This window comes from Aurantimonas manganoxydans SI85-9A1 (genome assembly GCF_000153465.1).
GTDB classification, from domain to species: domain Bacteria; phylum Pseudomonadota; class Alphaproteobacteria; order Rhizobiales; family Rhizobiaceae; genus Aurantimonas; species Aurantimonas manganoxydans.
The window spans coordinates 4,155,231-4,197,326 of the sequence record NZ_CH672387.1; the positions used below are offsets into that span (position 1 = coordinate 4,155,231).

35 protein-coding genes (1 of these 35 cut by a window edge) are annotated in these 42,096 nt (G+C 67.4%); 20 read left to right on the plus strand and 15 right to left on the minus strand.

From position 1 onward, the window contains the following. Positions 1-600, minus strand: the 5' portion of a protein-coding gene (locus SI859A1_RS19470; RefSeq protein ID WP_009211376.1) for a shikimate dehydrogenase. Its footprint begins 279 nt before the window's first position; only the first 600 of its 879 coding nucleotides appear in the window; the start codon lies at positions 598-600; its stop codon lies beyond the left edge, outside the window. Positions 601-676: 76 nt separating this feature from the next. Continuing rightward, entirely contained in the window at positions 677-1,276 is a 600-nt protein-coding gene (locus SI859A1_RS19475; protein ID WP_009211377.1) for a Maf-like protein, read from the minus strand. A gap of 536 nt (positions 1,277-1,812) precedes the next feature. Between SI859A1_RS19475 and hemE the strand changes: the two genes are divergently transcribed. From hemE to SI859A1_RS19525, 10 genes are all read left to right on the plus strand, one after another. Then, positions 1,813-2,832: a uroporphyrinogen decarboxylase gene (hemE, locus tag SI859A1_RS19480; RefSeq protein WP_009211378.1), complete on the plus strand. Its 1,020-nt coding sequence runs from the start codon at positions 1,813-1,815 to the stop codon at positions 2,830-2,832. Positions 2,833-2,976: 144 nt separating this feature from the next. Beyond that, positions 2,977-3,480, plus strand: a complete 504-nt coding sequence (gene hemJ / locus SI859A1_RS19485; protein ID WP_009211379.1) for a protoporphyrinogen oxidase HemJ — start codon at positions 2,977-2,979, stop codon at positions 3,478-3,480. A gap of 108 nt (positions 3,481-3,588) precedes the next feature. Beyond that, complete coding sequence (locus tag SI859A1_RS19490) at positions 3,589-4,131, plus strand: gluconokinase (protein ID WP_009211380.1); 543 nt, start codon at positions 3,589-3,591, stop codon at positions 4,129-4,131. Positions 4,132-4,421: 290 nt separating this feature from the next. Further along, a complete protein-coding gene (gene rho / locus SI859A1_RS19495; RefSeq protein WP_009211381.1) occupies positions 4,422-5,681 on the plus strand; it encodes a transcription termination factor Rho in 1,260 nt (419 codons plus the stop codon). Positions 5,682-5,836: 155 nt separating this feature from the next. Next, complete coding sequence (locus SI859A1_RS19500; protein ID WP_040326060.1) at positions 5,837-6,313, plus strand: YbaK/EbsC family protein; 477 nt, start codon at positions 5,837-5,839, stop codon at positions 6,311-6,313. Positions 6,314-6,383: 70 nt separating this feature from the next. Further along, positions 6,384-7,805 (plus strand): tRNA uridine-5-carboxymethylaminomethyl(34) synthesis GTPase MnmE, encoded by a 1,422-nt coding sequence (mnmE, locus tag SI859A1_RS19505; RefSeq protein ID WP_009211383.1) that lies wholly within the window; start codon positions 6,384-6,386, stop codon positions 7,803-7,805. A 110-nt stretch (positions 7,806-7,915) separates the two neighbouring features. Beyond that, on the plus strand, positions 7,916-9,784 hold the full coding sequence (mnmG, locus tag SI859A1_RS19510) for a tRNA uridine-5-carboxymethylaminomethyl(34) synthesis enzyme MnmG (protein WP_009211384.1): 1,869 nt from the start codon (positions 7,916-7,918) through the stop codon (positions 9,782-9,784). Next, positions 9,774-10,496 carry a 16S rRNA (guanine(527)-N(7))-methyltransferase RsmG gene (rsmG, locus tag SI859A1_RS19515; RefSeq protein WP_009211385.1) on the plus strand — a complete coding sequence of 241 codons (723 nt, stop codon included), beginning with the start codon at positions 9,774-9,776 and terminating at the stop codon, positions 10,494-10,496. The genes mnmG and rsmG overlap by 11 nt, the downstream gene beginning before the upstream one ends. 106 nt (positions 10,497-10,602) lie before the next feature. Further along, positions 10,603-11,388: a ParA family protein gene (locus SI859A1_RS19520; RefSeq protein ID WP_373279299.1), complete on the plus strand. Its 786-nt coding sequence runs from the start codon at positions 10,603-10,605 to the stop codon at positions 11,386-11,388. Positions 11,389-11,483: 95 nt separating this feature from the next. Then, the gene (locus tag SI859A1_RS19525) at positions 11,484-12,470 is read left to right on the plus strand and encodes a ParB/RepB/Spo0J family partition protein (protein ID WP_009211387.1); all 987 of its coding nucleotides are present in this window, start codon (positions 11,484-11,486) and stop codon (positions 12,468-12,470) included. 105 nt (positions 12,471-12,575) lie between these two features. Here the strand turns inward: SI859A1_RS19525 and holA are convergent, their stop codons facing one another. From holA to leuS, 3 genes are all read right to left on the minus strand, one after another. Continuing rightward, a complete protein-coding gene (holA, locus tag SI859A1_RS19530) occupies positions 12,576-13,616 on the minus strand; it encodes a DNA polymerase III subunit delta (protein WP_009211388.1) in 1,041 nt (346 codons plus the stop codon). 76 nt (positions 13,617-13,692) lie between these two features. Next, the gene (locus SI859A1_RS19535; RefSeq protein ID WP_040326061.1) at positions 13,693-14,241 is read right to left on the minus strand and encodes a hypothetical protein; all 549 of its coding nucleotides are present in this window, start codon (positions 14,239-14,241) and stop codon (positions 13,693-13,695) included. Further along, on the minus strand, positions 14,228-16,846 hold the full coding sequence (gene leuS / locus SI859A1_RS19540) for a leucine--tRNA ligase (protein WP_009211389.1): 2,619 nt from the start codon (positions 16,844-16,846) through the stop codon (positions 14,228-14,230). Before leuS ends, SI859A1_RS19535 begins: the two co-directional genes overlap by 14 nt. Positions 16,847-17,017: 171 nt before the next feature. Between leuS and SI859A1_RS19545 the strand changes: the two genes are divergently transcribed. The 3 genes from SI859A1_RS19545 to acs all read left to right on the plus strand — a co-directional run bounded on the left by SI859A1_RS19545 (position 17,018) and on the right by acs (position 20,302). Then, a complete protein-coding gene (locus SI859A1_RS19545; RefSeq protein WP_009211390.1) occupies positions 17,018-17,692 on the plus strand; it encodes a YggS family pyridoxal phosphate-dependent enzyme in 675 nt (224 codons plus the stop codon). Between the two features lie 138 nt (positions 17,693-17,830). Further along, positions 17,831-18,226: a DUF1761 domain-containing protein gene (locus SI859A1_RS19550; protein ID WP_040326062.1), complete on the plus strand. Its 396-nt coding sequence runs from the start codon at positions 17,831-17,833 to the stop codon at positions 18,224-18,226. 126 nt (positions 18,227-18,352) lie between these two features. Then, entirely contained in the window at positions 18,353-20,302 is a 1,950-nt protein-coding gene (acs, locus tag SI859A1_RS19555; RefSeq protein WP_009211391.1) for an acetate--CoA ligase, read from the plus strand. Positions 20,303-20,825: 523 nt separating this feature from the next. Here the strand turns inward: acs and SI859A1_RS20545 are convergent. The 4 genes from SI859A1_RS20545 to SI859A1_RS19575 all read right to left on the minus strand — a co-directional run bounded on the left by SI859A1_RS20545 (position 20,826) and on the right by SI859A1_RS19575 (position 24,585). Next, on the minus strand, positions 20,826-21,737 hold the full coding sequence (locus tag SI859A1_RS20545; protein ID WP_009211392.1) for a PRC-barrel domain-containing protein: 912 nt from the start codon (positions 21,735-21,737) through the stop codon (positions 20,826-20,828). 448 nt (positions 21,738-22,185) lie between these two features. Then, positions 22,186-23,466 (minus strand): class I SAM-dependent methyltransferase, encoded by a 1,281-nt coding sequence (locus SI859A1_RS19565; protein ID WP_009211393.1) that lies wholly within the window; start codon positions 23,464-23,466, stop codon positions 22,186-22,188. 140 nt (positions 23,467-23,606) lie between these two features. Beyond that, a complete protein-coding gene (locus SI859A1_RS19570) occupies positions 23,607-24,125 on the minus strand; it encodes a thermonuclease family protein (protein ID WP_244401092.1) in 519 nt (172 codons plus the stop codon). 226 nt (positions 24,126-24,351) lie between these two features. Beyond that, positions 24,352-24,585 carry a DUF1674 domain-containing protein gene (locus SI859A1_RS19575; protein WP_040326063.1) on the minus strand — a complete coding sequence of 78 codons (234 nt, stop codon included), beginning with the start codon at positions 24,583-24,585 and terminating at the stop codon, positions 24,352-24,354. A 223-nt stretch (positions 24,586-24,808) separates the two neighbouring features. Here SI859A1_RS19575 and htpX point away from each other — a divergent pair, with 223 nt between their 5' ends. The 5 genes from htpX to purH all read left to right on the plus strand — a co-directional run bounded on the left by htpX (position 24,809) and on the right by purH (position 31,159). Next, a complete protein-coding gene (htpX, locus tag SI859A1_RS19580; RefSeq protein WP_040326064.1) occupies positions 24,809-25,777 on the plus strand; it encodes a zinc metalloprotease HtpX in 969 nt (322 codons plus the stop codon). Between the two features lie 77 nt (positions 25,778-25,854). Continuing rightward, positions 25,855-27,273, plus strand: a complete 1,419-nt coding sequence (locus SI859A1_RS19585; protein ID WP_009211396.1) for an RsmB/NOP family class I SAM-dependent RNA methyltransferase — start codon at positions 25,855-25,857, stop codon at positions 27,271-27,273. Positions 27,274-27,475: 202 nt separating this feature from the next. Beyond that, complete coding sequence (locus SI859A1_RS19590) at positions 27,476-29,149, plus strand: heparinase II/III family protein (protein WP_148233901.1); 1,674 nt, start codon at positions 27,476-27,478, stop codon at positions 29,147-29,149. A gap of 117 nt (positions 29,150-29,266) precedes the next feature. Continuing rightward, the gene (locus SI859A1_RS19595) at positions 29,267-29,452 is read left to right on the plus strand and encodes a hypothetical protein (protein ID WP_148233902.1); all 186 of its coding nucleotides are present in this window, start codon (positions 29,267-29,269) and stop codon (positions 29,450-29,452) included. Between the two features lie 90 nt (positions 29,453-29,542). Then, on the plus strand, positions 29,543-31,159 hold the full coding sequence (gene purH, locus SI859A1_RS19600) for a bifunctional phosphoribosylaminoimidazolecarboxamide formyltransferase/IMP cyclohydrolase (protein WP_040326066.1): 1,617 nt from the start codon (positions 29,543-29,545) through the stop codon (positions 31,157-31,159). A 16-nt stretch (positions 31,160-31,175) separates the two neighbouring features. On the opposite strand, the gene SI859A1_RS19605 is transcribed toward purH, so the two are convergent. Both SI859A1_RS19605 and SI859A1_RS19610 read right to left on the minus strand, forming a co-directional pair. After that, entirely contained in the window at positions 31,176-32,630 is a 1,455-nt protein-coding gene (locus SI859A1_RS19605) for an MFS transporter (protein WP_009211399.1), read from the minus strand. Then, positions 32,627-33,508, minus strand: a complete 882-nt coding sequence (locus tag SI859A1_RS19610) for an MOSC domain-containing protein (RefSeq protein ID WP_040326067.1) — start codon at positions 33,506-33,508, stop codon at positions 32,627-32,629. Before SI859A1_RS19610 ends, SI859A1_RS19605 begins: the two co-directional genes overlap by 4 nt. Before the next feature lie 109 nt (positions 33,509-33,617). Between SI859A1_RS19610 and SI859A1_RS22340 the strand changes: the two genes are divergently transcribed. Next, positions 33,618-33,746, plus strand: a complete 129-nt coding sequence (locus tag SI859A1_RS22340; protein ID WP_276324904.1) for a hypothetical protein — start codon at positions 33,618-33,620, stop codon at positions 33,744-33,746. Positions 33,747-33,836: 90 nt separating this feature from the next. On the opposite strand, the gene SI859A1_RS19615 is transcribed toward SI859A1_RS22340, so the two are convergent. After that, entirely contained in the window at positions 33,837-38,741 is a 4,905-nt protein-coding gene (locus SI859A1_RS19615) for an NAD-glutamate dehydrogenase (protein ID WP_009211401.1), read from the minus strand. A 113-nt stretch (positions 38,742-38,854) separates the two neighbouring features. Between SI859A1_RS19615 and SI859A1_RS19620 the strand changes: the two genes are divergently transcribed. Then, the gene (locus SI859A1_RS19620) at positions 38,855-39,433 is read left to right on the plus strand and encodes a peroxidase-related enzyme (protein ID WP_009211402.1); all 579 of its coding nucleotides are present in this window, start codon (positions 38,855-38,857) and stop codon (positions 39,431-39,433) included. Positions 39,434-39,610: 177 nt separating this feature from the next. On the opposite strand, the gene SI859A1_RS22220 is transcribed toward SI859A1_RS19620, so the two are convergent. The 3 genes from SI859A1_RS22220 to SI859A1_RS19630 form a co-directional block, all read right to left on the minus strand. Further along, positions 39,611-40,096 carry a transposase gene (locus SI859A1_RS22220; protein ID WP_244401096.1) on the minus strand — a complete coding sequence of 162 codons (486 nt, stop codon included), beginning with the start codon at positions 40,094-40,096 and terminating at the stop codon, positions 39,611-39,613. Continuing rightward, positions 40,069-40,551, minus strand: a complete 483-nt coding sequence (locus SI859A1_RS22225; RefSeq protein WP_050767616.1) for an IS110 family transposase — start codon at positions 40,549-40,551, stop codon at positions 40,069-40,071. Before SI859A1_RS22225 ends, SI859A1_RS22220 begins: the two co-directional genes overlap by 28 nt. A gap of 452 nt (positions 40,552-41,003) precedes the next feature. Then, positions 41,004-41,909, minus strand: a complete 906-nt coding sequence (locus SI859A1_RS19630) for a DMT family transporter (RefSeq protein WP_040326801.1) — start codon at positions 41,907-41,909, stop codon at positions 41,004-41,006. Positions 41,910-42,096: the final 187 nt, after the last annotated feature.

Sequence of the window (42,096 nt, forward strand, 5' to 3'; positions counted from 1 at the left end):
TGGGATCGGCACCGTATTGACCAGAAGGTCGGCGGCTGCGAGCTGCGCCTTGCGTTCGGATTCGGCGTGGGCGGAGACGCGCGGGCCGAAGCGGGCGGCCAGTTCCTCGGCCCGCTCGATGGTGCGGTTGACCACCCGTACCTGTTTCACGCCGCGTTTGAGAAGCGCGAAGATCACCGCGCGGGAGGCACCGCCGGCGCCCAGCACGGTGGCGATTTCGGCGTCGGCCCAGCCCGGCAGCCTCTCGTCGAGATTGGCCGCGAAGCCATAGGCATCGGTGTTGCCGCCGACCATGCGGCCGGACTTTTCGAACCAGATCGTGTTGACCGCGCCGATCGCCTCGGCCGCGGCGTCGCGGCGGGACACGGCTTCCAGCGCCGCCAGCTTGTGGGGAATGGTCACGTTGCCGCCGACATAGCCTTGGCGGCGCAGCGTCTTGAGGAACTCGCCGATCTCCTCGGGGGGCACCCCGACCCGCTCGTAGGAGCCGGCGAGGCCGAATTCCTTCAGCCAGCTGCGATGGATGGCCGGGGAGCGGGAATGCCAGACCGGCCAGCCGGTGACGAAGGCGCGCGGGCCGTCGGTCCTGGCGGGTGTCACGTTGGGATCGAAGATCGAGCCTTCACCGCGCGGGCGCTCGGCGCCGCTGACATAGGGTTTCGGCGTCCAGTCCGCATCAGCCATCGATTTCGCCGCGCTCCCGCAATTCCTTCAGCAAGGGCAGCAGCGGCAGGCCGATGATGGTGAAATAATCACCCTCGATCCGCTCCATCAACTGGATGCCTTCCTTCTCGATCTGGTAGGCGCCGACACTGGTGGTCGCCTTGCGGCCGGCCTGGGCGAGATAGCGGCCGACGAAACCGGGATCGAGCGCGCGCAGGGTGATTGTCGCCGTGGCGACGTGCCGCCAGGTGACCTTGCCGCCCTCCACCAGCACCACGGCGCTGTTCAGCTGGTGGGTGCGGCCGGACAGTTTCAGAAGCGTGCGCCGCGCCTCTTCCATATTGGCCGGCTTGTGCAGGACCTCGTCGCCCAGCGACAGCGTCTGGTCCGCCCCGATGACGATCTCGTTCGGATGGCGCTCGGACACGTCCGTCGCCTTGGCCTCGGCGAGGATCGCCGCGACATCCTCCGGCCCGACACCGGATTCCAGCAGCGGCGCCTCGATGGCGCGCTCGTCGAGATCGCTGGATTCGGCGGTGAAATCGATGCCGGCGTTCTTCAGAAGCTCGCGGCGGTGGACGCTGCTCGAGGCGAGCACGATGCCCTTGGACATGTGAATCCCATTGTACCGGTTTCGTCACGTACGGCCCGACTGATAGCCGCTGACCGGCAGAATTGCCATGGAGGGCGCCGGACTCGATTCTCCCCGCCGGCACAAGGGCGAAGCCGATTCCCTCCCGGGATTCTTCGCAGCCTGTGGGTTGTGCGGGAGTAGTCGATGGGCCGGAGGCTCGATCCGTCAGGCCGGTGACAAACCCCCGTCTTGTCCACAATCGACGACGGGATCTGCTTGGGCATGGCGATTGCGGAAGTCTGGGGACAAAAGCGATTCGTCCCGCGTCATCCCAAACTCATCCCCAGGCAGGCCGTCCATGGCATCAGGACGCAAGCTGCTGATAGACCGGTCGGATCCGGCGATCGTCCCCGGGATTGTCCCCTGACGACACGATGCGGCATTCCGGCCTGTGGACGATCCTGCTAAGGGCTCCATCTAGGCGGGACCCTGTGAATTCCTGCAATCCACCGAGTCATAGAATCAAAAGACTCATCTGAAAGAAATCTTTCTTTTTTAATGGGAGCCCTGACCTGATGAAGACGCGCAAGCTTGTCCGTGTCCTGGAAGGCGAACGCATCTTCCCCCCTCCTGTGTGGTTGATGCGGCAGGCCGGTCGCTATCTCCCGGAATATCGGGCCACCCGTCAGACGGCCGGGGGCTTCCTCGAGCTCTGCTACAATCCCGACTTTGCGACGGAAGTGACTCTTCAGCCGATCCGACGCTTCGGATTCGACGCGGCGATCCTGTTCTCCGACATTCTCGTCATCCCCGATGCGCTCGATCGCGGCCTGCATTTCGTGCAGGGCGAAGGACCGAAGCTGACGCCGATCCGCCCCGACGAGATCGCCCGCCTCGATCCGAGCCGCGCCGATACCCATCTGGCGCCGGTGATCGCGACGGTGGCGCGGCTGCGCAAGGAACTGCCCGAAGAGACGTCGCTGATCGGCTTCTGCGGCGCGCCCTGGACAGTGGCGACCTACATGATCGCCGGCCACGGCACCCCCGACCAGGCGCCGGCACGGCTGTTCGGCTATCGCCATCCCGACGAGATGGAGCAGCTTCTGTATCTCCTCGCCGAGATGGGCGCGGACTATCTGATCCGGCAGCTCCAGGCTGGTGCCGACTGCGTCCAGATCTTCGATTCCTGGGCCGGCGTGCTGGATGAGGCGACCTTCGAGGCCTATGCGGTGAAGCCCGTTGCGCGGATGGTCGAGAAGGTCCGCGCCGCGGTGCCGGACGCCAAGATCATCGGCTTTGCCAAGGGCGCGGGTTCGCTGCTGAACGGCTATCGCCAGAAGACCGGCGTCAATGCCGTCGGTCTCGACTGGACGGTGCCGATGGACCAGGCGCGCGCGCTGCAGACCGAAGGCGCGATCCAGGGCAATCTCGATCCGCTGCGGCTGATTGCCGGGGGCAAGGCGCTGGACGAGGGTGTCGACCGGATTCTGGAAGGGCTTGGCGACGGGCCGCTGATCTTCAATCTCGGCCACGGCATCACCCCGGATGCGCCGATCGCCCATGTCGAGGCGCTGTTGAAGCGCATCCGCGGCTAGGTTCCTCGCCGGGCAGCATGCGCCACGCGCCGGACTTGGAAGCCCGCCGGCTTCGGGTTATGTCGCGGGGCGCTCTGCCGCCGGTCTCTCGTCCCGGGCGTCATTCAGTGAAGGCGCGCTGCATCAGCCTCGAAGGATCGTTGCATGAAGAAGGCCATTATCGCCCTCGCCGTCATGGCCGCCGTGATCACCGCCGTGTTCTGGCTGGTGCCGGTGGAAGCCCTGTTGTGGATGAAGACGCTGCACATCCTGGCGGTGATCGCCTGGATGGCGGGCATGCTCTATCTGCCGCGGCTATTCGTCTATCACGCGGACGCGGCGACCGGCACGCCCCAGTCCGAGACCTTCAAGATCATGGAGCGGCGGCTGCTCAAGGCGATCATCAACCCGGCGATGATCGTCACCTGGGTCGCCGGCCTCTGGCTGGCGGTGAAGGGCGGCTGGTTTTCCGGCGGCAATGGCTGGCTGCACGCCAAGATCGCCCTGGTCGTGCTGATGTCCGGCGTTCACGGCTATTTCTCGGCTTCGGTGCGGCGCTTCGCCAATGACGCGAACACCAAGCCGGCGCGCCATTGGCGGATCATGAACGAGGTGCCGACCGTCCTGTTGATCGTGATCGTCATCCTCGTCGTGGTGAAACCGTTCTGATCCCTGGCTTATGCTGTCACGCAGGACGCATTCTTCTCAACACCCGTGCGAAACGGGTCGTCGCAACCGTATCGCGTGCCGCGACGCCGACCGTGCCCCGAGGGATCGATGACTGATACGCAGATGGACCGGGCAACGAGCCTCGTGGTGATGGGTCCCGCCGGCGTCGGCAAGACGACGACCGCGGCGGGCCTCGCCGAAATGCTGGCCTGGCCCTATGCGGAGGCGGACGAGTTTCATCCTGCCGCCAATATCGCCAAGATGGAATCCGGCACGCCGCTCGACGATGCCGACCGGGCACCCTGGCTGGCCTCCATCCGCGACTGGATCAGCGCCGAGGCCCATGCGGGGCGGTCCACCGTCGTCACCTGTTCGGCCCTGAAGCGTAGCTATCGCGATCTTCTGCGCGAAGCCGATGCGCGCGTGCGCTTCGTCTGCCTGACCGCCACCCCTGATCTCGTCGGCCGGCGCATGGCGACCCGGCAGGGGCATTTCATGCCGGTATCGCTGTTGAAATCGCAGTTCGACACGCTTGAGCCGCTACAGGTCGACGAGGACGGCATCGTCGTGTCGGTGGATCTGCCGGCGGACGAGGTCGTGGCAACGGCGTTGCGGGCGCTGCGGCTGAAGCTGGCTCCGGAGGCAGGCTGATCCACTGGCTCTGCCGCTGATCCACTGCGGCGTCCGACACGGACCGCCTGCGGCAGGCCCTTCGCCCGAACGCGCTTGCCAGGCCACGACAGTCGCCGAACGCCTTGCGCTGCCGGGATTGTCGGTCTATGTGTAGCGCCTACATCCCGCCTTTGGGCGATGCGCGACGTTTCCGCCGCGTCGATCCCCCGCCGCAGACCAGTTCGCGTTTCCGGCCCAGCGTTTTCCCATCTCCGCCTTGATTGTCTGGAAGAACTTTCCGGACGAACCCCGTAAAGAGCCTTTCCCGAATGAAACTTCAGGACCTGAAGAACAAGAGTGCGCCGGAACTGATCGCGTTCGCCGAAGAGAACGACGTCGAGAACGCCTCCGTGCTGCGCAAGCAGGAATTGCTGTTTGCAATTCTCAAGCAGCTTGCGGCGCAGGAGGTCGAGATCATCGGCGAAGGCGTCGTCGAGATCCTGCAGGACGGTTTCGCGTTCCTGCGCTCGCCCGAGGCGAACTATCTTCCCGGCCCCGACGACATCTATGTGTCGCCTTCGCAGATTCGCAAGTTTCAGTTGAAGACCGGCGATACTGTCGAAGGTCCGATCCGTAGTCCCAAGGAAGGCGAGCGTTACTTCGCTCTTCTGAAGGTCAACACGATCAACTTCGACAATCCGGAGAAGATCCGCTACAAGAGCCACTTCGACAATCTGACGCCGCTCTATCCCGACGAGCGGTTCAAGATGGAGCTCGACGAGCCCACCGGCAAGAAGGACATGTCGGCCCGGGTGATCGATCTGGTCGCGCCGCTCGGCAAGGGCCAGCGCGGCCTGATCGTCGCGCCGCCGCGTACCGGCAAGACGGTGCTGCTCCAGAACATCGCCCATTCGATCACGGCCAACCATCCCGAGTGCTACCTCATCGTTCTGTTGATCGACGAGCGGCCCGAGGAAGTCACCGACATGCAGCGCTCGGTGCGCGGCGAGGTCGTCTCCTCAACCTTCGACGAGCCGGCGCAGCGCCACGTGGCCGTCGCCGAAATGGTCATCGAGAAGGCCAAGCGCCTGGTCGAGCACGGCCGCGACGTGGTCATCCTCCTGGATTCCATCACCCGCCTCGGCCGCGCCTACAACACCGTCGTTCCGTCGTCCGGCAAGGTGCTGACCGGCGGTGTCGACGCCAACGCCCTGCAGCGGCCGAAGCGCTTCTTCGGTGCGGCGCGTAATATCGAGGAAGGCGGCTCGCTGACGATCATCGCGACGGCGCTGATCGATACCGGCAGCCGCATGGACGAGGTCATCTTCGAAGAGTTCAAGGGCACCGGCAATTCGGAAATCGTGCTCGACCGCAAGGTCGCCGACAAGCGGATCTACCCGGCCATGGACATCCTCAAGTCCGGTACCCGCAAGGAGGATCTACTGGTCCCGAAGGGGGATCTGCAGAAGATCTTCGTCCTGCGCCGTATCCTGTCGCCGATGGGCACGACCGATGCGATCGAGTTCCTCAATGACAAGCTCAAGCAGACCAAGACCAATGCCGATTTCTTCGATCAGATGAACACCTGATCGAACGCCAAAGGCATGATTCACGTGAAACGGCGACCCCCAGCGGTCGCCGTTTTCGTATGGAGCGCGCGCCGGCGCAGGAGCCAAGCGAGAGGGCTCTTGATTCCGCTTCCCGCCGGCCCGAAAACGGCATGACGCATCGGGGGAGGATGACAATGGGCGAGAAACCGGCAGCCGTGGCACGGGTCGAGGCGGCGGCAATCGACAAGGGACTGAAGATTTCCGTCGTCGAGACGAGCAGCTCCGCGCGCTCTGCCGAGGAGGCGGCCCAGGCGGTCGGCGCCTCTGTCGGCCAGATCGTCAAGTCTCTGGTCTTCCGCGGCAGGGACACCGGAAAGGCCTATCTGCTGCTGGTATCCGGAGCCAATCGCGTCGACGAGACTCTGGCGGTCCAGACCATCGGCGAGGCCCTCGAGCGCCCCGACGCGGATTTCGTCCGCTCTGCAACGGGCTTTGCCATTGGCGGCGTCTCGCCGCTCGGTGCGACTGCGGAGCTGTCGGTCTATATGGACGAGGACCTCTTCCAGCATGCGACTGTCTGGGCCGCAGCCGGGACGCACAAACACGTCTTTGAAGTCGTGCCGCTGCAATTGCGCAGCGCGACCGGCGCGGTGATCTGTCGGATCGCATGAAACTCCTGCCAGGGCGCTCGCGCCGTGTCGACCTCGCAGCTATCCTGAATCGTGCCCATCGAGGCCCCGCTTGACCCATAGCGACACCATCGCTGCCCTCTCCTCCGGCACCCTGCCCGCCGGGGTGGCTGTCGTCCGCGTCAGCGGTCCTGCTGCACGGGACGTCATGGAGCGCCTGGCGGGATCGGTGCCGCCCGAGCGGCGCGCCAGCCTGCGCCGCTTCCGCGACGCTGCCGACCGGACGATCGACCGGGGCATCGCGCTGTTCTTCCCGGGGCCGGGCAGCGTTACCGGCGAGGATCTGGCGGAATTCCACCTGCATGGCGGGCGCGCGGTCGTGGCGGCGTTCCTGGAGGCTGCCACCGGCATTCCCGGCGTGCGTCTGGCCGTGGCAGGCGAGTTTACCCGGCGCGGCTTCGAGAATGGCCGCATCGACCTGACCGAAGCCGAAGGCCTCGCCGACCTCCTGGCGGCCAGTACCGAGGCCCAGCGCCGCATGGCCGTCGCCCAGGCCGGCGGCGCCCTTCGGTCCCTCTACGAAGGCTGGATGCGTGATCTCACCAATGCCCGGGCGATGATCGAGGCCTCCTTCGACTTTGCCGACGAAGGCGATGTGGATGACGACGTCGCCAGCGGCGTCGAGCGGCAGGTGGCCGTGGTCGCCGCCGCCATGCGGGCGCATCTCGCCAAGGCTGATCGCGGCGAGATCCTGCGCGAAGGCTTCAAGGTGGCGATCGTCGGCGCGCCCAATGCCGGCAAGTCCAGCCTCCTGAACGCACTGGCCGACCGCGAAGTCGCCATCGTCACGGAAATCCCCGGCACCACGCGGGACGTCATCGAGGCGACGCTCGATCTCGGCGGCATCCCCGTGCGCTTCTCGGACACCGCCGGCATCCGCGAGACGGCCGACCGGATCGAGGCGATGGGCATCGAGCGGGCGCGCGGCGTGATGGACGAGGCCGATCTCGTCCTGGCACTGGTGGACCCGCATGCCGGCCCGACGACGCTGGAATGGCTGAGTGGGCTGCTGACTCACGTGAAACACCCGCTTATGCTTGCCGGTCACGAACCAGCATCGGAAGAAGCGCACGAGAATCGGTCCACATCCTCCAGGCCGATCCTCACCATCCGCACCAAGATCGATCAGGATAAATTGACCGGTGGCGCTCCGCCTCACGCCCCAGATTGCGATCTTACGATCTCCACCCGCACCGGCGAAGGGCTTGCCGACCTGGTTGACCGGATCGCCGAGATTGCCGCGACGGCCGTGGGCGATCCCGACGATGTGGTCCCTGCTCGAACGCGCCACCGGGAACTGATCGGCGATGCATTGCGGCTTCTGACCGAGTTCCAGGCCGCGCCTGATATGCCAGCGGAAGTCCGCGCCGAGACCTTGCGCAGAACGAGCCACCGGCTCGGCGCGCTCACCGGCCAAGTCGGGGTCGAGGATCTGCTCGAAGTCATCTTTGCCGAGTTCTGCATCGGAAAATGATTCACGTGGAACGTGGGGCCGCTGTGCGCAGGTCGCACTGAGCCGGTTTCGCGCCGCCTGAGCGTTGTCCGGATTGACAGATCCGCACGACGCGGTCTTTACCCATCGCCATGGAACATTCTTTCGATGTCGTCGTCATTGGCGGCGGTCATGCGGGCTGCGAAGCGGCCAGCGCGGCCGCGCGCGCCGGTGCCCGCACCGCTCTCGTCACCCACCGCTTCGACACCATCGGGGCGATGAGCTGCAATCCCGCCATTGGCGGGATCGGCAAGGGCCATCTCGTCCGCGAGATCGATGCGCTCGGCGGGTTGATGGGCCAGGTCGCCGATGCCGCGGGCATCCAGTTTCGCCTGCTCAACCGCCGCAAGGGACCGGCCGTGCGCGGTCCGCGCACCCAGGCCGATCGCCGTCTCTATCGCGAAGCGATGCAGGCCGCCATTCGCGCCCAGTCGGGGCTCGAGGTGGTCGAGGGCGATGTTGCCGATCTCACCCTCGACGACGCGAACCGCGTCACCGGGATCGTTCTCGGTGACGGCGGGACCATGGCCTGCCGCGCCGTCGTCCTGACGACCGGGACCTTTCTCTCCGGCCTGATCCATATTGGTGACCAGAAGATCCCGGCGGGCCGGATGGGCGAAGACCCCTCGACTGGTCTGTCGGGAACGCTCAGCCGCCTGGGCCTGACGCTCGGCCGGTTGAAGACCGGCACGCCGGCGCGGCTCGATGGACGCACCATCGACTGGGCCGGTCTCGACCGTCAGGCGCCGGACGATGTGCCGGTACCCTTCTCCTATCTGACGACGACCATCGCCAATCGGCAGATCGATTGCGGGATCACCCGGACGACGCCGGAGACCCACGCGATCATCCGCGACAATCTCGGACGTTCGGCGCTGTATTCCGGACAGATCGCCGGCAACGGTCCGCGCTACTGCCCCTCGATCGAGGACAAGATCGTCAAGTTCGGCGATCGCGACGGTCACCAGATCTTCCTGGAGCCGGAGGGTCTGGATGACGACATCATTTACCCGAATGGCCTGTCGACCTCGCTGCCGGAGGACGTACAGACGCTCTTCCTGCGGTCGATCCCCGGCCTTGAGCGAGTCGAACTGCGCAAGCCCGGCTATGCCATCGAATACGACCATGTCGATCCACGCGAGCTCGACCGCCGGCTGGCCGTGCGCCGCGCCGAGGGACTGTTCCTGGCCGGCCAGATCAATGGCACGACGGGCTATGAGGAAGCTGCCGCACAGGGGCTGATCGCCGGGCTGAACGCCGCCCTTCTGGCCGCCGGCAGTAAGGCCGTCACCATCGGCCGGGCCGACGCCTATATCGGCGTGATGATCGACGATCTCACCCGCACCGGTGTCTCGGAGCCCTATCGCATGTTCACGTCGCGGGCCGAGTTTCGGCTGTCTTTGCGTGCCGACAATGCCGACCGGCGCCTGACCCCGCTCGGCCTGTCGCTGGCCATCATCGATGCCGAACGCCGGACGGTCTTCGAGGCGAGCGAAGCGGCGCTGGAAGCAGCGCGCACCCAGCTGGAAGCATCGACGCTGACGCCGTCGGAAGCCCAGCGCCACGGCCTGCCGGTCAATCTCGACGGGCGTCGCCGGTCCGCGTGGCAGCTCCTGTCCCAGACCGATGTCGATCTCGATCGGCTCGCCATTGTCTGGCCGGAGCTTGCCGAGGTCGCGGGTCCGATCCGGGAACGGATCGAGATCGAGGCGGCCTATGACGTTTATCTGGACCGTCAGCGCAAGGATCAGGAGCGGCTGCGCCGGGACGAGAAACGGGCCCTCCCGGCCGATCTGAACTATATGGCGATGGTCGGCCTCTCCAACGAGCTGCGCCAGAAGCTGACGGACCGGCGCCCTGCGTCGATTGCCGAGGCGGAAGCCATCGACGGCATGACCCCCGCGGCCCTGGCGATCATTCTGGTTGCGCTGCGCCGGGCGGAGATTTCCCATGCGGCGTGATCGCGATTCGGAAAAGCCGGCGAGGCCTTACGTCCGGCCGGCGAACAAGCCACGCTCGGCCCCGAAGCCCCGACCCGCGGAGGTTGCAGCGGCGCAGGAGCGGGGGCGTGCCGAGTTCCTGTCCACACGGAATGTTTCACGTGAAACGCTGGAGCGACTTGACCGCTACGTTGCACTGCTGACCGAATGGCAGACTCGCATGAACCTCGTCGCGCCCGCGACGATCGGCGATGTCTGGTCACGCCACATCGCCGATTCGCTGGCGCTCGAGCGGCTTCTTCCCAATGTGACGGTCTGCGTGGATCTGGGGTCGGGCGCGGGCCTGCCTGGACTGGTGATCGCCGCTGCGCGTCCTGCTCTCAGCGTCGATCTTGTCGAGGCGAACAGCAAGAAGATCGCGTTCCTGCGGGCGGTCCAGCGCGATCTGGGTCTTTCCGGAATGGCTCATGGGGCGCGGATCGAGGATTGCGGAGCCGTGCTCGCCAAGGCCGATATCGTGATCGCTAGGGCCTTGGCGTCGTTGACCGAGTTGTTCGCCCTCGTGGCGCCGCATATCCGTGCCGATACGCGCTGCTTCTTCCAGAAGGGGCGCAACCATGAACAGGAAATTAACGCGGCGACTGCCCATTGGCGATTCAGCATGATAAAGCATGAATCGAGCCTCGATGACGGATCTGTCGTCCTCGAGATCGACGAGATCACGCCGCGCTGAGCGGCGGCAGCCCTGGCGGAGACGGGACCGGTCCTCTCCGGTCGGCAGCCGACACCGCTCGATGGCGGAGCGGAGCGGATCGATGGATGCGATGAGCGGACAGCCGATGCGGATCATCACGATTGCAAATCAGAAGGGCGGGGTCGGCAAGACGACGACCGCCATCAACCTTGCGACGGCACTGGCCGCGATCGGCAAGCGCGCGCTGTTGATCGATCTCGATCCCCAGGGCAACGCCTCGACCGGTTTGGGCGTCGACCGCGACAATCGCGAAGTGTCGTCCTACGACGTCTTGACCGAAGCGTCCTCGATCACCGAGGCCGCCATGCCGACGGCCGTTCCCAATCTCAGCCTCATTCCGTCGACGCTGGACCTTCTCGGCTTGGAGATGGAAATCGCAGGCGCGACCGGCCGCGCCTACCGGCTGCGCGACGCGCTGCATTTCCACCAGGTCGAGACGCCGCAATTCGACTTCGTGCTGATCGACTGCCCGCCGTCGCTGAACCTCCTGACCATCAACGCCATGGCCGCGGCCGATTCCATTCTCGTGCCGCTGCAGTGCGAGTTCTTCGCCCTTGAAGGCCTCAGCCAGCTCCTGCAGACGGTCGAGCAGGTCCGCGACTCGCTGAACCCGACGCTCGACCTGCACGGCATCGTGCTGACCATGTATGACGGTCGCAACAATCTGGCGGCGCAGGTGGTGCGGGACGTGCGGTCCTATATGGGCGACCATGTCTACGAGACGATCATCCCGCGCAATGTGCGGGTCTCCGAAGCGCCGTCCTTCGGCAAGCCGGCGATCCTCTACGATATGAAATGTCCGGGCAGCCAGGCCTACATCCGGCTGGCCTCGGAGATCATCCAGCGCGAACGCGGGCTGCAGGCAGCATGAGCAACTTCCGATTTGGCGATCACGGAAGGGCGGGTGAAGACCCCGATGCGACGGGCGGGGATGGCGCGGGCGCGCCGAGGAACGGGGAGACCAAGATGAACGAAGACAAGTCGCGCCAGCGTCTCGGGCGTGGACTCGCCTCGCTGATCGGGGCCGGTGCATCGGCCCCTGCCCGTCCCGGTCAGGGTTTCGGCGCCCAGGCCGAACAGCCGGCACCGCCTGCCATCCCGGCCGAGCGGCATATTCCGATCGATGCGATTTCGCCGAATCCGAACAATCCGCGGCGCACCTTTCACGAGGCCGATCTCGACGATCTGACTGCTTCGGTGCGGAATCATGGCGTCGTGCAGCCGCTGCTGGTGCGGCCGCGACCCGGCGTGCCGGACGGTTTCGAGATCGTCGCTGGCGAGCGCCGCTGGCGGGCAGCGCGTGCCGCTGGGCTCACCGAAGTGCCGGTGGTCATGCGCGAAATCGGCGACCGCCAGTCGTTGGAAATCGCCATTATCGAGAACGTCCAGCGCGCCGACCTCAATGCGGTCGAGGAAGCGCTGGGCTACGAGATGCTGATCAACGAGCATGGCTATACCCAGGCCGATCTCGCCGATGTGCTGGGCAAGAGCCGGAGCCATGTCGCCAATACGCTGCGGCTTCTGAAGCTGCCGGAGGAAGTCCGCACCATGGTGGCCAGCGGGACGTTGTCGCCGGGCGCGGCGCGAACGGTGGTCACGGCCGAAGACCCGGTGTCCGTGGCCAAGCAGATCGTCTCGCGCGGCCTCAGCGTGCGCGAGGCCGAGGAGCTGGCGCGCCAGCCCGCGACGGGCGAGACCGCAAAGCCGAGGAAGTCGTCCGGCGGCAAGAGCCAGCCGAAGGCCGCACCGGCGCCCGAGAAGGATTCCGACGCGCTGGCGCTGGAGCGGCTGCTGGCCGAGCTTCTGGGGATGCCGGTCGAGATCGACGTCAAGGGCGAAGGCGGGTCGATCCGGATCGAATATGCCGATCTGGAGCAGCTCGACGAGATCTGCGGCCTGCTTCAGACGCGGGTGCAGCGCGGGTCTGAGACGGCGCGCCAGCGCGATCTCTGACAGGGCGCGAGCGCTCCGTTTCACGTGAAACATCCCGCCTTTGGTTGCTGCGTACCCGTGTAAGACGTTGTCTTGGCAGGTTGTTTCGCCGTGATGATCCGTGAATCAGTGCCGCGTGCGCAGGCGGGCCGCTTCGACGGCGACGTCGAGCAGGGTCTGGCGGGTGATGGTCAGCGCCAGTCCGCCTTCCTTGCGGCTGGCGAGGATATCGGCGTCGATCCGCTGTAGGATCGTGGTGATCGCGTCGAGCGGCCAGGCCGAGAGGGCGACCTCCATGGCGTGCTTGCGCCGGAAGTGCGGGCGTCGCCGCTCGACCACCCGGCCGACGGGTTCGCCGCCCTTCTCCACCATCTCCCGCATGGTCTGCAATTGCTGGAAATAGCGCAAGAGCTGCTGGTGCAGCTGGAAAGTGGCGGTGCCGGCCGAGACCAGCCGGTCGATGAGATGCGGCAACCGCCGCACCTCGCCGCTGGCCGCGGCATCGATGGTTTCCTCCAGCGTATCGGCCGAGACGTCGCCGACGATGGCGCGCACGTCCTCTTCCGTTACTGACGACGTTCCCAGCGCGTAGAGGCAGAGCTTGCGGATCTCGCCGCGTGAGGCGATGCGGTTGGCGCCGAGGCGCGCGCGCAATTCGTCCCGCGCCTCGCGGCCGATGGTCAGGCCGCTCTCGCGCATCTCCTCGTCGATCATCTTGTCTATCGCCCGCCCCTCGTCCTGATAGCAGGGCAAGGCGATGGCGAACTTGCCGCGCTCGGCATTGGCGCGCAGGGCCGAGCTCTTCTTGAGGTCACCCGCTTCGAGGATGACGATGGCGCCGTCGAGCTTCTTGGCGGACAGCTCCGCCACGGCTTCGGCCAGGGACTTGCCGTTGCCCGCGCCGCGCACGCGGATGAGGCGCGTGCCGCCGAACATCGAGACTGTCTGCGCCTCGTCGTAGAGGCGGCCGATGTCCTTCTCCAGCTCGTCGGCGGCCAGTGTCACGGCTGCGAAGGGATCGCTGCGGTCGACACCGGAGAGCTCGGCGACCTTCTCGGAACGCTCGGAGACGAGGCCGGGATCGGGGCCGTAGAGGAGGATGACCGGAAAGGAGAAGTCGGGCCGCGACAGGAACGCCTCGACCTCGCCGGGTTTCTTCTGCGCCATGAAAGGGTCCCTGTTGCGCCGGCAAGGGGGTCGCCTGAGCCGCCTGCCCTGCCGGCGTTTCGCCTGGGGGACGTGTCTACACGCCGGCCTTGGTCAGCGCACGGGCGATTTCCAGCTCGATCTGTCCGGCAACAGCCTTGCCGGCCCGGTCGCGCGCGTCGATCACCGCCCGCTGGCTCTGGTAGAGCTGGCCGGTGCGGTCGAACGGCACCGTCTCGGTGCGCGTGCCGGTGGCCAGCACGGTGCCGTCGGAGTTCCGGGTCAGGGTGTAGCTGGCGCTCATGTAGTAGAGCGACGCCGCAGCCTGCCCGCCCGGCTCGACCGCGATGCCGATCTCGCTGCCGGTGCCGCTGAGGGCGACGGTATAGAGCGGTTCGCGCACCCGCGTGCCCTGGTTCAGCCGGAACAACAGGGCGTTGCGGACGATCTGGAGGGTGCGATTGCCGGCTTCGGAAACGGCAATCCGCCCGCGCAGGGAGACGAGCTGCCCGTCCGGCGCCATGACATCGGTGGTCAGGCCGCCGGCATAGAGCGGCCGTCCGGTGCAGCCCGACAGGGCAAGGCCGCCGGCAAGGAGACAGAGCGCCGCAAGAGCGCGAGGCCGGCCCGCATCAAAGAACGACATTGACGATTCTCCCGGGGACGACCACGACGCGCTTCGGCGAATTGCCGGCCAACGCTGCCTGCACGACGTCGAGCGCCAGCGCCGCCTGTTCGATATCAGGTTTGCCGGCCGAAGCCGGTACGGTCAAGTCGCCGCGCTTCTTGCCGTTGATCTGGACCGGCATGGTGATGCTGTCGTCCTTCAGAAGTGCCGGGTCGACGTCCGGCCAGGGGGCCGCCGCGGCAAGGCCATCCATGCCCAGGGTCGTCCAGCATTCTTCCGCCAGATGGGGCATCATCGGCGCGATCAGACGCACCAGGATGGTCAGGGCTTCGCGGGCCGCGGCCTTCAGGGCCGGGTCGCTGTCGGCCGAAACTCCGGAGACCGACGCGGCCAGCGTATTGACCAGTTCGTAGATGCGGGCGACGGCCTTGTTGAAGCCGAGGCGCTCGATGTCATCGGCGACGCCGGCCGCGGCGCGGTGGGCGGCGCGGCGGATGGTCAGCACCGCCTCGTCCTCGCTCTGCGGGCTTGCGTCGGCACCGGCAATGCGCGGCGCGGTCTCGGAGACGAGGCGCCACAGGCGCTGGACGAAGCGGTGGGCACCCTCGACGCCGGCCTCGGTCCAGATCACGTCGCGGTCCGGCGGCGAATCCGACAGCATGAACCAGCGGGCGGTGTCGGCGCCGTAGGAAGCGATGATGTCGTCCGGATCGACGACGTTCTTCTTCGACTTCGACATTTTCTCGATGCCGCCGATCTCGATCGCGCTGCCGGTCGACAGGCGCGTCGCGGTGCGGGTCCCCTCGCCTTCGGTGATCGCCACGTCCACCGGGGCGACCCATTCGCGGCCATCGCGATAGGTCTCGTGGACCACCATGCCTTGGGTGAACAGGCCCTTGAAGGGCTCGTCGAGAGCGACATGGCCGCATTCGCGCATCGCCCGCACGAAGAAGCGCGAATAGAGCAGGTGCAGGATCGCGTGCTCGATGCCGCCGATATACTGGTCGACCGGCAGCCAGGCATTGGCGGCCTGCGGGTCGGTCGGTTCATGCGCCTGCGGCGCCGTGAAACGGGCGAAATACCACGAGGAATCGACGAAGGTGTCCATCGTGTCGGTCTCGCGCTTCGCCGTGCCGCCGCATTGCGGGCAGGTGGCGTCGCGCCAGGTCGGATGGCGGTCCAGCGGATTGCCGGGCTTTTCGAAGTCGATGTCGTCCGGCAGCTTGACCGGCAGGTTCTCGCGGGCTTCCGGCACGACGCCGCAAGCCTCGCAATGCAGGACCGGGATCGGGCAGCCCCAGTAGCGCTGGCGCGAAATGCCCCAGTCGCGCAGGCGGAAATTGACCTGGCGCTCGGCCTGGGGCCGGCCGTTCAGCGTGGTGGCCTCCAGCCGCTCGGCAACGGCGTCGAAGGCGGCATCCGGCGACAGGCCGTCAAGGAAGTCCGAGCGGCAGATCGTGCCGTCGCCGACATAGGCCTCGGTGCCGACGTCGAAGGTCTCGGCATCGGCGCCCTGCGGCAACACGACAGCGCGCACCGGCAAATCGTATTTGCGGGCAAAGTCGAGATCGCGCTGGTCATGGGCCGGGCAGCCGAAGACCGCGCCGGTGCCGTAATCCATCAGCACGAAATTCGCGACATAGACCGGCAGCTTCCATTCCGGGTCGAAGGGATGGGTGACGGAGATCCCCGTCGGCATGCCCTTCTTCTCGGCCGTCTCCAGCGCCGCGGCGGAGGTGCCCTGGCGCCGGCATTCGGCGATGAAGGTCTGCAGCTCGGGATTCGTCTCGGCGGCCCTGGCGGCCAGCGGATGGTCGGCGGCGACGGCCACGAAGGAGGCGCCGAACAGCGTGTCGGGCCGCGTGGTGAACACAGTGACGTCGTCGATGCCCTCGGGCTTGGTCGCCGCGTCCAGCGCCCAGCGCACCAGGAGGCCCTCGGACTTGCCGATCCAGTTCTTCTGCATCAGCCGGACCTTCTCCGGCCAGCCCGGCAGATGGTCGAGGGCCGACAGCAGGTCGTCGGCAAAGTCGGTGATGCGGAAGAACCACTGGGTCAGTTCGCGCTGCTCGACATCGGCGCCCGAACGCCAGCCCTTGCCGTCGATCACCTGCTCGTTGGCCAGCACGGTCATGTCGACCGGATCCCAGTTGACCTTGGACTTCTTGCGATAGGCCAAGCCCTTGGCCAGGAAGTCGAGGAACAGCATCTGCTGGCGATGGTAGTATTCGACGTCGCAGGTCGCGAATTCACGCGACCAGTCCAGCGACAGGCCCATCGACTTCAGCTGGCCGCGCATGGTCGCGATGTTCTGATAGGTCCATTCGCGCGGATGCACCTTGTTCTGCATCGCGGCGTTCTCGGCCGGCATGCCGAAGGCGTCCCAGCCCATCGGATGCAGCACGTTGAACCCCTTGGCCCGGCGGTAGCGCGCGACCACGTCGCCCATGGCATAATTGCGCACATGGCCCATATGGATGCGGCCCGAGGGATAGGGAAACATCTCGAGGACGTAGTATTTCTCGCCCGGCGCGTCGGTCTGGGTCTCGAACAGCTTCGCCTCGTTCCAGGCGGTCTGCCAGCGAGGTTCGGATGCGCGGGGATTGTAGCGTTCTGTGGTCATGCGGCCGATCGGGATGCTGGTCCCGCCGGATCTCGACCGGCAGGCGAATGGGGGATGCGGCTTGACTTACTCTGTTGTCACGCCTGCGTTCAACATGACGGACGGAAATTCCGCCGATTGCGGCGATAGTGATGCAGGTGCGGCGCTGACGGCCCACCGGAAGGAGACGGCATGAACGAAGCGCTGCTGGAGCGGCTGGAGACGGTGCGGCAGGCGGTCGCGCAGGCCTCGCGGGAGGCGGGGCGCGCGGACGACGCGGTGGCCCTCGTGGCGGTGTCCAAGACCCATGACGCCGACACGATCCTGCCGGTGCTGGAGGCCGGCCAGCGGATCTTCGGCGAGAACAAGGTGCAGGAAGCCAAGGCCAAATGGCCGGCGTTGCGTGAACGCTTTCCCGAGGTCGAATTGCGGCTGATCGGGCCGCTGCAGTCGAACAAGGCTGGCGAGGCGGTGGCGCTGTTCGACGTGATCGAGAGCGTCGACCGCGAAAAGATCGCGAAAGAACTCGCCGAGGAGATGGCCAAGCAGGACCGCCATCCCCGCCTCTATGTGCAGGTCAACACCGGCGAGGAAGACCAGAAGGCCGGGATCGCGCCGAGGGAGGCAGTGGCCTTCGTCGAGCGCTGCCGCAGCGAGCATGGCCTGAGGATCGAGGGGCTGATGTGCATTCCGCCGGCCGAGGAAAAGCCGGGTCCGCATTTCGCGCTGCTGGAGAAGATCGCGGCCGAGGCCGGTGTGGAAAAGCTGTCGATGGGCATGTCGGGCGACTACGAGATCGCCATCGGCTTCGGCGCCACTTCCGTGCGCGTCGGCTCGGCGATCTTTGGCGCACGCAACTATGGCTGAGGTTCCAGGCGCCCTGCCCTCGCCGGCTGGGGTCCGCCAGGCAAACCGTCGAGCGGCGTTGTCGTAGCCGCCGCATGAAACCGCCGGCGGCTTCACTCGTTACGGGCAGGATTGCCAAGGCCAGCGAAGGATCACGCCATGGGATATTCCAACTTCAGCCCGCTCGGCGTGCTGATCGCCGCCCTCCTCGCATTTGCCTTCGGTTTCGGCTGGCACCGTGCCCTCGAGAAATCCTGGATGACGGCGAGCGGCTATGAGGGCCGGCCGGCGCTGAAACCCGGTCCGCTGGCGATCGTCTTCATCGCCGAACTGGTGATGGCCGGCGTCCTGGCGGGACTGGTCGGCCATATCGGTCCGGTCACCGTCGGCAACGCCCTGATCACCGGCATCCTGGCTTGGGCCGGTTTCGTTCTGACCGCGATGGTCGTGGATCACTCCTACGAAGCGCGTCCGCGCCGGCTAACCTATCTGAATGCCGGGCACTGGCTCGGGGTCCTGGTCATCATGAGCGTGACCATCGGCCTGTTCGGCTAGGCGGTGCGCCGCGGGCCCTTGTCCCGCGAAAGTATGACAGCGGCGAACTGGACCCTTCCGGCGCTTTCACCCTAGATTGCCTCCAAATGCCGGACCTGCTCCGGCAGTATTACGGGAGGCGAAGGCATGAGCACGATCCACGTCAAGGATGAGTGGAAGGCGCGGGCGAAGCTGACGGAGGATCAGTACCAGGACTGGTACCGCCGCAGTGTCGAGGACCCGGACGGCTTCTGGGGCGAGCACGGCAAGCGCCTCGACTGGATCAAGCCTTATGAGCGGGTGAAGAACACCTCCTTCGCGCCCGGCAATATCGACCTCCGCTGGTTCGAGGACGGCACGCTCAACGTCGCCGCCAACTGCATCGACCGGCATCTGGAAACCCGCGGCGACCAGACGGCCATCCTCTGGGAGGGGGACGACCCGGCCGATTCCAAGGCGATCACCTACCGGCAGCTCCACGAGGAGGTGTCGCGCATGGCCAATGTCCTGAAGGATCGCGGCGTCCAGAAGGGCGACCGGGTGACCATCTACATGCCGATGGTGCCCGAGGCGGCCTACGCCATGTTGGCCTGCGCCCGCATCGGCGCGATCCACTCCGTGGTGTTCGGTGGGTTCTCGCCGGACGCGTTGGGCGGCCGGATCGAAGGCGCGCAGTCGGACGTGCTGATCACCTCGGACGAGGGTCTGCGCGGCGGCCGCAAGGTGCCGCTGAAGAAGAATGCCGACCGGGCCTGCGAGATCGCCGAGAAGGCCGGCCAGACGGTCAAGACCATGCTGGTGATCCAGCGCACCGGCGGCGAGGTCGCCTGGCAGGACGGTCGCGACGTGTGGTGGCATGAGGCGCGCGAGGCGGTGTCCGCCGATTGCCCGCCAGCCGAGATGCAGGCCGAGGATCCGCTGTTCATCCTCTACACGTCGGGTTCGACCGGCAAGCCGAAGGGCGTGCTGCACACGTCGGGCGGCTATCTCGTCTACGCCTCGATGACCCACGAATACGTCTTCGACTACCATGACGGCGACGTCTACTGGTGCACGGCCGATGTCGGCTGGGTGACCGGCCACAGCTACATCGTCTACGGGCCGCTCGCCAACGGCGCGACGACGCTGATGTTCGAGGGCGTGCCCAACTACCCGGATGCCTCGCGCTTCTGGCAGGTGATCGACAAGCACAAGGTCAATATCTTCTACACCGCGCCGACGGCAATCCGCTCGCTGATGGGGGCCGGCGACGCGATGGTCACAAAGACCTCGCGCGCCAGCCTGAAGGTGCTGGGCACGGTCGGCGAACCGATCAATCCGGAGGTCTGGAGCTGGTATTACCGGGTCGTCGGCGACGAGCGCTCGCCGGTGGTCGACACCTGGTGGCAGACCGAGACGGGCGGCATCCTGATCACCCCGCTACCCGGCGCCACGGACCTGAAGCCCGGCTCGGCGACGCGGCCGTTCTTCGGCGTCCAGCCCCAGCTCGTCGACAATGTCGGCACGGTGCTGGACGGCGCCAATGACGGCAATCTGTGCATCACCGATTCCTGGCCGGGCCAGATGCGCACGGTCTATGGTGACCACGAGCGGTTCGAGCAGACCTATTTCTCGACCTATCCGAACAAGTACTTCACCGGCGACGGGGCACGGCGCGACGCCGACGGCTATTGGTGGATCACCGGCCGCGTCGACGACGTGATCAACGTCTCCGGCCACCGCATGGGCACGGCCGAGGTGGAATCGGCGCTGGTCTCCCATGCCAAGGTCTCGGAAGCGGCGGTCGTCGGCTATCCGCACGACATCAAGGGGCAGGGCATCTACTGCTATGTCACGCTGATGGAGGGCGAGGAGCCGTCCGAGGCGCTGCAGAAGGAGCTCGTTGCCCATGTGCGCAACGAGATCGGACCGATCGCCTCGCCGGACAAGATTCAGTTCGCGCCGGGCCTGCCGAAGACCCGCTCCGGCAAGATCATGCGCCGCATCCTGCGCAAGATCGCCGAGGACGATTTCGGCGCCCTTGGCGACACCTCGACCCTCGCCGATCCGGGCGTCGTCGACGACCTCGTCGAGCACCGCCAGAACCGCAAGGGCTGACTGCCCCGCCGGCTGGCAACGATGCCGGCCGGCAAGTCTGGCGGATTCAGGGGGTGGATCTTCTGAACTTCGTCGGAGAGGTGACCCGGTCGGCTGACCTCAGGCTTGCGCGAACCGTACCGCGGCGAGGCGGCGGCGAAAAACCCCTTGCGCCCAAGGCGTTGGGTTCCCATACTCCCTGTGTGTTCAACGAAATGGAAGGAGGTGATCCAATGTCGAGTGATAATCTGAAGCCGGTTGGGTCTATGATTCTCGGTGGTTCGACGGAGCAGCCTCTTCGCTTCGCCTGAGAATTGCGGATGCCGTCATGCGGTCTTCGACGACCGCCGGCTGACGTTCATCACGGGGCCGCTTCCGAAAGGGAGCGGCCTTTTGATTGTCTGATGCCCGGTTGCGGGAAGGCAGCGCCATTCCGGCTGTGTAGCCCGACGTCGCAACGCAAAAGGCCCGCACCAATCGGTGCGGGCCTTCTGTCTATCTGCGGTTATGCCGGACGGCCCGGCACAGCTTTATCCCTGGCGAATTACTGGGCCGCCGGGGCGTCGCCGGCCGGCGCCATCGTGCCATCGGCAGCGCCACCATCGGCTTCCGCCTTGCCGTCATCGGCCTCTTCCGGCTCGTTGTAGGCCGGAGCCTGCTCGAGCTGCTCACGCGAGACATTGAGGACGATACGGTCCGGCAGATTGTCCTCGCCGACGACCGGGGTCACCGGTTCGGCCGAGGCGTCGGTGCTGGCGGTCGACATGTTGGCGTCGCCCGTGCCGCCGGCAGCCGGATCGGCCGCCATGCCGGTGCCACCCGTGGCCGGCGCCGCGGCGCTCGCCTGGGCATTGGCCTCTTCTTCGGTCGGCAGACCCTCGGTCTTGCCCGGGCCGAATTCCAGCGCGCTCATCGACACGGCGACATCCTTTTCACCGATGCCCAGGAAGCCGCCGACGCCGACCAGAACGGCCATCACCTCGCCTTCCTCGGAGACCAGCACATCGGTGATCGAGCCGATGCTCTCGCCGGCCGTATCATAGACATCCTTGCCGTCGAGATCGGTCACGCGCCAGGCGCCGGACGGCGGGACGGTGACGAAGGGGCCATCGGCACCGGCGCTGGCGGAGGCCATGTCGCCGTTTTCAGCCGGCTGTTCGGCGGCCATGTCGGCAGGCTTTTCGGTGGTGGTGGTGCCGGCCGGGCTCTCGGCAGTGTCGGTCGGCGCGTCGGTGGCCGACGGTGCGGTGTCGGTCTGGGCCGAGGCGTCGCCGGTCGGAGCAGCCGGGTCCATCGTGCTGCTCGGTGCCGCGGCGTCGGAGCTGTCCGACGGCATGGCGCTGTCGGTGGCGGCCGGCGGGGTGTCCGTCGGGGCCGCTGGCTGGGCGTCCTGCGCGAAAGCTGCGAAGGGCATGACGGCGCCGGCGAGAAGGGCGGTATAGAAGGACTTTTTCATGGTGCTTACTCCCGATTACAGATAGCCGCACAATGACCGGCTCCGACAGGTGGTTCCGCGAAAGACGCAAATAACCGCACTTTTTAGACTTGCGGCTTTTCTGTGGCGAAAAGCTCACGGGCTGTTACAGGCGGTAACCGCAGGGAGTTTGCTGCACCGCATGCAAGTGGGCATTAGGCGTCTGCTTGCAGCTAACCCATTGATCCCTGAACCTTACGGACCATAAGGACGCATCGGGGAGTAGCATTCGGGCCGGCGAAGAGGAATGTGGCGGCGGCGAAGAGATTTGGCCGGCGTGTCTATGCCTTGGTTCCAGGCCGCCCATCACGAAACCCCTGCGTCGTGCCGCGCCGCGGAGATCCGGCGGGAGCCTTGGAAACCCCCGCGGAGGCGCGACCGCTCGGCCGGACGGCGAAGATTTGCGGACCGAAGCGCTGCCGCGGCCGGCCTAGTCGTAGAGGTCGCGACGGGTGGGAGGCAGCTCGGCCGGCCCTTTCGCCCGCCTGGAGGCCAGTGTCTGGTAGATCAGAAGACCGCCGCGCTGGAAGCCGAGGGATACGCCAGCGAGATACAAAAGCCACAGCCGCGCACGGGGTTCGCCGGCGATGCGGCTCGCCTCCGGCATCGCGGCGAGCAGGCGGTCGTGCCACAGGCGGCAGGTGCGGCCATAGTGCTCGCGCCAGTTCTCCACGTCGTGGACCTCGAAGCGGTGCGCCTCCAGAAGCTGGGACGAATGGCCCACATGGTCGAGTTCGGCGCCGGGGAAGATGTAACGGATGATCGCGGCATATTCCCGCGTCCCCTTGCGAAATTTGGCGTCGCTGGTCTTGGCCGGCCGGGTGATCGCATGGTGGAGATAGAGACCGTTCGGGCGCAGCAGCTTGCGCACCGCGGTCAGGTAGGTCGCGTGGTTGTCCCAGCCGACATGCTCGAACATGCCGATCGAGGCGATCTTGTCGAAGCGCCCGTCCAGCTCCTCGAACGGCTTCAGTTCGATCGTCACCCGGTCCTCGAGCCCCTTGGCGGAGATCCGTTCGCAGGCGAGGTCGTACTGGGCCTGGCTCAGGGTCACGCCATGGCCGGTGACGCCGTAATGCTCGGCCGCATGGATCAGCAATGCGCCCCAGCCGCAGCCGATGTCGAGGAAGCGCTCGCCCTCCTTGAGGCGCAGCTTGCGGCAGATCATGTCCAGCTTGTCGTGCTGCGCCTTGTCGATGTCGTCGTGCCAGCCATCGAAATAGGCGCAGGAATACAGCATCCGCTCATCGAGGAAGAGGCGGTAGAAATCGTTCGAGATGTCGTAGTGGAACTGGATTGCGGCCTTGGACGAGCCGCTGGCGCCGGCGCCCGTGCCGCTCTGCGGTGCTGACCGCGCCGCCTTCCGGCCGCGCCGCGCCAGCGTATAGAGCGCGGGCAGAGCGGTCGCGATCGCCAGCCGGTCGATCTTCTTCATCGCGTCCCGCGTCCGGATGTCGGAGCGCGCCGTTGCCACGTCGAAGATCGTGCCGTCCTCGACATCGATCGCCTTGGACATCCACAGTTCCACTGCCGTCACGATCCGCGGGCTGAGAGCCAGCCGGGCAATCGCCGCCGGATCGTTCAGTGCCAGGACCGGACCATCGGCCGGGCCGATGCGTTCGCCCGTCCACAGCCGCACGGCAATCCTTGGCTGGAACGCGGCGATGGCCTGACGGACGATGGCCTCGAGTCGTGCTTCCCCGGCTGTCATGGAGCATCCTGTTTCACGTGAAACGGTATCGTCGGCTGTACGGCACGTTGTTGCCGGGTGTCTGGTTCGGGAGTATCGGACGCGAGGTCTTCGATGGGCAAGGGGCATTGGAAGATGCCGCAATCGGCATCTGTGCGCGGTCAGCCCTTTCGCCGGCCACCGGCATCCACGGCGCTCAGATCGGCGGGGAGGGTGCCGTCGCACCAGTCGCGGCGCTTGCCCCCTTCGTAGCGGACCACAAGGCCCTCGCGCAGCAGGACGCGGCCGAGATCGGGCTGGCCGGGCACTGACAGCGTCGCCAACACGCGCCCGAAATATTTGTCGCCGGAAATGCCGGTGAGGGTGACATCGCCCGATCCGATCAGGGCGACCAGGCGGTCTTTCGCGATTTCGGCGGCAGCCTTTTCGGCCTCGCAACGTCCGCGTTTCTCCGGTGCGTCGATCCCCTTCAGTCGCACCGCGACCTGAACCGCCTGCATCGGCCAGACGAAGGCTTCGACCTCGACCGTGTCGCCGTCGCGGACCTTCAGGACGCGCGCTTCGACCGGACCGGCGATCGCCCGGGGATAGTCGCCGTCATCCGCGAGCACGATGCCGGCCGGGATGGCGAGCAAGAGCGCGAAGATACAACTGCAGATGGATCGGCGGGAATGCGTCACGACAACGGCCAACGAATCGGAGACGGTCCCCGGACAATATTCCTATGCAGGTGAGAGATCAAGCGGCGACCCGGAGGAGCCTGTCATACCGCGAATTCCTGACGCAGCGGAAGATCGGCGCAGGCTCAGGGTGCGGATGACTAGGACGATGGCCCCACAATCATCGCGGGAAGCCATTGCGTGCCGCAGGCGAAGATAGAACGGCGGGCTACAGCGAAAATGCGCTTCAGAAGTCCGAGATCAGGCCGTTCTTCTCCCAGTCGCCATAGCGGACCGGCTCGGGCCCCTTGGGTCCGTTGATCTCCCTGGCCTGGGATGCCGCCGCCTCCACGTTCGCCTGACGGCGGCGTTCCTCGGCTTCGGCGAGGGCACGGCGGGCGGCGGCCGGCAGCTCGCGCTCGGCCGGCGCGTTATCGCCGGGCGCTGCCGGTGCCGGATCCCTTGCCTCGGTGTCGCTCATCGCTCGTCTGCCCTCTTGCTGCGGTCGGTGCCATGTTGCGGTTCGTCGCCATCAGATAAGGGCAGGGACGAAGGCTTGAAACCCTTGCCGGTGTCGCAGACTGCTAGGGCCGCTACGGTCGCGATGGTTTCCCGCCAATATTGAAGCGGAACTCCGCAATCCCCATTTTCCCGGGCGATTGGCGCGGGTGAACCGCGCAGACTTCTTGGTGATGGAACCTGCGATGAACATGATCAAGACGGCGATGCTCATCGCCTTCATGACCGCCCTCTTCATGGGGCTCGGTTTCATGATCGGCGGCCGCGCCGGCATGATGATCGCCTTCGTCTTCGCGGCCGGCATGAACCTGTTTTCCTACTGGAACTCCGACAAGATGGTGCTGAAGATGCACCATGCGCAGGAGGTCGACGCGCGCAGCGCGCCGGAATACTACCGCATCGTGGAAGGTCTGGCCGGACGGGCCGGCCTGCCGATGCCGAAGGTCTATGTTATCAACAACGCCCAGCCGAACGCCTTCGCTACCGGGCGCAATCCCGAGAATGCGGCGGTGGCCGCGACGACCGGGCTGCTGGAGCGCCTGACGCCGGAAGAGGTCGCCGCCGTGATGGCGCATGAGCTCGCCCATGTGCAGAACCGCGACACGCTGATCATGACGATCACCGCGACGCTGGCCGGTGCGATCTCGATGCTGGGCAATTTCGCCTTCTTCTTCGGCGGCAACCGCGACAACAACAATCCCCTCGGCTTCATCGGCGTGATCGCGGCGATCATCGTTGCGCCGCTGGCCGCGATGATCGTGCAGATGGCGATCAGCCGGACGCGCGAATATGCCGCCGACCGGCGGGGCGCCGAAATCTGTGGTAATCCGGGCTGGCTCGCTTCGGCGCTCGGCAAGATCGCCGGCGCAGCCGGGCGTACGGTGAACCAGGACGCCGAGCGCAATCCGGCGACGGCCCACATGTTCATCATCAATCCCCTGTCAGGCCAGCGCATGGACAATCTCTTCTCCACCCATCCGGACACCGCCAACCGGATCGCGGCACTGAAACAGATGGCGCTGGAGATGGGCGGTGGCGACGGCGGCTTCGTTGCAGCCACGCCGCAGGCCGGGATCGACCGGACCCGTTCGGGCCCGTGGGGCAGGGGCGACCGCCCCTCCGGCGGCGGCCGCAAGCGGGGACCGTGGGGTTGAGCGCTGGATCGGACGGCCGCAAGTCCCGCCGCGGCGGCAATTTCGATGCCTCCCGCTCGGCGCCGCGCAAGCGGCCCTTGCCGGGCAAGGCGCCCCGCCGCGATGACGGCGTGGGCAATGGCCCGCGGATTTCCGACGGCGCCGACGGCTTCGTGCCCGATGGCTATGCAGCGAACGATCGCCCCGGCCTCGGCGCCCGGCTGGTGGCAACCAAGCTCCTGTCGGCGATCGTCGATGCCCGCACCTCGGCGGACGGCCTTCTCGATGCGGCCGGCGGGCATCCCGGCTTCCGCGCGCTGGAAGGCCGCGACCAGGGGCTGGTCAAGGCGATCATCCTCTCGGCACTCCGGTTCCGCGGCACCATCAGCCGCGCCCTCGACGCCTGTCTCGACCGGCCCCTGCCGCCCAATGCAGCGGCGCTGAAGCACATCCTGCATGTCGGCGCGACACAGATCCTGTTCCTCGACGTGCCGGATTCGGCCGCTGTCGACCTTGCCGTCGCGGCGGCAAACGTGGATTCGCGCAGCCGTCGCTTCGCCGGCATGATCAATGCCGTGCTGCGCCGCCTGTCGCGGGAGAAGGACGCCTTGCGCGAGGTCGCCACGGCGACGGAGAACATGCCGGACTGGCTGGCCGCGCGCATGGTGGCGGCCTACGGGCCCGAGCGGACCGAGGCGATCGCGCGGGCGCATCTGACGCCGGCCCCGCTCGACCTCACCGTCAAGCGCGACCCCGCGGGCTGGGCCGGGAAGCTGGGCGGCGTCGCGTTGCCGAACGGCACCGTGCGGCTCGGCAGCTTCGACGGACCGGTGACGGCGCTCGAGGGCTTTGCCGAGGGCGAATGGTGGGTGCAGGACGCCGCTGCGGCGCTGCCGGCGCAATTGTTCGGCGATCTGACGGGCAAGCGTGTCGCCGATCTCTGCGCCGCGCCGGGCGGCAAGACGGCGCAGCTGATCGCCGCCGGCGGCGCGGTGACCGCCCTCGACATCAACGCCAACCGGATGAAGCGGCTGAAGGCGAATCTGGCGCGGCTGTCGCTGGAGGCCGAGACCGTGGTGGGCGACATCGCCGCCTTCGAACCGGCCGAACCCTTCGACGCCATTCTCCTCGACGCGCCGTGCTCGTCCACCGGCACGATCCGCCGGCATCCGGACGTGCCCTACACCAAGGACGCGGAGGAAATCGCCAAGCTGGCCGGCGTGCAGGCGCGCCTGCTCGGCGAGGCGGTCCGGCTCCTGGCGCCGGGCGGCCGGCTGGTCTTCTCCAATTGCTCGCTGGACCCGGCCGAGGGCGAGGCGATCGTCGCGGCCCTTCTCACCGATCGTTCGGACATCGTCCGCGATCCGGTGCAGCCGGGCGAGTTGCCGGGCATGGAGTTCGCGCTCACCCCGGAAGGCGATCTGCGCACCACGCCGGACATGATGGGCGGTGCCGCGGACGCGCCCGCGACCGGCGGGCTCGACGGCTTCTACGCCGCGCGGCTGAAGCGGATCTGAGCGGGCCGCGCCCGGCCAAAAGGGCGCGGTCCCGCTTTCGCCGCAAGTCTTAGCGAAGTTTTTACCACATTCGGAGAAAGTGATGGCTGTTGCGCTGACCCGCTGATCCTGCCCCAATGGGGTCGGAGACGGGTTCGGCGAAGGATATCAACCAGTCGAACGGGCGCGTTGCCCGCAGTGGGGTCCGGGAGTGACGACGAGCTTGGCAGGTCAACCGCTCCTCGCTGTCCTGACGCTACGTGAAGTGTGGCGCCGGGCGCGGCGGCGGCTGCGGACCGGTCCGCTGCATCGCTGGCGTTTCGCCGGTGGCCGCGCCGGCAAGCTTCTGGTCGTGCCGCCCTCGCTGCGCCATGGCGACCCGATGATCGCCGAGGCGATCTATGCCGGCCGTTTCTTCTTTGCCGGACAATTGCTCGAGCCCGGCCGCACCTCGATCTTCCAGGCGCCGCTGCCGTCGGAAGCCTATGCCGCCGAACTCCACGGCTTCGACTGGCTGCGCCACCACGCCGAGGCCGGTGACGCCCTGGCCGTGCAGAACGCCCGCACCCTCGTCGACGACTGGATCCGCCAGAAGGGCGGCACGCTGGCCGATCCCGCCTTCGAGCCCGCAGTGGCCGCGCGCCGGATGATCGCCTGGCTCAGCCATGCCGACATGCTGCTGGCCGATGCCGATGCCGGCTTCCACAAGCGCTTCCTGCGCAGCCTGTCGTCGCAGGCCCGCTATCTGCGCTCCGTCGCCCAGGAAGCGCCCGAGGGCACGCCCCGCCTGCAGGTGCGCACGGCGCTCGCCTTCGTCTCGCTCTGCCTGCCGGCCGCCAGCGGCCGCATCAAGATCGCGGCGCGGCATCTGGCCGAGGAACTCGACCGCCAGGTGTTTCCCGATGGCGGCCACATCTCGCGCGATCCGGGCGCGCCGGTGGCAATCCTTGCCGATCTGATCCCACTGCGACAGACCTATCTGCGCCAGGGCCAGGCGCTGCCCCGGGGGCTGTATTCGGCGATCGACCGGATGCTGCCGGCGGTGCGCTTCTTCCGCCATTCCGACGGTTCACTGGCGTTGTTCAACGGTTCGGGCGCCTCCGACATCCATCTGATGACGGTGCTCCTGCGCTATGACGAGACGCTGGGCGAGCCGATCACCCATGCCAGGCAGTCCGGCTACCACCGGCTGGCCGCCGGCTCGAGCGTCATCGTCGCCGATACCGGCTGCCCGCCGCCGGCGCTGGTCTCGCGCAACGCCCATGCCGGCACGCTCGGCTTCGAGCTCTCCTGCGAGGCGAACCGCATCGTGGTCAATTGCGGCCGACCGCTGACCGCCGACGCCGAATGGCGCCGCCTGTCGCGCTCGACCGCCGCCCATTCGACGGTGACGCTCGACGATCGCTCGTCGTCGCATTTCGCCCGGTCCGAAAGCCTCGACCGGTTTCTCGGCACGCCGCTGGTGCCGGGGCCGACGGAGGTCCTGTCGAGCGAACTCGGCGATCCGGTGCGCGGTTTCGAGGCCACCCACAACGGCTATGAGCGCCAGTCCGGCCTGCTGCATCGCCGGCAGGTGAGCCTGGCCGAGGATGGCTGGACGGTGGACGGTCATGACAGCTTCCAGCGCAGCGCCACGGTCCGCACCGGCAGCGACGCCGGCAAGGCGACGGCACGCTTCCACCTGCATCCTTCGGTGAGCGTCGAGGTGATCGGCGACGGCGTCAGGCTGGCGGTGCGCGGGCAGCGCTGGCTGTTCCGGGCCGATGCCCGGGTCGAGATCGAGGATTCGATCTTCTTCGCCGATGCCGGCGGCGCGCGGCGTACGCTGCAACTGGCCGTGCCCTTCGACGCCTACGATCCGGCCGGCATCGCCTGGTGCTTCGAACGCGAGGCCTGACGGGAACGGGCGCAGCGCCTTTCGCGCTGAGGATTGGATGAGTGGTTGCCCGGGCAGGCCGTCATGCCGCGCATGACGGGGCTGGATTGCGCCGGTCCGCTCCCCATCTGCCGATCCATGACCCGGATCGCACTTCTCTCGCTCTGCCTTGCGCTTCTTGCCGGTTGCGGCGGCATGAACCGCGCCGTCGGCGTCCTGCCGAACACGCTGGACGATCTGGAGGCGCGCTCGGCCGCGGCCCGCGACGCCCCCGACGACATGGTCAATCCAGGCACCGCGGCGACGCCTGCGCCGCAGCGATAGCGGCCCGGACCGCCGACCACCATTGTGGGAAGCGGCGCGGCTGACTATCAGGGGCGGACCCCTCCCATCCGTGCCACGCAGGAAAAGCCGATGTCTCTCAAAGCCAATGCCACGCAGGCCCCCGATCGCGTGCGGGTTCGCCGCGCGCTGCTGTCGGTCTTCGACAAGACCGGTCTCGTCGATTTCGCCCGTGAACTGGCGGCACTCGACGTCGAGCTGGTCTCCACCGGCGGTACCTATAGGGCGCTGAGCGAGGCCGGCCTTGCCGTGCGCGACGTTTCCGAGCTGACCGGCTTTCCAGAGATCATGGACGGCCGCGTGAAGACGCTGCATCCCGGTGTCCATGGCGGGCTGCTGGGCATTCGCGACGATGCCGAGCATGCCAAGGCCATGGAGACCCACGGCATCGCCGGGATCGATATGCTGGTCTCCAACCTCTACCCCTTCGAGGAGACGCTGGCCGGCGGCGCCGACACCGCGACGATCGTCGAGAACATCGACATCGGCGGGCCGGCGATGATCCGCGCCGGGGCCAAGAACCATGGCTATGTCACCGTGGTGGTCGATCCGGCCGAATACGGCACGGTGCTCGAGGCGCTGAAATCCGGAAATGGCGAGACCGACTTCGCCCTGCGCCAGCGGCTGGCGGCGGCGGCCTATGCCCGCACCGCGGCCTATGATGCGGCGGTGTCGACATGGTTTGCCGGCGTAGTGTGTGATGCAATGCCCCAGCGCGTCAGTGTGTCGGGCACGCTGTCGGAAGCGCTGCGCTACGGCGAGAACCCGCATCAGAGCGCCGGCTTCTACCGGACCGGCGAGAGCCGCGCCGGCGTCGCCACGGCGCGCCAGCTGCAGGGCAAGGCGCTGTCCTACAACAACATCAATGACACCGACGCGGCCTTCGAGCTGGTCGGCGAGTTCGATCCGGCCCGCACCGCCGCGGTCGCCATCATCAAGCACGCCAATCCCTGCGGGGTGGCTGAGGGCTCCGACCTTCTCGACGCCTATCAGAAGGCGCTGGCCTGCGATCCAGTTTCGGCCTTCGGCGGCATCGTCGCCTTGAACCGCAAGCTCGACCGGGCGGCGGCCGAGGCGATCGTGCAGGTCTTCACCGAAGTGATCATCGCGCCGGAGGCCGACGAGGACGCCATCGCGATCGTCGCCGGCAAGAAGAACCTCCGCCTGCTCCTGACCGGGGGCCTGCCCGATCCCCGCGCCGCGGGGCGTACGGTCAAGTCGGTCGCCGGCGGCCTGCTCGTCCAGTCCCGCGATGCGGGCGTCGTCGACGATCTCGACCTGAAGGTGGTCACCCGTCGCGCGCCCAGCGAGACCGAGCTGGCCGACCTGAAATTCGCCTTCCGGGTGGCAAAGCACGTCAAGTCCAACGCCATCGTCTATGCCCGTGACCTCGCCACGGTCGGCGTCGGCGCCGGCCAGATGAGCCGGGTGGATTCGGCCCGCATCGCGGCGCGCAAGGCCGAGGATGCCGCGGCCGCTGCCGGGCATGCCGAGCCGCTGACGCGCGGTGCGGTGGTTGCGTCCGACGCCTTCTTCCCCTTCGCCGACGGGCTGCTGTCGGCGGTTGCGGCGGGTGCCAGCGCGGTCATCCAGCCGGGCGGTTCGATGCGCGACGACGAGGTCATCAAGGCCGCCGACGACAACGACATCGCCATGGTGATGACCGGCATGCGCCACTTCCGGCACTAGGCACTTGCTGGCCGGCCTATGCGGCCGGCTGGCGTTTCCCGCCGGCATCCTGGCCCTTGCCAACCGCGCGGGGGCCCGGCGTTCCCAGAAGAATCGCCAGGCCGACGACGAAGAACAGGATCAGCGCCGACATGCCGATGCGCGACGCGGTCGCCGGGTCCGTCAGCCCCGCGGCGACGGCGGTGAAGGCCGCGACGGCCGCCGTGCCGAGGAAGGACGTCGCCCGGCCGGTCAGGGCGTAGAAGCCGAAATAGCGGCCGGCCTCGTCGGCGGTGACCGATTGCGCCAGCCACGAGCGCGACGAGGCCTGGACCGGCCCGAAGGCCAGCCCGATCAGCAGGCCGAAGACGATGTAACTCTTCTCCGCCGGCGTGGCGAAGAGCCCCGTCGCCTCGGACGGCGCGAAGGTCAAAAGCCCGAACAGGGTGGAACCGGGAGCCGTCGAGATGATCCCGATCGTCGCCGTCATCAGGCAGAGGATCGAGGCGACGATGACCGCCTTGGAACCCAGCCGTGCGTCGAGGACGCTGGCGCCGACGCAGCCGAGAATGGCGGTGACGTTGAGAATGACGCCGAACAGGCCGCTCTCGGTGATCGACCAGCCGAACATGCCGGCGGCGAAGGCGCCGCCCAGGACCAGCAGCGCATTCACGCCGTCCTGGTAGATCATCCGCGCGATCAGAAAGCGGAACAGCGTGCCGCGCACCCGGATCTCGCGATAGGTCGCCTTCAGATCCTTCAGGCCATCCCGTGCGGCGACGCGGATCGGCTCGGCCTTCTTGCGGTCGGGCGTCAGCAGGAACATCGGCAGGACGAAGACCAGGTACCAGAGGGCCGAGAGCGGGCCGGTCGCCCGTGCACCTTCGCCCTCAGCCGGGTCTAGGCCGAACCAGGGCTCGAGACCGAGCAGCGTCAGGCCCGTCTCCGGCGAGCCTGCTAGGAAGGCGAGGGTGACGAACAGGAAGACGATCCCGCCGACATAGCCGAGACCCCAGGCAAGGTTCGATACCCGCCCGATGGAGTCGCGATGGACGAGACGGGGGATCATGGCGTCGTTGAAGACGATGGAGAATTCCGCCGCCACCATGGCGAAGACGATGAGCGCGGCAGCGAAGATCAGCGGCGTGCCGGGCGCGGCGAACCACAAGAGCAGCAGCGCGATGATCTTCACGACGGCGAAGCTGGCGATCCACGGCTTGCGGGGCCCGGCGCGGTCGGCGATCGAGCCGAGAAAGGGCGACAGGATCGCCACGCAGATGCCGACGAGGGTCACCGCACCGCTCCACCAGGCCTGGCCGGTGGCCGGATCGGAGGCGAGCTGGGAGACGAAATAGGGTCCGAAGACGAAGGTGATGACGACGGTGAAGAAGGGCTGGGCGGCGAAGTCGAAGGTCATCCAGCCCCAGACGGCGCGCTGGCGCAGTGGGACCCGGTAGGGCAGGCCGGCGATGGTGGGTGCGAGTTCGGTCATTGGTCGGCGCCGCGGCCCGATCCGTCGCGCACGACGGGTGCGCCGCCACGGCGGGCCAGCACTTCCACCGGATCGCCGCGGCGGATCACGGCCGGACCGCGCGGCACCGCGTTCCAGCCGAACAGCACGCCGGGCACGCGCGGCGTCGCCGAGAACCGGATGCGGCGCATGGCGTCCATCGGCTGGGTACCAGAGATCATGCCGGTCGCCTGGTCCACGGTCGTGACGATGCAGCGGGCGCAGGGTTTGACGAGATCGATCACCGCATCGCCGACGCGGATGGTGGCCCAGTCGTCCTCGGCCCAGGCCTCGGCGCCGTCGATGACGAGGTTTGGCCGGAAACGGCTCATCGGCACGGCGTCGCCGTCTTGCCGGACGATGTCGCCGTTGAGGGCGCGCAGGGAGGCCGGATTGGCGATCAGCAGCGGGAAGCCATCGGCAAAGGCGACGGGCGGAACACCGTCGGTGCTCTCCGGCGCCCAGGCCGGATCGATATGGCGGGCATCTGTCCGGTCGAGATGGACAAGCCGGACCGGCCGCTGCAGCCATTGCGACAGCGCCGAATTGGTGGCGTCGTCGGCAAGGGCGGCATCGATCGTGTCGCGCCAGACGGTGACGGTCAGCCGGTCGTCGCCCTCCGGCACCGGAACGAAGCGCTCGCCGATCTCCTCGTAGGACAGGATCAGCCCGTCGATATCGGGCTGGGCATCGAGCAGCGCCAGGGGCGGATGCTCGCGCTGGGACAGGAACCGGCCCGCCTCGTCGACCAGCATCCAGCGGCGGTCGCCTTCGAGGCCCCACACCTCCAATACGTTTTCGCCGCGTTCAATCGACCGCCCGGCTTTCACCGGGTGGATATGGATGGATCCGAGTTCCATCACTCCCCCTATGCGACGGGTGCGACATCCAAAAGATGTCATCTCCCACGGCTTTCCCCACGTGCTATTCTGTCAGCGGATCAATCAGGATTCTACAAAGGATACGATCATGGCCAAGGGTCAGATGCGCAGCAACAAGGAAACCCGCAAACCGAAGGCGGACAAGGCCAAGGCGGCGGCTCCCGTCACGGTGCCCGGCAAGTTCGCCTCGGCCCGGCCCGACGCCAAGAAGGGCTGAGCCCCGGCTCGGTCCCTCCTGCGCCGGCCAGCCTTGCTGGCCGGCCACAGCCGCCATCGCGCGGCATTCTCTTTCCCTTCTACGCGGCGCCTAGCCGGCCAGATCCGACAACAGGCCCGCGGCGACCGTCAGCCGCGCGACCGAGGTGCCGCCCGATCCGGCGAGGGCGCCGATCTGCCCCCCGATCCGGTCGACCGCCGTGCGGCGGCTTTCCGCCCAGGCGACGGCCGGGTCTTCCTCCGTGCCGAAGTTCCGCAGCGCTGCCGCCGTCAGCTTGCGCCGCGCCCCGGCGATCTGGCTGCCCGCCCGCTCGAGCGCCAGCGTCTCGTAGTAATCGTCCGTCTGCAACGCGAACAGCGCGGCTTCGAGCCGGCCGATCTCGAACTGCCGGGTAATCCCGAAATAGCAGCCGATCGTCGCTTCGAGTCCCGTCGATGTTTCACGTGAGACAGACGCGATGTCCGGCACCAGCGACAGGAGCGGCAGCAGGGCGATCGCCTTGGCGACGTCGTCCGGCACACCCTTCTCGACGAACCCTTCCGCCCGTGAGTGGGCTTCGGCCCGACCGGCCTCGGTGGCCAGCTCGACCAGCTGCGGCTTGAGCTTGTCCAGAGCGTCGCGGCTGGCGACCACCGCGCCCGTCAGGCCGCCGTCGAAGGTTTCGTTCTGGACATACCAGCGGGTCGTGCGGGTCAGGAACCGGCCAATCTCCGCATAGAGCGCGTTCTGGGTCTCGCCATGCAGGGTGCCGTCCAGCGCGTCCACCCGCTCGTAGAGCGAGCGCACGTCGAGGCCGTCGCGCGCCGCGATGAAGGCCTGCACGATCTGGGCCGGCGAAGCGCCGGAGGATTCACGCAGCACCGTGACGAAGGTCGGACCGGTGCGGTTGACCACCTCGTTTGCCAGCACCGTCGAGATGATTTCCCGGCCGAGGCGGTGGCCTTCGATGTCCCGCGCGAAGTCCCGCTGCATCGGCACGGGGAAGTAGTCGTTCAGCCGGTCTTCCAGATAGGGGTCGTCCGGCAGGTCGCTGGCGACGAGCTGATCGAACAGGGTGATCTTGGCATAGGCGATCAGCACCGCGATCTCGGGCCGGGTAAGGCCGCGGCCGGTGGCGCGCAGATCGGCGATGGCAGCTTCCGACGGCAAGGTTTCCACCGCCCGGTCGAGCTCGCCGGCATCCTCCAGAACGCTCATGAAGCGGGCCTGCAGGGCCAGCGACGACGCGCCGCTTCGCTCTTCCAGCGACAGCGCCAGCGTCTGCTCGTAATTGTTGGCAAGCACCAGCTCGGCGACCTCGTCGGTCATGTCGGCCAGCAGCGCGTTGCGCTCCTCGCGGGTCAGGCGGCCGGATTCCATCGCGCTCTTCAGGGCGATCTTGATGTTCACCTCGACGTCGGAGGTGTTCACGCCGGCGGAATTGTCGATGGCGTCGGAATTGATCCGTCCGCCGCCCGCAGCGAACTCGATGCGGCCGCGCTGGGTAACGCCGAGATTGGCGCCCTCGCCGACGACCTTCGCCCTGAGGTCGGCGGCGGCGACGCGCACCGCATCGTTGGCGCGGTCGCCGACATCGGCGTTGGATTCCGCGCCGGCGCGCACATAGGTGCCGATGCCGCCGAACCAGAGCAGGTCGGCCGGCGCCTTGAGGATCGCGCTGATGATCTCGGCAGGGGTGCCCGACCGCTTGTCCCAGCCGATCGCGTCGGCCGCCTCCTGCGACAGATGCACCATCTTGTCACGCCGCGAGAACACCCCGCCGCCGTCCGAGATCGTCGCGCGGTCGTAGTCGTTCCAGGACGAGCGCGGGGTTTCGAACAGCCGCTGGCGCTCGGCAAAGGAGCTCGCCGGGTCCGGATCGGGATCGATGAAGATGTCGCGGTGGTCGAAAGCTGCGATCAGCCGCGTCGTCTTCGACAGGAGCATGCCATTGCCGAAGACGTCGCCCGACATGTCGCCGCAGCCGACCACGGTGAAGGGCTCGGACTGGATGTCGCGGTCCATCTCGCGGAAGTGGCGCTTGACCGCCTCCCAGGCACCGCGCGCGGTGATGCCCATGGCCTTGTGGTCGTAGCCTGCCGAGCCGCCGCTGGCGAAGGCGTCGTCGAGCCAGAACTCGTTCGACTGGGCGATGGCGTTGGCGGTGTCGGAGAAGGTCGCCGTGCCCTTGTCGGCGGCGACGACGAAATAGGGATCGTCACCGTCATAGCGGGACACATCGGGCGGCGTGACCACGTCCTCGCCGACGATGTTGTCGGTGATCGACAGAAGCGACGCGATGAAGACGACATAGGCCGACCGGCCGGCAGCGAACCAGGCGTCGCGATCGGAGGGGTCGGGCAGGCGCTTGGGGTAGAAGCCGCCCTTGGCGCCGACCGGCACGATCACGGCGTTCTTGACCTGCTGCGCCTTGACCAGACCCAGCACTTCGGTGCGGTAGTCCTGAGCCCGATCCGACCAGCGCAGGCCGCCGCGCGCGACCGGGCCGAAGCGCAAATGCACGCCCTCGACCCGGGCGTCGAAGACGAAGATCTCGCGATAGGGCACCGGTGCCGGCAGGCCCTCGACGGCCGCGGATTCGAACTTGAAAGCGAGTGCGGGGGCAACCGCCCCGGGTTCGGAGACCGGCTCGGCGGAGATGCCGTCGACGGCGTAGTAATTGGTCCGCAGCGTGGCGAGAATGGCGCCCATGAAGCGCCGCACGATGCGATCGTCGTCGATGGAATCAACGTCTTCCAGCGCTTCGCAGATCGCCGCATGGATCTCGCCGGCACCCCGCGTCCTGGCCCGGCGGGCCTGCCGCGCATCCGGCTCGGTGTCGCCGTCCTCCGATGCCGTGTCGGGTTCGGCCGGGGCCGTGCGCCCAGGATCGAAGCTCGCCGCGAAGAGATCCCACAAGAGGTGGGCGATCTCCGGCTGGCGCATCAGGGCGGCGCCGAGATAATCCGGAGAATAGGCGAGACCCGTCTGGCGCAGATAACGCGAATAGGCGCGCAGCACGTTGGCCTGTCGCAGGTCCAGTCCGGCCTCCAGCACCAGCGCGTTGAAGCCGTCGTTCTCGATGCGGCCAGCCCAGACGCAGGCAAATGTCGCCTCCAGCGCGGCGCCTTCGTCGGCGAGCACGATGTCTCCGCCGCGGCTGCGCTGCAGATCCATGTCGTGGATGTGGACCGTCTCTCCGTCGGGCCGCACGATCCGGAACGTGCGTTCCGACACGGCCGAAAAGCCCATGTTCTCAAGGATCGGCACGCGGGTCGACAGAGCCACGGCCGGGCCCAGATGATAGATCTTCAGCCGCAAGAGATCGGCTGGATCGGCTTTTCGGCGATGAAAGGTCACGCGGACGGCATGGTCCTTAGCCAGGCCCATGACGATGCCGGCATCGCCGACGGCTTCCGCCGGCGAGACCACATCGCGATAGCTCTCCGGCAGACCCGGCGCGAGGCGGCCGTATTCGCCGGCATGGCCGGCCGAAGACAGGGCGGCGGTGAACTCGTCCTCCCAGTTCTTGGCCATCTCGACGACGCGCGCTTCCAGCTGCGCCGTGTCGACGTCGGGCGTGGTGCCGCCGGTGCGGCCGATGATGAAGTGAACGCGTGCGAGCGGCCCTTCCGGGAAGGCCGGGTAATAGGCGGACACGTGGCCGTCATAGGCTTCGGCGAGCATCAGGCCGATCCGCTCGCGCAGGCGAGAATCGTAGCGTTCGCGCGGCACGAAGACGAGGATCGAGACGAAGCGGTGGAAGCGGTCGACGCGCGACAGGATCTTCACCCGCGGCCGTTCGCCCAGCTCCACGATGGTCGAGGCGTAGCGCTCCAGCAGCGCCACGTCGATCTGGAAGACCTCGTCGCGGGAATAGGATTCCAGCGCGTTGAGCAGCGCCTTGGCCGAGTGCGAGCCGGGGCGCAGGCCGGAGCGGCTGATCACCGTCTCCGCCTTCAGCCGCAGATAGGGGATGGTCAGGATCGAGCGGGTGTAGGCGCTGGAGGTGAACAGGCCGACGATGCGCAGTTCGCCGATGAAATTGCCGTCGGCGTCGAACTGCTTGACCCCGACATAGTCCATATAGGCGCGGCGATGGACCAGCGACCGGGCATTGGCCTTGGTGACGATCAGCGGGGTCGGCGCTTCCAGGAAGGCGCGGATCTCCGGCGTCGTCGTCATGCGGCGGCCGGGCCGGCCGAGAATGCGCACGTCGGGATCGGCCAGGATGCCGAGCCCGGCATCCTCGCGCCGTTCCAGCGCCTCGCCCTCGCTGCCGGGCAGATAGTCGTATTCGCGGCAGCCGAGGAAGATGAAATTGTCGTCGCGCAGCCATTCGAGCAGCCGGGCGGCTTCCTCGAAGGTGGTCTTCAGATCCGCGTCGCCGAGGCGCGAGGCCTGGCGGCGCAGCGCCTCGACGGATTCGCTGGCGCGGTTGCGCATGGCATCGAAATCGGCGTTGGCGTTGGCGACCTGACCGAGGATCGCCTCGAGCCGGGTCTTGAGCGCCGTGTTCGCGTCGCCATCCCCCAGGGGATCGACGGCGAACTGGATCAGGCTGGTCCGGTCGGCCGTGCCCTGCACCATGTCGCGGGGATGGGAGGCGGAAAAGCTGGTGACCTCGCCGGCCGCGCCGCGCAGCACGTCGAGGATCGGATGGGAGATGTAGCGGATGCCGACGGCGGAATCGGCGATCTCGGCGGTCACCGAATCGAACAGGAACGGCATGTCGTCGCTGACGACGGTGATCAATTCCAGCTTGCGCCCGTCGCGCAGGACGAAGCCGTCCGGCTGCTCGATGCGCACGAGATGCGCGCCCCGGCGTTGATCGCACAGCACCTCGAAGCCGGCGCGAGCCGCCATCGCCAGTGCCTCGGGCGTGAACTCCGCCAGATCCTCGGCCGGCGGGCGGGCAAAGAGCAGCGGGGCGAGGGTGGCTTCGGCGCCATCCTCCCCGATGGCCGCCTCGATCGCCGACAGGATCTCCGTCTTGCTCGTTGCGGGATGGTCCATGGGGTGCCCTCCGATGCGACTGCTTGTCGTGTCCGACACCCTATCATAGGAATCCCGCCACGACCTTCGAGGGCAAGTGGTGTCCCGCGGGTCGCTGGAACGTGGGAGGAAGCATGACGCAGCAACAGGACAGGCCCGTGACAGCACTCGGCCTGGCGATGGCCGAGCCCCTGTCGGAACGCACCCGGGCGTTCTTCGCCAAGTGCCAGGAAAAGCTCGGTCTCGTGCCGAACGTCCTCCTCGCCTACGCCTTCGACGAGCGCAAGCTGGAGGCGTTCTCCACCTTCTACAACGATCTGATGCTGGGGGAGAGCGAACTGTCGAAGCTCGACCGCGAGATCATCGCCGTCGTCGTCTCCTCGATCAATCACTGCCATTACTGCCTGACAGCCCATGGCGCCGCCGTACGCCAGCTCTCCGGCGATCCCGGCTTCGGCGAGGCGATCGCCCAGAACTGGCGGGCCGCCGGGCTCGACGACCAGCGCGCCGCGATGCTGGATTTCGTCGTCCAGCTGACCGAGCGCCCGGACACGATCGTCGAGACGGACCGGCAGGCGCTGCGCGACGCTGGCTATACGAACCGGGGCATCTTCGACATCGCCGCGGTCGCCGCCTTCTTCGCCATGAGCAACCGCGTCGCCTCGGCCACCGACATGCGACCCAACGACGACTATCACGCCATGGCGCGGTAGCGCGGCGGTGATGGGGGCGCTGGCGTTCGTGAGGCGCGATGGCGCCGGGCGGCAAGGCTCACGCGGTGGCAGCAGGCTGGGCTGCGGAATTGATGGCTCGAGCCGCGACCGTTTGTGAAGTGGCTGCGGTTTGGCATGGGTCCTCGGGTCAAGCCCAAGCAACTGTGTGAGTATGCGTCAAGGGGGGGCTGGGCGCGGCTGATATTCTCCGGTTCGGATTGCCACGTTGAGCGTGACGAGGAGCTTGCGGGCGATGGCGATCAGGCTGAGCTTTGCTGGTTTGCCGGCGGTCGTCATGGTGGCGAAGAGGGCCTTCCACGGCGTTGTTCGCACGGCGGCGAGCGCCGCCATGTAGAGGGCGTCGCGCACGCGCTTGCGGCCACCCTGGACGCAGCGTCTGCCGCGCAGCAGGCCGGAGTCCCGGGCAATGGGGGCAAGCCCCGCCAGGGCGGCGATCGCCCGGCGGCTGACGCGGCCGAGTTCGGGCAGGCTGGCCAGCAGCACCGAAGCGGCGACCGGTCCGATGCCGGGAGCTGCGCGCAGCACGCGGCGCTGGCGGGCCAAAGCGGCATCGGCCGCGACCGTCGCCTCGATGCGGCGCTCGATGGTGCGGATCTGCGCGTCGAGGAGGGCGATCACCGCGAGGTGACTTCGGCGATGCACGGCTCGCTCATGGTCCGCAACCGCACCCGCTCGGCCTTGCGCATTGCGACGAGCTGGTCGCGGCGGCTGACCAAGCCCTGCAGCGCCAGCCGCGCGGGCGCCACCTTCTCCGTCGGCCGCAGCGCCAGAGCCGTGCCGTAAAGGGCCAGCATGCGGGCATCGACCGCATCGGTCTTGGCCAGAAGGCCGGCCGACCGGGCGAAGTCGCGGGCGCGGCGGGGATTGGCCCGGTGGAACACCAGGCCCGCCGCCTCCAGGGCACGGATCAGCGGCTGGTCGAACGGCGCGGTGGCCTCGATCACGACGAAAGCCTGCCGCCTTGCCGCCAAGGCCGTCACGGCAGCGATGCCGTCGGCATCGTTGGTCAGGCGTCTGGCCCGTCCTTCGGGATGAGCAAAGACGTCGAGATGCGCTCCAGAGATATCGATACCCAGCACGGTCCGGTCTATCATCATAGGTCCCATCCTTGTCCTGCGGGCTCGGCGCTGTCACGCCGGCCCCGGCAACTGTTCGGGGTGGATGACGAAAGGCGGGCGGCGAACCTTGCTCGGGCACGGTCTCCAACGACCAAGGATGACACGGTGCGCTGCCCGCCGATCAGCCTCTCCAATTGCAAGAGGCCGTCAACAGACAAGGATGACGCGCGGTGGGGTTGGCGCGTTTCCCGGAGAACAAAGCAACGCCTGCGTTCGGACCGATCACGCTCGACACGGCGAGGGACGCGGAGCTGCGCCAACCCAATGACGGCGTCATCCTTGGGCTTGACCCGAGGACCCATGCCTCGACCGCGCCGATATCCTCTCCGCTGCAGAGCCCGCACAGCGGACCGCGTGTCGGGTGGCGCCCGGCGGGGACAGCCGGCACTCGCCGCCACCCACCCCCGGCACCACTGCCCCGCCCGCCGCGGCTACGCCGCGAACCGGCGTTTCGCCATCCGGGCGAGCCGTCCGTCGATGGCCGCGAGGCCGGTGCCGATGAGGGCCATGCCGGCGAGATGCTGCAGTTCCAAGACTTCGCCGAGGATGAGCGAACCGAGGATGATGGCGCTGACCGGGACGAGGAACGTCACGAGCAGGATGTTGGTGGCGCCGGCCGTCGCCAGGATGCGGAAATACAGGACATAGGCCAGCGCGGTGGACAGGGCGGCGATGCCGAGGATGGCGCCCCAGGTTGCGGGGCCCGGCATGACGAGGGTCCAGGGGCGGTCGACCAGAAGGGCGAGGGGGACGAGCATCGCGGTCGAGGCGGTCACCTGGCCGGTGGCGGTCGCCATGGGCGCCACGCCCATGCGCCGGAAGCGGCGTCCGAAGACGCCGGCCAGGGCATAGGAGAAGGCCGCGGCGAGGCAGGCAAGCTGGGCGGCGATGTCGCTGCCGACGGTGCGGAGGGCAGCGGGCCCGAGCATCACCACGACTCCGGCAAAGCCGAGCACCACACCGGCCAGCCGGTGGCCGGTCATCTTCTCGTCGCGCGTCAGGACATGGGCGACCACCACCCCGAACAGCGGCGTCGTCGCGTTGAGGATCGAGGCGAGGCCCGAGCCGATCTGCGTCTGACCCCAGACGATCAGGCTGAAGGGCACGAGGTTGTTGAGGAAGCCCATGCCGACGAAAGCGGCCCAGATCCGCCGGTCGCGCGTCATGGCATGGCCGAGCGCCCGCATCACCGCCCACAGAATCGCCGCCGCCAGCCCGACGCGCAGGACCACGATGGTGAAGGGCGGCAGTTCGCGCACCGCAATGCCGGTGAAGAAGAAGGATCCGCCCCAGAGGACGGACAGCGCCAGCAGCATCGCCCATTCGGCCGACGTCATGCTGCGATTGGCGGGTGTCGGAATGGCGCTCACGGTCTGCTCCTCGGCTGGGAGGGGACGTTAGCTGGGCGTGGTTGCGGGCGCCCACCCGATTTCCGGGGGCGACGGTTGGGTGGGTGTCCGTCGTGGTTGGTGGAGGTGGCTGCGGTTTGGCATGGGTCCTCGGGTCAAGCCCGAGGATGACGCC

What these genes read in the sequence shown, in the direction of transcription:
- SI859A1_RS19475 (WP_009211377.1), bottom strand. Translation starts at nt 1,276, where the DNA reads ATGTCCAAGGGCATCGTGCTCGCCTCGAGCAGCGTCCACCGCCGCGAG.
- hemE (WP_009211378.1), top strand. Translation starts at nt 1,813, where the DNA reads ATGAAGACGCGCAAGCTTGTCCGTGTCCTGGAAGGCGAACGCATCTTC.
- hemJ (WP_009211379.1), top strand. Translation starts at nt 2,977, where the DNA reads ATGAAGAAGGCCATTATCGCCCTCGCCGTCATGGCCGCCGTGATCACC.
- SI859A1_RS19490 (WP_009211380.1), top strand. Translation starts at nt 3,589, where the DNA reads ATGACTGATACGCAGATGGACCGGGCAACGAGCCTCGTGGTGATGGGT.
- rho (WP_009211381.1), top strand. Translation starts at nt 4,422, where the DNA reads ATGAAACTTCAGGACCTGAAGAACAAGAGTGCGCCGGAACTGATCGCG.
- SI859A1_RS19500 (WP_040326060.1), top strand. Translation starts at nt 5,837, where the DNA reads ATGGGCGAGAAACCGGCAGCCGTGGCACGGGTCGAGGCGGCGGCAATC.
- mnmG (WP_009211384.1), top strand. Translation starts at nt 7,916, where the DNA reads ATGGAACATTCTTTCGATGTCGTCGTCATTGGCGGCGGTCATGCGGGC.
- rsmG (WP_009211385.1), top strand. Translation starts at nt 9,774, where the DNA reads ATGCGGCGTGATCGCGATTCGGAAAAGCCGGCGAGGCCTTACGTCCGG.
- SI859A1_RS19520 (WP_373279299.1), top strand. Translation starts at nt 10,603, where the DNA reads ATGCGGATCATCACGATTGCAAATCAGAAGGGCGGGGTCGGCAAGACG.
- SI859A1_RS19525 (WP_009211387.1), top strand. Translation starts at nt 11,484, where the DNA reads ATGAACGAAGACAAGTCGCGCCAGCGTCTCGGGCGTGGACTCGCCTCG.
- holA (WP_009211388.1), bottom strand. Translation starts at nt 13,616, where the DNA reads ATGGCGCAGAAGAAACCCGGCGAGGTCGAGGCGTTCCTGTCGCGGCCC.
- SI859A1_RS19535 (WP_040326061.1), bottom strand. Translation starts at nt 14,241, where the DNA reads ATGTCGTTCTTTGATGCGGGCCGGCCTCGCGCTCTTGCGGCGCTCTGT.
- leuS (WP_009211389.1), bottom strand. Translation starts at nt 16,846, where the DNA reads ATGACCACAGAACGCTACAATCCCCGCGCATCCGAACCTCGCTGGCAG.
- SI859A1_RS19545 (WP_009211390.1), top strand. Translation starts at nt 17,018, where the DNA reads ATGAACGAAGCGCTGCTGGAGCGGCTGGAGACGGTGCGGCAGGCGGTC.
- SI859A1_RS19550 (WP_040326062.1), top strand. Translation starts at nt 17,831, where the DNA reads ATGGGATATTCCAACTTCAGCCCGCTCGGCGTGCTGATCGCCGCCCTC.
- acs (WP_009211391.1), top strand. Translation starts at nt 18,353, where the DNA reads ATGAGCACGATCCACGTCAAGGATGAGTGGAAGGCGCGGGCGAAGCTG.
- SI859A1_RS20545 (WP_009211392.1), bottom strand. Translation starts at nt 21,737, where the DNA reads ATGAAAAAGTCCTTCTATACCGCCCTTCTCGCCGGCGCCGTCATGCCC.
- SI859A1_RS19565 (WP_009211393.1), bottom strand. Translation starts at nt 23,466, where the DNA reads ATGACAGCCGGGGAAGCACGACTCGAGGCCATCGTCCGTCAGGCCATC.
- SI859A1_RS19575 (WP_040326063.1), bottom strand. Translation starts at nt 24,585, where the DNA reads ATGAGCGACACCGAGGCAAGGGATCCGGCACCGGCAGCGCCCGGCGAT.
- htpX (WP_040326064.1), top strand. Translation starts at nt 24,809, where the DNA reads ATGAACATGATCAAGACGGCGATGCTCATCGCCTTCATGACCGCCCTC.
- SI859A1_RS19595 (WP_148233902.1), top strand. Translation starts at nt 29,267, where the DNA reads ATGACCCGGATCGCACTTCTCTCGCTCTGCCTTGCGCTTCTTGCCGGT.
- purH (WP_040326066.1), top strand. Translation starts at nt 29,543, where the DNA reads ATGTCTCTCAAAGCCAATGCCACGCAGGCCCCCGATCGCGTGCGGGTT.
- SI859A1_RS19605 (WP_009211399.1), bottom strand. Translation starts at nt 32,630, where the DNA reads ATGACCGAACTCGCACCCACCATCGCCGGCCTGCCCTACCGGGTCCCA.
- SI859A1_RS19610 (WP_040326067.1), bottom strand. Translation starts at nt 33,508, where the DNA reads ATGGAACTCGGATCCATCCATATCCACCCGGTGAAAGCCGGGCGGTCG.
- SI859A1_RS22340 (WP_276324904.1), top strand. Translation starts at nt 33,618, where the DNA reads ATGGCCAAGGGTCAGATGCGCAGCAACAAGGAAACCCGCAAACCGAAG.
- SI859A1_RS19615 (WP_009211401.1), bottom strand. Translation starts at nt 38,741, where the DNA reads ATGGACCATCCCGCAACGAGCAAGACGGAGATCCTGTCGGCGATCGAG.
- SI859A1_RS19620 (WP_009211402.1), top strand. Translation starts at nt 38,855, where the DNA reads ATGACGCAGCAACAGGACAGGCCCGTGACAGCACTCGGCCTGGCGATG.
- SI859A1_RS22225 (WP_050767616.1), bottom strand. Translation starts at nt 40,551, where the DNA reads ATGATGATAGACCGGACCGTGCTGGGTATCGATATCTCTGGAGCGCAT.
- SI859A1_RS19630 (WP_040326801.1), bottom strand. Translation starts at nt 41,909, where the DNA reads ATGACGTCGGCCGAATGGGCGATGCTGCTGGCGCTGTCCGTCCTCTGG.